Here is a 57,671-nt window from a genome sequence, read left to right as displayed (position 1 = left end):
CGAGAAAGAGGCCGTTCCGTTTCGCGTGAAAGTTTCAACATATGAAAAGAAAGATAGTTCAAAAAAGGTTGATATCGCTATTTTCTCAAGTGAACGCGATACATTTTTGGAACCGAACATTGTAAAAGGTGAGAAATTAGGTACAGCAAACAATGAAATGGTTGCTGATGAATCAATTAAAGAAAAAGGAATTGATATTGGGGATACAATTATTGATCCTGTTTCAAAGAAAGAATTTACAATCGTTGGATTTACGAAAGATCAAATGTTTAGCCATACACCAGTTGTATATGTAAATGAAGACATATGGGGTGCTATTTCACAACCAAATCAAAAAGATTATAGTGCAATTGCACTGAATACAGATAAAGAAATTAAAAATGCACATGTTATCGACAAAAAAGAAGTACTGCAAAGTATTCCAGGGTTTAAAGAAGAGCAAGGAACATTAACGATGATTATTGCGTTCTTACTTGTTATCGCTGCGCTATTAATCGGTGTATTCTTCTACGTCATTACGCTGCAAAAAACACAGCAATTAGGCGTATTAAAAGCGATTGGTACAAAGAACTCGTATTTAGCAAATAGCTTAGTCGTGCAGGCGTTATTCTTATCAGTCGTTGCGATGATAATTAGCATCGTTCTTGTACAAGGATTAGAACAAATTTTACCAACAGGTATGCCGTTCTTATTAACAACACCGATGATTGCACAATATGCAGCAATCTTTATCGTCATTAGTATTTTAGGAACACTTATTTCGTTATATCAAGTATTAAAAGTTGATGCACTAGAAGCAATTGGAGGCGGGATGTAATGACTTCATTATTGAAATTAGACAAAGTAAGTAAAGTGTACGGAGAAGGGAATACGGAAGTAACAGCCCTTCATCCGATATCGCTTGATGTAAAAGCTGGAGAATTTATCGGAATCGTCGGTCCTTCTGGATCAGGGAAAAGTACGTTATTATCAATCGCGGGTGCACTATTATCACCGTCAAAAGGGGATATTTACATTCGTGAGCAAAATATTACGAAGTTATCAGAAAAGGAAATGACAGACATTCGTTTGAAAAAAATCGGCTTCATTTTCCAGTTTGCAAATCTTGTTCCATATTTAAATGTGAAGGAACAGTTACTTTACATTGCTAAGCTGAAAAAAGAAAGTAAACAAGAATCCGAAAAGCGTGCAGATCATTTATTAGCGGCATTTGGATTAGGAGAAAGAAAGAATCATTATCCAAATCAACTATCTGGTGGGGAAAAACAAAGGGTAGCAATTGCTCGTGCGTTCATGAATAACCCAGATTTAATATTAGCGGATGAGCCAACGGCAAGCTTAGACTCAAAACGCGCACGTGAAGTTGTGGAAATGATGAAACGTGAAGTGAAGGAGAGCCAAAAAGCAGCAATTATGATTACACATGATGAAAGAATGCTTGATGTATGTGATCGTATATTGACGCTAAGAGATGGACAATTAATATAAAGAAAAAGGGCCAACCGTACATGCGGTTGGCCTTTGTATAATTATTTCTAATAAGTATAATGGCTTTATTTTGAGAATAACGTTTTAATTTTATTGCGCGCAATTAATAAAACGCCGCCTAATACAGATAACATACCTAAAGCCATATTATTTGATTGCTCACTACCAGCATTAGGAAGTTCTCTAGCATTATTGTTTGCATTTGTAGTACCAGTCTTTGTTTCTGTTTGTTTCGATTGAGATACTTCGTTGATCTTGTTATCTACATTTTGCTTAGTTGTGTGTAACTCAGCTAATTTGTCATCAATTTTTTTCTCAGTATGTTTAAAGTCGTTGATTTTAATATCTAAGTCTTGTTTTTTCTTTGATAAATCGTCTGAAACAGTTTGTTTCGATTGCTTAATCTCGTTAATTTTATTGATTAAATCTTGTCTAGCTTCTTGTAATGCGGCTAGTTTGTTTTTCACATCTTGTTTAGCTAGTTCTAAGTTAGCGGAAAGGCTATCTAAATTGCCTTTAATTTTCTTAAGTTCCTCTAACGTGTTACCAGTATTCGGTTTGTTTTCTTTTAGCTCAGCAAGTTTGTCCTCAGCCGTTTGTTTCGCTTTCTTTAACTCAGCTAACTTTTCATCGACTTGTTTTTTAACTTCCTTAAGTTCATTAACCTTTTGATCGATGTTCTCTTTATGCTGCTTAATTTCATTCACTTTTTCATCGACAGTTTGTTTATGTTCTTTAATCTCATTAACCTTATTATCGATATTTTGCTTATGTTCTTTCACTTCAGCAACTTTATCTTCTACTTGTTTTTTATGCTCTTTTATTTCAGCGATTTTATCTTCGGCGATTTGTTTGTCTTGCTGAAGTTTTGCATCGAACTCTTCTTTACGTTGCTTAAGTTCGTTAATTTTTTCATCGGCAACTTGTTTACGCTCGTGTAGTTCATTCACCTTCGTATCAACATTTTCCTTAACTTTGTTAAGTTCATTCAATGTTTGATCCGCGTTTTCTTTGTGTTGCTGCAATTTCGCATCTAACTCTTGTTTATGTTGTTTAATTTCAGCTAATCGATCTCCCGTACTTTGCTGAGGAGTAGCATCAGTTACTTCCGCATGAGCAGAGTTTGCACCAGCAATCATTGCTAAAGCTAGTGTAGACGCAGCGATTGTTTGTTTTGTTTTCATATTTTTGTACCTCTTTTCTTTCATATGCATGAACTGTTTTGTGTAAAATTGAGCATATATAAGTAGATTATTTTATTATTATATACCATGTGCGGCGCCCAAAGGAAGTATTTGCATAATAATCTATGATTATGTAATTTTAAAATTATCTTATTTTGGGGTAGGGGACAATACTTTAGCTAGATGAACAATTTCTTCTATGGTAGAGTTTACATCTTTGTTATTACGAATTACAAACAAATAATCAGCCTCGTTTTCTACAGGATCCACGACATCCTCGTGAAATGATTCAGCTTGTTGCCGATCGAGTACTTCTTTGAAACTAGAGTAGCTACCTTTAAAAATATTCGTACTTCGCGTGCTTCGAGCCACTCTTTCATAAAGTACATCATCTGGAATGTCAAAATGAACGAGTATGCGTACATATTCATTTGGCGGAAATAATTCATTTAGTAAATATAGTCGTCCGTTTTTACTGCGATTGGAATTACAAATAATAAGGTGTAAACTCGTATGTTCTTTCGCATAATCAACAATGAATTTTGAAAGGCCGTGCTTAAATGTATTAGCGCCTTCAGCTGGTTGTAATTTTTCATAATGCGCGTTAATAAATTCTGCTTGGTTATCTTGATCCATAACGAAAGAGTGAGGGAACTCTTTTTCTAATTCTCTTGCAAATGTAGTTTTTCCGCTGTGTGTTTTTCCTACTGTAATAATGACGAGTCGTTTCATATTGGCCTCCATGTGTATTGTTATAGTCTGGAATATTCTGTGTGAATCGACAATTTTCCTGCTAGAGAATATACAAAGTGTCGGAGTGATAGTAGGCTGGAAACTTGACAAAAAAACTTATTTATGCTATAATTTACCAATATAAAAATAAAGTGTATAATAGGGTTCTCCTGGCCAGGGGGAACCCTATTTTTGTTGTGAAAATGAAGGAGTGTATGCGCGTGAAAAAAGGTGAAGCAAGTGTAACGTCGTTAGTATCAGCTTTCGGAAGGGCATATCATAGTGAATTTGATAATCCGAAAATCTTTGATGATTATGTAGCTAAAGAGTTCATTTTTCAAAAAGAACGTAACGACATTGAAATGAACATGGTTCAAGGAATACATTTTTTCAATACAGACATTGCACAGCAGTTTCAAGATAATCCGAAAGAAATATTAAAATGGATTACACAAGTTCAATTATCACCAACACCTTTAGCGCGTGCGGCATATTGTGAAAGAGTATTACTACACGAGATTACGCTGGGAGCGAAACAATACGTGATACTCGGTGCGGGATTGGATACATTCAGTTTTAGACACCGAGAACTAGAAAATAAAATAGAAGTATTTGAAGTGGATCATCCTTCTACGCAGCAGTTTAAGAAGGAAAGAATAAAAGAAGCAGAACTTGAAGTTCCAAATAACCTTCATTTTGTTTCAATGGATTTTACGAAAGGATTTTCCTATGAACAGTTACAGAATGAAGGATTTGAAAATAAAAAGACTTTCTTTAGCCTATTAGGTGTTACGTATTATTTAACGAAAGAGGAACTTTCTAGTTTAATAGAATGTCTATTCGAGATGGTTCCAGAAGGGAGTTCTATCGTTTTTGATTATCCCGATGAAAACTTATTTACGGAAAAAGGGTTGTCTAACCGAGTTGAAAATATGGTGAAAATGGCTACAATAGGCGGAGAACCGATGAAATCATGTTTTTCTTATACCGAAATGGAAGCACTATTAGAGAAGGCGGGCTTACTCATTTATGAGCATTTATCACCAGAGGACATAAATACATTCTATTTTGAAGGAAGAAACGATTACTTAGAAGCTTTTGAGACGGTGCATTATGTGCATGCGGTAAAGAGGTAGAGGATTATTAGGCATGGAGAGGAATCTCTGTGTCTTTTTTATGGGAGAACAAGTGGGAAACATTAATAGGAAGGGAAATTCGATAATTTAAAGAATATGAAGTATGAATGTAACAAATTAAGTAGTGATGCTAAAGGAGAACAGAATGTACACAATTGGACAAGTTGCAAAATTTTTAGATGTATCTAGAGATACTTTGAAGTTTTATGAGGAAAAAGATTTGGTCAAGCCAAAGCAAAGTGTTGAGAATGGGTATAGGAAATATAATCATTTTGATATATATGATATAACAACGGTCAATTTCTATAGGGAAATGGATATCGAAATAAAAAAAATTCAGGAATTAAGAAAAAGTAAGAGCGTAGAGGGAATAAAAGCATTGTTAGAAGAGAAAGAAAAAGAAGTTTTAGAGGAGATAGAGTATAAAAAACTTCTTTTAAAAAAGCTTCAAATTGCAAAAGAAGATTGCGAAAAAATAAAGCAATTCTTAGGGAAATACGTAGTAAAAGAAATGAAGCCTTTAGAAGTAAATGGAGAAATAGAGCATTTTACTGCGTATGATAAATATGAATCTTTGAAAAAGAATACGGATCGTTTAAAAAAGGCAGTTACTTTAACATCTCTACGAAGAGTTATAAGTTTTAATGAAGAAGGTATTATAGAAGATAAATTTATAATTGTAAGAAAAGTAGAGGACTTTGACAAAGAATTAGAAGGGGAAATTCTATCACATCCAAAATGTATGTATACAGTTATTGAAGATGGAAGGTGGTCGACTGGTGGGAATAGTATTGATCATATCGTGGGATCCAGTTTAAGAAAAGCAGCAATAGAACAAGGGCATGAGCTTTTGGGGCTAGTGTATATAAACATATTACTTACCACGTATGAAGATGAACTTGAGCGTATATTTTTAGAAATTTATGCACCTGTAAAATAATGCAGACATGTATTGACCTGTGAGTAACCCCCAGGTTTAAGCTAGGAGTATCTGTAAATATAAATACTATTATATTTGCGAAATACATAGTTTGAAATGGGGATTGTGCATGAATAGAGAAAAGAAATTAAAAAAGCCAGTAGCTAGTTTTATTGTACTAACCAATATTATTTTTCTGCCACTTTTTTTACTTGTAGGAGCTACAAGTATGTTGGGGTTCCCTGTATGGGTTTTTGATGTAATGTTTTGTATATCGTCTTGGTCTTCAACTTTTGCTTTTGTAATGCTATTTAAAAAAATTTATCCGGGGCAGAGCGTTATACAATTTGTAAAAGATAAATTCAGGACTAAACTTAAATTATCTGTGATTCTTACTGCAAGTATGATTCAGGCTTTTATATTTTTATTGATTTTGTTTCTAATATCTAAAAATAGTAAAGTAGACTCTATTTTTACTGTATCTTCATGGGGAATACTAATCTATTTCTTTGTTAAAAATTTTCTTGCGGGGCCATTGGGAGAAGAACTAGGATGGAGAGGATTTGCACAAATTGAGCTTCAAAAGAAGTATTCACCATTAAAGGCTTCAATAATCATTGGATTTTGGTGGGGGATGTGGCATCTACCTATTTGGTTTACTACAGGATTTGTTGGCATGGACCTAATGAAATATATTCTATTTTTTATGATCTCTATCATATGTATAAAAATCGTCATGACTGCATTTTACAACTTGAATCAGAATTTAATTATTCCAATCATTATCCATCAATTCTTTAATTTTTTTATTGGTATTATAAACGGAAATTTAATAAATCTAATCATGTATAACGCGATATTTTATTTAGTGGTAGCAGTTGTAATGATTGTTATAAATCCAAAGAGAGTTTTGTATGGAGCGGAAAATATAAATAGTAGCAATCGAAAGTATTAAGTATATTGCTATTGGAAGGCGAGGAATTATGAAAATTATATAAGTATTTATAAAAGATTAGTCGTTGCTATAATCATTTTAATCCTTTCAATTGTTTTTCTATATTTCAACCCGCATAGCAGAAAAATGCCCGATAAGGAAGTATATATTACTGTATTTTTCATGCCCTTACTCCCTTCTTTTCTAGCAGTTATTAGGAGAAAAACTTTTATGATTTTTTACGGCATTTGGTTGTTACCAAGAACTTTTTATTTGAGTGTAGCTGCGATATCTACGTTATGGAATTTATATATTCTATCTTGAATGATTTATTTTACTAAGTTTTTGAAAGGGAAGGATGAGGAGTATAATGAAACAAGAATTATCTAAATTAGCAGATATACTAGTCAACCATTCTACGAAAGTACAGCCTGGTGACCAAGTGTTAATTCAAAGTGTTACGGAAATAGATCCTATAGTAGTTCGTGAAATTATAAAGTCAGTGGAAAAAGCAGGTGGATATGCACATGTATCAATGCGTGACGTTTCTGTTACGAGGCAATTGATTTTATCAGGATCTGAAGAACAATTTAAGTTATTAGCAGATTGGGAATGTTATCGACTAAGTAAAATGCAAGTGTATATTAATCTCCGTAGTCCCAGAAATGCATATGAATTAGCAGATGTACCAGCAGAAAAAATGAAGTTATATCAAAAGATATTCGGAAAAGCTCATAGTGAAGCGGTGTATAAAAAGAGATGGGTGACAACTCGCATTCCGAATGCGGCTTCTGCACAAGAAGCAAATATGAGCACGGAGGCTTATGAAAAATTCTATTATGATGTATGTACGCTAGATTACAACAATATGTCGAAAGCGATGGAGCCATTAAAAGAATTAATGGAAAAGACAAAACGAGTGAGGATAATTGGAGAAGGAACAGATTTGGAGTTTTCCATTGAAGGAATAGGCGTTTTAAAGGGGGATGGTACGGATAATATCCCGGATGGCGAAATATATACAGCACCTGTTAAAGATTCTGTAAATGGAGTAATAACATTTAACACAGCTTCCATTCAACAAGGTTATGCGTTTCAAAATATAAAGTTACATGTTAAACATGGGAAAATAATAGAGGCATATGCAAATGATACAGAGCGAATGAATCGCATTCTTGATACGGATGAGGGAGCAAGATATGTTGGAGAGTTCGCGTTAGCTTTTAACCCTTACATACTACATCCGATGAATAATACGTTATTTGATGAAAAAATATATGGTAGTTTTCATCTAGCGATTGGAGATTCGTTGCAAGGTGCAGATAATGGGAATACATCAGCGATACATTGGGATTTAGTAAACATTCAAAGGCCAGAGTACGGCGGTGGTGAAATTTGGTTTGATGATGTACTGATTAGAAAAGATGGGGGTTTTATTTTACCAGAGCTGTTAGGATTAAATGAAAAGAATTTAAAAAGGTAAAGTGCTTTTTGGAAGTTGTGTAAAGGAGATTAAAACCCTAGGACAGGGGCAATATAGGAGGAAGTTAAAATGGGAAAGAGTGAAATGTTTCAGGATTTTAACTTTAAATTAGTGATAATTGAAGCTTTATTAGATAAAGAGCCACTATTTCAAAAGGAATTGAAAGACTTAATAGATAAGTATACGAATAATTTCGAATGGTATGCAGGAGCTGGACCAATTGTTGAAATCAGAGATTTTTTAGAAGAGTTAACTTTGGAAATAAGTGATTTGGAAAAGATTGAATCCCTTTGCTTTGATGGCGGGAATGAAATTTATCATATTTTAAAGCCTGATTGGGACGGTGAAGACAGTTTATTTGATGTTATATCTGTTGAAGGATTTCAAAATCTAAAAAATTTAAAAACAGTGGAGTATATTTCAATGTGTTACCCGAAAGTATTAGAACCATTAAAACAAGCTGGAATAGAAATTGAGGATTAATGAAGAGAATTTAAAATGGTAAAGTACCTTATTGAAATTGTGTAAAGAAAATTAAAACACAACAGATTAAACGAAGTGATTTATCGTATAAATTTACATTCAGTTAATATTAGTAGGTTAATAGAAAAATTAGTGTTAATTGTTGAATGGGGCGTGTAAAAAAGACAAAATCTCTTAAAAAACACTTAAATTTTTACTCCATCTATCTTTACAATCCCTCTTTATAATGTGAATTGGACAAGCACCTAAGAGAAAGCAAAACATGTCAGTTTGTACATTCTATTATTAGGGGGAGAATTTGTATGAAAAAGACAGTTGCTTCGTTAGCAGTTATGGCGGCATTATTACCGACATTTTCAGCACATGCGGAAGGGAAAGAGCAAGTTCGAAAATCAGCTACAACTTTTAATGTTATTAGTGACATTCAAGGTGATTTAGGAGATTTTGATCACGTATTAAAAGATATGAATAAAGTAACGCCACTTTCTAGAGCGCTTATTATGAATGGGGATATAACGCCAACTGGACAACAGTCCCAATATGATGATGTGAAGCGTGTATTAAACAAAAATAAGCATCCCGAGAATGTATGGTCAACTGTTGGGAATCATGAGTTTTATGCTGGTAAATGGACAGCTGATGGGAAGTTATCTCAAAGTACATGGCCAAATGGTGTAACTGAGGAAACTTTATTTAACCGCTATCTGAAATTTAGCGGACAAGAAAAGGTATATCATAAAAAAGAATTAGACGGTTATCCGCTTCTATTTTTAGGAACGGAAAAATATATGAAATACCACGATTCAAAAATGTGGGATGAAGTATATATGAGTGATGAACAATTAGGTTGGTTAAAACAAAATTTAGAAGAGTACAGCCAAAAAGATAAAAACAAGCCGATTTTCATTTTTTCTCATCACGTTTTACCTGATACGGTGTCTGGATCAAGACAATCACCGTACTTACAAGATTATTTAAATGTCGATAAGTTGTATGATATATTAAAAGACTATCCACAAGTTGTTTTCTTTACGAGTCACACGCACTGGGATTTAAACTTACCGGACTGGGCTGGTAAAAAGAAAATTGCAGGCGGAGATAAAAAAGGATTTACTGTTGTAAATACGGGCGGGATTGAAACGGGCTGGATGTCGGCTGGACCAAATGGAGGAGAGAAGACTGCTCCTGATGGTTATTCATTTAAACAAGGGTTGCAAGTGAAAGCATATGGTAGCGATGTAATGGTGACAGCTTATGATTACAAACGTGATAAGGAAATAAAGAAATTATTAATTAGTGATTCGAAAATTGCACAAATGGCACCAAATGTAACGGCAGATGATAGTAAAAACATAATCGTCGGTGCAACAGAATACATGGAGTACTCTATAGAAGGAACGGACGAGTGGCATACTTATAATCCAGGAAACCCACCCAAATTTGACGGGGGCAAAATCGTATACGTACGCCATAAAGGCGAAATGAATTTAGAACCAGGATTAACACAGCTACTTCGTTTTTCGGCAAATAAGTGATTGGAGGGAGCCCGCATTTGAATGTGTGAGCTCTTTTTATTTTGTTGTTTTTTGTCGATAAGTCGATATATTTGAAAAATCGCTGATATAAATTAAGAATCGGTCGATATAATTTAAAAATCGCCGATATAAGTTAAGAATCGCTGATATAAATTTCATGTACCGTATTGAAGTTATAATTTCATTCACCAAAACCGAATTCCAACACATTTTTACCCCAGAAAGATGACTTCATCATTTTTACATGTAATAATAGTATCGTTACATACATTGTGAAAGAAGTACAAAGGAGCGTTATTCATGAATTTAGCTAAATTCCCGAGAAAAAAATATACAGAATCATATACACCAATTGAGAAATTAAACAATTTTTCTGAGGCACTTGGCGGGCCGACTATTTATTTTAAACGAGATGATTTACTTGGTTTAACAGCTGGTGGTAATAAGACGAGAAAGTTAGAGTTTTTAGTTGCGGATGCACAGGCGAAGGGTGCAGATACGTTAATTACAGCTGGTGGTATTCAGTCCAATCATTGCCGCCTAACACTGGCAGCTGCGGTGAAAGAGAAAATGAAATGTATTCTTGTATTAGAAGAAGGGCTTGAGCCAGAAGAGAAGCCAGACTTTAATGGAAACTATTTCTTATATCATTTACTAGGTGCTGAAAATGTCATTGTTGTACGAAACGGAGCAGATCTTATGGAAGAGATGCATAAGGTTGCGAAAGAAGTAAGTGAAAAAGGGAATACACCATATGTCATTCCAGTTGGTGGATCAAATCCTACTGGCGCAATGGGATACGTTGCTTGTGCGCAAGAAATTATGGCGCAATCATTCGAGCAAGGAATTGATTTCAGTTCAGTCATTTGCGTAAGCGGTAGCGGCGGCATGCACGCTGGGTTAATTACAGGTTTTGCTGGAACACAAAGTAACATCCCAGTAATCGGAATTAACGTAAGTAGAGGAAAAGCAGAGCAAGAAGAGAAAGTAGCAAAACTTGTAGATGAAACTTCAGCTCACGTTGGTATTCCAAACTTTATCCCGCGCGAAGCTGTTACATGCTTTGATGAATATGTAGGGCCAGGTTACGCGTTACCAACGCCAGAAATGGTGGAAGCAGTGCAGCTGTTAGCAAAAACTGAAGGTATTTTACTTGATCCAGTATACACAGGTAAAGCAGTAGCGGGATTAATCGACTTAATTAGAAAAGGTACATTTAATAAAGAGGACAACATTTTATTCGTACATTCAGGTGGTTCACCAGCTTTATATGCGAATACATCTTTATTCGCGTAAGTATGAAAAAGCATTGGGTATCCAATGCTTTTTGTTATATACTGGAATTATTAGGAGGCCAGAAGGGGGAGTATATGAGTTCAAACTTAAAATGGATGATATACACGATACTCGGTATTTTTATTTTATTAATTTTATTTGTAGCTTATGGAGTTTATTTATATTTCACTTAAGTGAAATGGTAACCGAACCAAAGGAAGAATAAAATAATTGCTGTATTAAATAGAGTAAAACATAACCCGATGATGGCTAAAATTTTTTTCTCAGCTCGGCTACAAAAAGAGATGACCGCTAATAGGATTGCTATAACAGCGGAAGCTAATATGAAGTAAGCGAAAGGCACAACATATTCTAATCCAACCCTGTCTAAAATAGGTGTGAAAAGAAAGAGATTAATAGTAACGAATATACTTACAATGAGAAACGTATAGCTTTTCCAAGTGTATGTTTTTAACTGCATGGATCATACTCCTTTCCTTATATTATTTATATTTTTAACCATAAATTAATTACCTTTATTTTACAATAATCTGGATTGTTATGAAATGAGGTAGATGAATATGAAGGATAGAAATGTGTCTTTAGTTTTTATTATTATCTGTATATTAATAGTAACTGGCTGTTCAAATATACTAGAAAATGAAGAGCAAAGAATTGAAGTGCAAAAAGATATTGGTGATAATGAATATGAAGATTTTAAGGTAGTGACAGATAATAATGAAGTGATGCAAGTAAAGAAAATATTAAAGGATACTATTTTTGAAAATAAAAAAGTGGAAATGTCTCGTCCAGCTGATTATCATTTTATTTTTCAATTTAAAAATCCGAAAATAGAGGCGAAAGCTGTGTTGTATCAAATTTGGATAAGCCCTAATAAGGATACAGTGGAAATCATCTCGGGTGGTAATCGGTACGCTCAATTAGAAGAAAAAAATGCAGCTATTTTGTTTCGGATTGTTACAGGGGAAAAGTTAGCTGAGTAAACTATATTGGATTATAGGGATTCAGTTCATATTTTTCATTTTGAGAGATAATTAGTTTTCAACAATAATAGCTATCTTTTTATGTTGGAATAAACATTGAGAATCGGATAAAATGGAAATTAGACATTGGATTCATGCTCCTTAAGGTGTGCTTTAATCTGCCAACGGATAATAAAACTAGGAAATATATTGTTTTTATAAAGATTCGATGTTATGTTTAGTTTTCTTAATATAATATTTCCCTTATATAGGAGTGGCTATTTGAAGAAATTAATAGTATTAGTTTTATTGGCTACATGCTGTCTCACTATTGCAGGATGTTCTAATAATAGGGTTACAACAAAGGATGAGTCTAAAAATTCAACACCTGTAAAGATTAAACGTATCAATAAAGCGTGGTATAAACATATATAATAGTTTTCAAGAAACTTGAAATTGTTGATGATAAAGATATCATAAGGTGAAATTAGTTAGGCAGATTAGAGGTTGTGAAACCTGGTGACAAGCAGGAAGCATGGTTCGCATTTAAATTAATAAAATATGCGGCATTAAAATATTCACAAAAAAGAGTCTACATGTAGGTCATTTTTTGTGGATATTTTTCATAAATAAGAGATATTCTATGCTGCCTGTCTCTAACTTGGACCTTCTAAAAATTACTTTACTAGGTTAAAATGTTTATAGAGTATCATCCTTCAAAATGCGATGGGTCCCATAATAACTCGATTGATGTGGTCCTTTTTCGCGTTATTTACTATCTTTATATATCTTTCTATTAAAAAATCTAACTTTAATAGATTAAATGAGATAAAACCTAGTTAAAAACAATGAAATTTCAGGAAAAATAAGGTACACTATTCAATGGTTTTGGTTTAAAATCAATTGACGTTAATGTATACGGGGGAAAGATTGATGAACAACAATACAGTAAATGAATCTGTTGAAGAAGTTGAGAAAAAACGGGTAAGATCCAAAAAACGTTTTACAAATTGGAAGCTTATCGCAGCAGGTGGCGGTGTACTTGCACTTCTCCTTGGGGGAATGAGTTATTATCAGGCAACTCACTTCAATTCAAATGTTACGATTAATGATACAAAAGTCGGTGGTATGAGCGCTGATGAGGCAATACAGAAATTAAAAACATCTGGACTAGCAAACAAAGTTTATATTGATCAACAACAAATTTTAAATGAAAAAGAGACAAAAACGGAACTGACGGAAAAAGATTTGCCGCAAGTTAAGAAACTATTAAAAAGCCAGTGGACATTTTTCCCTTCTTCAAAGGAAAAAGATTATTCATTGCTACCAAAAAAGGCAGAGCAGTATCGTAGTGAAACGATGAAAAAACTTGTAGAAGAAAAGCTCGTGTCTATGAATGAAAAATTAAAGGCACCTCAAGATGCTATGGCGAAGCTTGAACAAGGAAAAATTGTTATTTCGAAGAGCGTTGATGGAAAACAGTACGACGTTACGAGTTTACTAAAAGATTACGATAAGCAGAAGCATAAAAGCGAAATTCATTTAAAGTCTGCATACATACAGCCTATTAAAGAAAACGATCCGATTATTAAAAAAGAAGAGAAAGCATTACAGAATCTTCTTACGCAGTCTGTTGATTATAAAGTGCAAAATGAAGTGTATTCATTAAAAGCAAAAGATTTAATTCAAAATGCCACTATGTCAAAGGATATGAAAGTGACAATCGATGCGAGCGATATTAAGAATAAGGTTGCTGAAATTAATAAGGCTAAATCTACATTACATAAAGACTTCGCTTTTAAAACACATTCTGGTTCGGTTATATCAGTAAAAGGACAAGGATACGGCTGGGCACTAGATGTGGAAAAAGAGACAAAACAAGTTGGGCAAGCCTTTGAAAAAGGCGAAAAATCACTTTCTGCTTCTAACATTCACGGGAATGGTTGGGAGAAAGAAGGGATCGGTTATAAAACAACATCGAATAATGGTATCGGAGACACATATGCAGAAGTTTCAATTGCAGATCAACAAATTTGGATTTACAAAGATGGGAAATTAGTCCTCACAACAAATGTAGTAACGGGTAAACATAGCACAGGTGAAGATACATCACCAGGTGTGTGGTACGTTCTATACAAACGAACACCATATACGCTAAGAGGTAGCGCAGTAGGGAAAGCTGATTATGCAGTGAAAGTAGATTACTGGGTTCCATTCACAAATAGCGGTCAAGGATTCCACGATGCTGGCTGGCGAAAAGACTGGGGAAGTAATGCTTATTTAACAGGAGGATCAGGCGGTTGTGTAAACCTCCTTCCTAATGTTGCAAAAACTGTTTATGATAGTTTGAACACGTATGATCCAGTTATCGTGTACTAGAAAATAGGTACGTATTAAGAACTTAAACGAATAAATAAAGCACCTGATGGTACATGAAAAAACACCTCTTGCATTCGCATACAAAGTGTGCAAATGCAATGGAGGTGTTTTTGTTTGAATACAAGAGTTTATTGCTTATAAGAAGTAAAGTGGAGAGAGATTCAGATGAAGAAACAGGTTTTCAAATAGTCAATAAAATTGACACTGAATATCATTTTCATTTATGATGGAATCGTCGTATGTAATTGGACATGAATTTTATGAAAAAGTCTATTTCTTATATTCATATAATAGATTTCTATTAAGGTATCACATTCAAGAACTATTACTAAATCTTTTAAGAACTTAAACGTAGGAAAGGATAATATAAAATGAACTGGAAAAAAGGCGGATTATGGGTTATTATTTTTTTCGTTGTAAAAGGCACAATTTCTACACTTTTAATCGTTACAGGTGCTAAATATTTTGATTTGTCATTTATGCAACTTTTCGTACTAATATTGATCTTATTACTGATTTCTCTCATAAGTCGAAAATTACTGTATAGACATAAACAAAACAAAAAGCAAAAAGAGCTAAATATATAAGGAAGCCCCAGAGACCTTTGGATTTCTGGGGTTTTATTTATTCAATAGTGAGTTTTGGCTCCGTGATACGAATGGTACACCCCATCAGTTTTATCGGTTGTAAATCAAAAGAAAGATACATTTACAAGGACTCTTAACAAGTCTTACGAATCCAAAAGTCTCTTTATTCTTTATTGCGTTTCTGCCGCAGTTTATAGATACAAAGGCTTCAGATCCTATACCTTTTATCATTTTAGGAATTACTTTTACAGTAACTGGACTATTGTGGTGTTTATTTGTTGCTTATTTCTCTTCCTATGTCACCAAAAAATTAAGAGGAAATCAAAAGGTAGGAATGATTCTAAATAAAGTAACAGGACTGATTTTTATTGGGATGGGGTTAAAGTTGCTTCAAACAAAGGCTCCTCAATAAACATGAATAAAAAAAAATGCCCCCTTCAAGAGTTGTTATCTTTGCTTTAAGCTAATTTCTATATATTAAAAAACCTCTTCAAATTTTGAAGAGTTTTTTTGCATGTTATTTTGGTTTATCTAAAAATTTATTTTATAGTGAATGATCTATTTTAATCAATTGTCATGTGAATATGTCCTCCAATGACAAGGTTAAATCCATTCATTTCGTCATCGTAGCTTCGTTATCTTGCTATTACATTCCAAAATGCGTACAATAGCGTGCCTTCAAGGTTATACTGATGCTGGAGGTGATTCAAAGTGACATACGATTGGAAAATGAATTCGAAACAAACTAATTCACAATCAGATTCTTACAAGTGAATTCCATCAGTATACCATTTGGTTTATAAACGAATGTGGAAGTATCTTTCGGAAGATGAGCTTTTCATTAGCTAGAAGATTTTTAAACATCTAGTCATCATTTGAAACTAAAATCGTTTTTATATTAGGTTTCGAATTTTTATGTGGTACAGACATTAGTTGAAAGGTAGGTTTCGCCTGCTTTGACTTATATCGCAAACTTGATAATTTATAAAGCTGGATTTGACGGGGGGATATTATGAAAGGTAGCAATCATTTTAATTTTCACAAGCTTTGGTTAGGACAGTCTATAAGTTTATTAGGTACTCAGTTTACAATAGTAGCTTTGCCGCTTTTTGCATTAGAGGTGTTACAAACAAGTGAAGCAAATGCTGCTATACTTCGTGGGGTTATATTCGTCCCTTATCTAATTTTTGGGTTAGTAGCCGGTGCTTTAATAGACATTTTTCATAGGAAAAATATTTTGCTAATTTGTAGTATATGTCAAGGAGTATTGTTTTTATCAGTATTCATACTGACTGTAACAAATATTATAACATTCCCCTTATTGGTAGTTGTCATGTTTTTAAATGGAATATTCACCACATTTTACAACATCGCTATTCCTTCTTTCTTACCGGAAATAGTAACAGATAAAGACAACTTAAAAAAAGGAAATGCTCAACTAGCACTTTCAGAGTCTCTTTCTATAGTAATTGGTCCTATGCTAGCTGGAATCGTCATTACTCTAGTTGGATTAACAGGTTCATTCACTGTTGACGCAGTAACGTATTTTGTTTGTTTTATGTTTGTATTATTTATTTCAAAGTTTAAACCGCATACAGAGGGTTCTTTAAAAGACGTAAATATAAAATCCATATACCAAAACATATATGAAGGTCTGATATATTTCAAAAAACACCCTGTATTAGAGCCAATTGTGACATGTGGTGCTGTTTACGGTTTTTTTAAATACATACTAAATAGTATTTTAGTAATATTCCTTTATAAGGTAATGGGTCTATCTGAAATTGAAATAGGGTTTGTTGTAGGTTCAGCAGCGGTCGGATTTTTAATAGGTAATACGGTTCTCATGAAAAAAAGTCAACAAATTAATAATACAAAAATGCTTATTTATAGCGCTACTGTATCAGTTACCGGTTTGGCTTTTATACCGATAATGGGATATATGGGAACAATTTACGGTATAGTAGCCGCAAGTATTATACATGGTATGGGAGAAGGTGTATTTGGCCCTTACGCCGCAACTATACGACAACTTGCCTCACCAAATCACATGCTGGGCCGAGTAAATGCTGTACAGCGCACGCTTAATTGGGGAGCTTGGGCATTGGGAAGTTTTGCTAGTGCACTTTTAATTTCTATATTCGGGCTTCAAATTACATTATTTATAGGGGGATTTGGAACAACATTGTGTTTAGTGGCGTTGTTAAGACGAGGCATATTAAAAGGAACTGACATTGAATATACGAGTTCATTTTAGGGGAGCTGATATTGATGCATAAGGTATTAAAAGGAACTGACATAGAAAATAAACCACATATTTTATTTATAGGGGGATGGACAAAGCCTATACAAGATGCATTAGACAGTGGGTACACTGTTTCCTATATAGGATCTTACGCTAGACACATATATTTTGATGGATTTATCTTAGAAAAATGTTTCTATAAAAAAGAAATAGATACAACAAACATACCCTTATCTATATACTATGCTGAAGAATTATTTAAAGAGAAACCTTTTGATGTGGTTGTATCTTTCAACGAAACAGCATTAGATACGGCTTGTATAATTGCAAAGATTTTTAATGTTAAAGGACCTTCTTACAATGCTAATATGATAACTCGTAATAAAGACATGATGCGTGAAATTCTAGCAGGTAAAGACTTTTCGATAGATTCGACAGTTTGTAATAATACTGAAGACATTAATGAATTTTTGAATAAAAAAGATAGTGTTATAATAAAGCCGCCGATTGGGGCAGGGGGTAAAGGAGTATGTAAGCTAGACTCGGGAGATGACGTAGGGGTATTTATTGAAGAAAATGGTATTCAACTACCTGTTTTAGTGGAAGAGTATATTGCAGGTGATATAGTTTATACGGTTGAAACCGTTTCTTATAACAAAAAACATTCTATACTTGCTATCTCAGCTGAAGTATGTAAAGAAGATACATTTCTAATAAACTATACGATTATGCCGGCACCTATAGATGAATCTCAAAAACAATTAATTATGGAGAAAGTAATGATGTTTTTGAACGACATGCAAATGGAAAATGGCATTACTCATACAGAAATAAAGTTAGACAAACAAAATAAGCCAATAATTATAGAGTCTCAAGTTAGAATAGGTGGGGGCAACATCTGGAAGATGGTGGAACTAACAACTGGCATATCTCAATTTGGATACTATTATGATGCGCTAAATACTGAGACTATAGATGAATTTAGATGTGTACCTTCAAAATGTCATGCTATGTCTTTAAGCTTGATTCCAAAACCAGGTTGCTTAAAAGAAATCAAGTATAAAGGGCTAACTAACATATCCGAGGTCGTATTAATTGATCTAGTAGTAAAAGAGGGCGATACCATACCAACTATTATAGATAGCACGCAACGCAAAGGGGCTATATTATTTATGGCTAATGATATAAAACATATGTATGAAGTTGCAGAGGAAATATGTAACAACATAACGTTTGTTTATGAGGATTTCTCAGAATGGAAACCTTCTTTTAAAAAAATATATGTAAAAAGAAATGTGGCAAATGACTGGTCTATATAACAAAGGATAATTTAAATCACATGTCTCTATTAACCAAAAATCGAATAAAAATGTATTAGCTAGAGCCATATTTTTTGATGAAAATGACGAGTTTATATAACGAGTCCTTCAAGATCAATTACAATGAGCCGGTTTATCCTTAGTAGGACAAAAATTGGCTTTTTTGTATGAAAATGTGCTTAGTGTGGTTTTTGTTCGAAATACTGGAGAAATCCCATTGCTATCATGTAAAGAAATACATTCTTCCCTAAAATGAAATTTTAGTTTGATAGCGACGAGCTACTGATTGTGGAAAATCTCCAGGCTTCTATTAGCTGCTTAGTTGAAGAATTTGTTCCATAGCTCTTAAGGTATTGTAATATAAATAATAAAATTATCCTTCTGCCATTCATTTAAGTGGCTCAATCTCTACATCTTATGAATTCCCTGAAAGTACTAAAACTACGCAAAATAATTAACCATCCTATGCAATAAAGTTACTCCACTAAAGGGCCATATTGTGGTACTGTTAAGGAAAAGCGAGTAATTGCGTTGTACAAGGGGGTGTTGGGGTGAATGTAATTGCGTGGTTGATCGTTGCTTGTGAAATAGGGTTTTGGGTTGTTATAACTTTAGGTCTGCTCACACGATATATCCTTAAGAAAAATAAATTAGGATTGTTTTTCCTAGCTTTAACACCTGTTATTGATTTAATTTTATTAGTTGTTACGGGTGTGGACTTGTATCGTGGTGCGACTGCTACCCAAGTGCATGCAATAGCTGCTGTTTATATTGGAATCTCAATCGCATTCGGTAGGAGTATGATTGAGTGGGCTGATATACGCTTTCAATATTATGTGATGAAACAAGGAGCGAAACCAGTTAAAAGATTTGGCATGGATTATGCAAAACACTACTTTAAAAGCTGGGGACAACATGTGCTTGCTTTTCTAATAGGTGCCGGAATTTTATTTGTCTTAATCTATTTAATTAACGATTCTTCGCGAACAGAAGTGTTGGCTGGCTTTCTAAAAGTATGGACACTTGTGTTGGGTATCGATCTTTTGATTGCCATAAGCAATTTTATTTGGCCGAAAAGGAAAAAAGGGTAGCAATTTAATAATATCGCAATTGGGCGTGATTGTTGAGCAAACACAGGTAGAAAAATGATTAAACTTTTTTATGAAAAATGATTCACTAACAACAAAAAAACCAAGCATTTTGACCGAGTTTTTTTCGGAATATTTTGTTTTTACATCAAAAAATCAATTTTTGTAGCATGCTTTTGATCAAACTTTATTACAAACCAACAGCATTTATGGCAAGCTTATGGGTTAATAATTAATCCACGGCGAAGGTATGTTGATTTACGTTAATATTGAAGACGTTGATGATCCACTAAGCTTCGCAAGGAAAGTTAGAAGAGCGTTATGCAATTAACCTATTTATTAAGTTAGATGAGCAATAGGAAAGGATCTTTCGATGGAAAATCCTTTCCTATTATTCGTAAGTAATAGATTATGTTAATTAAAATATCTCGGATTATTAATGCTTTTTCAATGGTTTCACTAAATACTTGAGACAGCCTCTTTCCATTTTTTGCTTCAAGTTCTTTCATACATAAGATGAAGATTTTTATGAATTAGGTTTACTTGACTAGCAGACGAACGTATTTTTTGCAAGAATCGACATAATAATCTCCATTTTTATTGTAGTATCAGTGCTTAGTAGAAAATAAATATATACGACAAATTTTGACAAAGAAAGGATTGTATTTTTGTTATGCTATGAAAGTTATTGATTTGTAATGTGTATATAGGAGGATTTTTAAATGTCAAAGAAATTGTTATTATTTGCACTTATGAGTTTATGTGTAATTGCTTTAAGTGCTTGTAAAGGTAATGAAGAAAAGTTAAAGGGCGCGCCAAATGAGCAAAAAGTGGATGAAGACAAAAAAGTAGAAGAAGAAAAACGTAAACAAGAAGAGCAGCAAAGAGTAGAAGAAGAAAAACGTAAACAAGAAGAGCAACAAAAAGCAGAAGAAGAAAAACGTAAACAAGAAGAGCAGCAAAGAGTAGAAGAAGAAAAACGTAAGCAAGAAGAGCAACAAAGAGTCGCTGAAGAAAAACGCAAGCAAGAAGAGAAGAAGGCTCAGCAACAGCAATCTACACAACAGGAGAGAACACAAAAACAAGAAAAACCGACACAAGCAACAGGTGGGAAACCAACAAGATCACAAATTTCAGTTGGTTCACATGTAGTTATTCAATTGGATAATGACTATAGTAAAACTGTAAGTGGCGTTGTGAAAGATATTTTGACACATAGTGAAACACATACATACGGCATTAAAGTTCGATTACAAGATGGACAAATTGGCCGTGTTCAAAGTGTTAAATAATGAAAAAAAGATTTGACTACTTTTCAAATAAATTAAAATTAAAAAACCCGGTTCTTTCGTAAAGGAACCGGGTTTTGCATTTTGTTGGTGCTACTACACCTCTATTGATTTATCAGATACAAAATAGATGTTTTTATAATTTGAAAGACGAGGAAACGAACTTGGAGGGAGTATTAGAAGCATGTTTAAGAAGATGAAATCAATGGAGAAAAGGAACTGGTTTTTAAGTCTGGGCTATGGACCTATCCTCTCGTTCTAATCCACTAAAAAAAGAACTTCCCCATACCCATTAGACTACTAAGCATTCCAATTCCATTCATAGTGCCTTTTCCTACTGTAAGTAAGTTTCCAAGCATTCCTGGCTGACCGTAACCTCCGTTATTCCCCCATCCCATGGAACTTATCTGTCCGCCCCATCCTGGAGAGTTTCCGAAAATACCCCAGTTATTGTTACTGAATTTAAAAGCTTTAGCTGGCGGTGAGAGTAAGGCGGCAAGATGACCTTGTGCGAACATCCCTGTATGGTTGAATGGTTGAGCCCAGGGGATGGGAGGTTTTTGATAATTAAAACCTGCATGGCTTGGTAATGGGGTCCAATTAGCAGGATGTCCTTGTGGCATCATCCCTGCATAATGGATTGGCTGACCAAAAGAGAAGGGAGGAGGATCGGGAGTGAAAGTCATATAATTGGCTGGTGAATCCGAACCAATTGGATAGAAGCGACAACTCCAATCCTCACAAATCTTCAAACCACTCATTTCGTCAGCTTTATTTATTTGGGGCTGTGAATATAATGATGACATTGAATTTTGGTTATTATATTGTTCCTCGTTTTCCTTTGAATTCACATACCAATATTGGTGCATAAGCTTATTCCCCTTACTTTAAAAATGTAATGTTAGACTTAGCCTATGTAATATTTCTTTTTATGGATGGTTACATAACTAGATTTCCAAGCCTGTATTTAAAGGAATGGGTGTGTGGGCTGTCAGTAAAAAAACATGGATTAAAGTTTCGCTTTATTTTAGAAGGGTATTTTCATTAGCTCTTTTTGTTTATTTTAACCTAATGTAATTTCGGTTAACAAACGTGTTTACATATTCATTCAAAATTTTAAGCTGGGTAAGTAGAATTGCTAAAAAGAGAATATCCATTCGAAGAGTTTGGCAAAATACTGCAAGGGTAATAAATTCTCGTGCAAATATGCAAACGAGTTAAATTAATCAATGGAATTGATAATGAAGGGGCAAATCAATCTATGAGTGAAACGTTACATAAAAGAAAACCACCATATGTAATGCTTGTAATCCTTTTTATTGGGGCATTTGTTTCATTTCTAAATAACTCGCTTTTGAATGTGGCCTTGCCATCAATAATGAAGGATTTAGATATTAAAGATTATTCAACGATCCAGTGGCTTTCTACAGGGTATATGCTTGTAAGTGGTATATTAATTCCGGCATCAGCATTTTTAATAACACGCTTCTCCAATAGGAGCTTATTTATTACATCTATGTTGATTTTTACTCTTGGTACGGCTTTAGCGGCTGTAGCACCGAACTTCGGTTTATTACTTACTGGCCGGATGGTTCAAGCAGCAGGTTCTTCAGTCATGGGACCTTTGTTAATGAATATTATGCTAGTAAGCTTTCCAAGAGAAAAAAGAGGAACGGCAATGGGGATTTTTGGGTTAGTTATGATTACAGCTCCAGCAATTGGACCGACACTATCAGGTTATATTGTAGAGTATTATGACTGGCGTTTGCTTTTTGAAATGATTTTACCGCTAGCAATCATTAGCTTACTGTTAGGGATTTGGAAATCGGAAAATGTCATGAGACAAAACAAAAATGCAAAACTTGATTATCTCTCATTACTATTATCTTCTGTCGGTTTTGGCGGTTTGTTATATGGATTCAGTTCCGCAAGCTCCGATGGTTGGACAAATAAAGTTGTCGTAATAACCTTAATCATAGGCGCTATTGCCCTAATTGCATTCATTATTCGTCAATTAAAAATGAATGAACCGTTATTGGATTTACGTGTTTATAAGTACCCAATGTTTGCACTTGCGTCTGTAATTGCAATTGTTAATGCGGTAGCTATGTTTTCGGGGATGATTTTAACACCGGCTTATGTACAAAATGTCCGTGGTATTTCGCCGCTGAGCTCTGGGCTGATGATGCTTCCAGGTGCGGTGATAATGGGAGTTATGTCACCGATTACAGGTAAACTATTTGATAAGTATGGCCCTCGGCTTCTTGGTATAGTAGGACTTTCCATTACAGCTGTTTCAACTGATATGTTGGCAAATCTGCAAATCGATTCTAGTCACACACATATTATCCTTATTTACACATTGCGGATGTTTGGGATGGCGATGGTGATGATGCCACTTATGACAAATGGCCTTAATCAATTGCCAACTCGCTTAAATCCGCACGGTACAGCTGTTAATAATACAGCTCAACAAGTGTCCGGTTCGATTGGTACTGCTATTCTTGTTACGATTATGAATTCTGTAACAAAAACAAAAGCTGAAAGTTTAATGGCTCATGTAGATCCAACAACCTTCACAGAAGCTACGAAGGCAATGGTAACGCAGAAGGCTTTGTTATCCGGAATTCAGCATTCATTCTATGTAGCGCTTGGCATGAATGTTGTTGCACTACTATTAGTTTTTTTCGTTAAACGTGTAGATACAAGCGCGGAAGCTGTCGAGAGATTAAATCGGTAGAGTGAAATAAAACTCGAGATGATGATTTCTACTAAAAGGGGAAAAGAGATGAGAGAAAAAGTGAAATAATTACACAGAATGAAAAAGGATTTGATATGAATATCAAATCCTTTTTCATTAGCAACAGAGTATACTTGCTTATCGTATTTGTTTGAATTGACATGAGAAACTACTGGTTTTCCTAATACTACAACCTTTAGTTCTCAATTTCTAATAAACATTATAATAATACGCCTCATTGTAATATATTATTTTTTCTGCAAGGTATAAATCTAATGTCAATAGACGGTTTAGATTACCAACCTTATAAGTAATATCATAATCGTGAATAGTTAGGGAAAAGATAAAATAAGGTAATCAATTACATATCTTTTGTCCCATGCGATTCATTGCTATCTTCTTTTTATTGAATGGGATATTTTAGTATTTTTTGAAAGGGTGTTTGTAATGGATAAAAAAGTATCTGCCATTCCTCAGCCGAAAACATATGGACCGCTAGGGAATCTCCCATTAATCGATAAAGATAAACCGACTCTATCGTTTATTAAGCTGGCAGAAGAGTATGGTCCTATTTTTCAAATTCAAACTTTGAGTGATACCATCATTGTCGTTTCTGGACATGAACTGGTAGCGGAAGTTTGTGATGAAACAAGATTTGATAAAAGTATAGAGGGTGCTTTAGCAAAGGTTCGTGCCTTTGCTGGAGACGGATTATTTACAAGCGAGACTGACGAGCCTAACTGGAAAAAAGCTCATAATATTTTGATGCCTACATTCAGTCAACGGGCAATGAAAGATTATCATGCTATGATGGTCGATATTGCCGTGCAACTCGTTCAAAAATGGGCACGACTGAATCCGAATGAAAACGTAGATGTTCCAGGGGATATGACTCGCCTTACATTAGATACAATTGGTCTATGTGGTTTTAATTACCGATTCAATAGCTTTTATCGTGAGACCTCTCATCCTTTTATCACTAGCATGACCCGTGCTCTAGATGAGGCGATGCACCAATTGCAGCGGCTGGATATAGAAGATAAACTCATGTGGAGAACGAAACGTCAATTTCAGCATGATATTCAATCTATGTTTTCTTTAGTAGATAATATTATTGCTGAACGTAAAAGTAGTGGAAATCAGGAAGAAAATGATTTACTTTCCCGTATGTTACATGTGCAGGATCCGGAAACGGGTGAAAAATTAGATGATGAAAATATTCGTTTTCAAATTATCACTTTTTTAATAGCTGGGCATGAAACAACAAGTGGATTGTTATCTTTTGCAATCTATTTTTTATTAAAGAATCCGGATAAATTGAAAAAAGCCTATGAAGAAGTAGACCGTGTTTTGACAGATCCCACTCCAACATACCAACAAGTTATGAAGCTTAAGTATATACGGATGATTTTAAATGAATCACTACGTCTATGGCCGACTGCTCCAGCATTCAGTCTCTATGCAAAAGAAGATACAGTAATTGGTGGAAAATACCCAATTAAGAAAGGCGAAGATCGTATTTCTGTCCTTATTCCGCAGCTACATAGGGATAAAGATGCGTGGGGAGACAATGTGGAAGAATTCCAACCTGAACGATTTGAAGAGCTGGATAAGGTTCCTCATCATGCTTATAAACCATTTGGAAATGGTCAGCGAGCATGTATCGGTATGCAGTTTGCACTTCATGAGGCCACACTCGTAATGGGAATGCTTCTTCAACATTTTGAATTCATCGATTATGAAGACTATCAGCTGGACGTAAAACAAACATTAACGCTAAAGCCTGGTGATTTTAAAATTAGGATTGTACCTCGAAATGAAACTATTAGCCATAATACTGTTCTTGCGCCTACAGAGGAGAAACTGAAAAACGATGAAACCAAGCAGCAAGTTCAGAAAACTCCTTCTATTATTGGAGCCGATAATCTTTCGCTTCTTGTTCTGTATGGCTCGGATACAGGGGTAGCAGAGGGCATTGCAAGAGAACTAGCGGATACAGCTAGTTTAGAAGGTGTTCAAACGGAAGTGGCAGCTCTTAACGATCGAATTGGAAGTTTGCCGAAAGAAGGAGCGGTTCTTATTGTAACTTCTTCTTATAATGGAAAACCGCCAAGTAATGCAGGACAGTTTGTGCAATGGTTGGAGGAATTAAAACCAGATGAGCTAAAAGGTGTTCAATACGCAGTTTTTGGTTGTGGAGATCATAATTGGGCTAGTACTTATCAGCGAATTCCAAGATACATTGATGAGCAAATGGCTCAAAAAGGAGCAACAAGATTTTCTAAACGCGGAGAAGCAGATGCAAGTGGTGATTTCGAGGAACAGCTCGAGCAATGGAAACAAAGTATGTGGTCTGATGCGATGAAGGCATTTGGATTGGAACTTAACAAAAACATGGAGAAAGAACGCAGTACTTTGAGCCTACAATTTGTCAGCCGTCTTGGAGGATCTCCTCTTGCGCGAACATATGAAGCAGTTTATGCATCTATATTAGAAAATCGTGAACTTCAATCATCTAGCAGTGAAAGAAGCACGCGACATATTGAAATATCCTTGCCAGAAGGGGCTACATATAAAGAAGGAGACCACCTTGGGGTACTACCAATTAATAGTGAGAAAAATGTCAACCGAATTTTAAAACGCTTTGGATTAAACGGGAAGGATCAAGTCATATTAAGCGCAAGTGGGCGCAGTGTAAATCACATACCTTTAGACAGTCCTGTTCGTTTATTTGACCTTCTTAGTTATAGTGTCGAAGTGCAAGAAGCAGCCACTCGAGCACAAATACGAGAAATGGTGACATTCACAGTATGCCCTCCTCATAAAAAGGAATTGGAATCATTATTGGAAGAGGGAGTTTATCAAGAACAAATATTAAAGAAACGTATTTCAATGTTAGATCTTCTTGAAAAGTATGAGGCTTGTGAAATCCGATTTGAACGATTTTTAGAACTTCTTCCGGCGCTCAAACCGCGTTACTATTCTATCTCAAGTTCTCCACTCGTTGCCCAGGATCGTCTAAGCATTACGGTTGGTGTTGTAAATGCGCCTGCATGGAGCGGGGAAGGGACATATGAAGGAGTCGCTTCTAATTATTTAGCTCAGCGTCATAATAAAGATGAGATTATCTGTTTTATTCGAACGCCACAATCAAACTTTCAATTACCTGAAAATCCAGAAACACCAATTATCATGGTTGGACCAGGCACTGGAATTGCACCATTCCGTGGATTCTTACAAGCGCGTCGTGTTCAAAAGCAAAAAGGTATGAAGGTAGGAGAAGCACATCTATACTTTGGTTGTCGTCATCCTGAAAAGGATTATCTCTATCGTACAGAATTAGAAAATGATGAAAGAGAGGGATTAATCTCTTTACACACAGCTTTTTCTCGCTTAGAAGGACACCCTAAAACATATGTACAGCATGTAATAAAAGAAGATAGAATCCATTTAATTTCGTTATTAGATAATGGGGCCCATCTTTATATATGTGGTGATGGAAGTAAAATGGCTCCTGACGTAGAAGACACCCTTTGTCAAGCCTATCAAGAAATTCATGAAGTCAGTGAACAAGAAGCAAGGAATTGGTTGGATCGTTTGCAAGATGAAGGGCGATATGGAAAAGATGTTTGGGCTGGTATATGAATGTTTCTTAATTAAATAAGTAATATGTAACGAATGACCTTCTTTCGAATAAGTGAATAACTCATTTATAAAAATCCCGTATTTTCATTGAATGCGGGATTTTGTTTTTTTTAGTAAGTTGGACTGATACTGTAGAGAAATAGGTAATTCATTTGACAATTAAAATGACCTACTATAATATATATGCTATAGCATATAATTAATAAAATGAATACATTCACTGTGAATAATTGACTGGTATGCTATACTCTTTTATATATTAATTTATAGAGGTGATATATGAACTTACATGATTTAATAGGCTATCTTGTTCATCGTACTGATGTGAAAATGACGAATTATTTTACGAAGAAATTAAAGCCTTTTGGAGTTACGCCAGAGCAGTGGGGGATTATTAGTGTTCTTTGTAGCCAAAGGGCCACTACTCAAAAAGAGTTAGCAGAAGCAATTGATAAAGATCAAACTACTGTCGTAAGAATGATACAGTCAATGGAGAGAAAAGGGATTGTAAAGAAGGATTTGAATGAGCAAGATCGACGTTCACACAACCTGTTTTTAACTGAAAAAGGTGACGAGTTAAAGAAAACAATCTTGCCTGTAGTGACAGACGCTCACCATTTCGTTACGAGTAATTTGAGTGAGGAAGAAATTAAAGTATTACAATCATTATTAAACAAATTATATGATACACGCTATTAATACTTGTTCCTTATTGATGCTATGCTATTTATAAGGAACAAACTTTGTTTTATGTGTGCTATAACATGTAGTTTCGTTTAGAGGAATGGGAAGATAGCTTTATTTTGTATGATATCTGATTCAGGATCACTTTTTTACCTAGTACCAGTCAAATTTTTGTATTATATATGCTATAGCATGTAATTTTTATCCCTTTAAAATTGAAACAATTTCCCTATGGTCAATCTCAGGAAATAGGGTAAAGGTAGTGATTACTACCTGAACAATACCGAGTTTTCATCAAATAATAAGAAAGATGTGATTACTATTTTAATTTTCATCAATATTGTAAAAGTAGTGTTGTTTGTTTTCTTTTTAATGACAGGTACGAAAATTATATCTGGGAAAATGGCAGATGAGTTCAAGCGATTTGGTTTACCTTCGTTTTTTAATTTCTTAACCGGAGCTTTTGAGATTGTAGGAGCGATTGGAATGTTAATAGGAATTTGGATTCCAACAGTAGCTTTATTAGCAGGATTGTTGTTAGGCGGTACGATGCTTGCAGCTGCATTAACTCTTATTGTACTAGCGAGAGATCCCTTTAAGAAAGCAATACCTGCGCTTGTTTTGTTTGTTCTTAGTTTAGGGATAAGTTTGTATCATATTTTTTAAACATAACTTAAAACTGTTTGCGTTCAAATTGCTACCGTTTTGTGGGTATTTTATAAATAGTATGATTTTCAAATTAGTGGTGGAATAATAGCAATACGAATGTAAACAGTATCATCGTTAGAATCAAAAAAATTATAATTAGTAAAAGAAATGGGAAGAATTTTATATTAAAAATAGGAGTGAGTAAAGATGGCATATTTATTACAAGTTGATTTTCCGTTTGAAGGTCCTTTTGGTGAAGAAATGGAAAAAGGATTTTGGGATTTAGCAAACAGTATTAACGAAGAAGAAGGATTCCACTGGAAAATATGGACAGAGAATCAAGAAACAAAAGAAGCTGGAGGCATTTATGTATTTGAAGAAAAACAAGATGCTGAAAAATACGCTGAAATGCACAAGAACAGACTTGAAGCAGCTGGTGTTAAAGATATTAGAGTAAGAATTTTTAACATCAATGAAAAGTTAACGGAACTGAATCGTGGGTATACGAAATAATTTTGAAAGTCGGAGCAAGCGTAAAAGGAGGGGGATAATCCCCTTCCTTTTTTTATTTTTAAATTGATGGTGAGAGGACTTGCACAAAAAAATCCCTATATAAATAGGGATTCGTGTATCAGCATATAGTTCTTTGGAAAAGGATGTAACATATGAGAGTTCTTGAATTTGTGAAATTGATGTAAAAGTACTTTGAAAATTGTATTGAAATAATGATTTGTAAAAGGGTACGCCCCTTACTGGGAGGTAAGGGGCACAAGAAATGCAAATTTATTTTAATTTGCTAAAGTAATTGTAATGTATACTTGTTGCAAAATTATGAACAAAACTATTATTTAGTAACTAAGAATAATGTACCAATAAAGGTTAGTGCAGCAAAATAAATTGTGTTATGATGTGAGCAAGTATAAAGCTATGTAAAGGAGGGATTAACATGCCACATGTTGTGTTTCGTGGAATTACTACTGAACAATTAAAAAGCATAAGCAAGCCATTAGTAGAAGAGCTCGCACATATCTGTGAGTGTGGTACGGATAATTTTACCTTGGAACTACCAAGTTCTACGTTTGTATTCAATGGAGAAGAAATAGAAGCGTTTCCTCTTATAGAAGTGAAATGGTTTGAGCGTGGACAGGAAATTCGTGATCGATTTGCCAAGGCCATTACTACATATATAATGGATTTTGGACTTTCAGAAGTAGAGGTTGTATTTACGGTTTTCACAGAATCAGCGTATTATATTAACGGGAAGCATTGTGCAAGTTAGAACTATTTGAAAGATTTTTAAAACATTTATAAGAGGTATAATCACATTGCTATCAAGCTAAGTAAAGCAAATATCCAAAGACAAAAAATGAACTCAATTTTCATAGACAACTAACTTTGAAGAGATAAATTTTTAGTTTTTGGGGACATCAAAATAGTAGCTTGATGGGCATGTGGCGCTACCCATTAAAAAAGAAATAGGAGTGGATATCCTATTTCTTTTTATTAATATAATAAAATGTAACAACTAAATCCAAAGTAATGATAATAATTAGAAGTAACAAGTGCATAAGTGCATCAGTTTTTCCGTTTAGTAAAGAATTTACAAAGAAATCCCATTCTGTTTCATAGGGAGGTTCTACCCAATTTCGTTGCAGTCCTAACACCATTCCATTTATGAAATAGACAATGCTTAATAGAATCCTTCCAACAAATAAAGCAGCTACTTTTATATTCCACTTCTTTATCAGTATTATATAAAGAAGTGGAAATAGTATAAGTACCCAAAAAACGATAATAAAAACTGTATTCATCAGTTTCTACTCCTTATGTGGATCATAAAGTTATAATCCCGTTAATTGTGGGCTGACTAAAGCTTCGTTTTATCTCTCCGTCTCAAAAAACTCAATCCATTCCCCATCAGGACCCGCAAAGAATATGTAACGTGTTCCATCCGGTAATGTTTCGATTTCTTCTCCTAGTAAGAAGGTTACTGCATGTTTCTTTAGTCTTTCAATTTCATCCTCTAATGAATCCACTTTAAAGCAAATGTGATGTACTTTTCCTTCTGCCGGAAGGGAAGAGTTGTAGCCTTCAATTAATTCGAGTATCGTTTCTTTTGATTCTTCCACACCTAAAAAAGCGAGTTTTAAGTCTGGATTCGGGTGTCCCATTCTCTTAATGAGTTGTAAGCCAACTACTTCTTCATAAAATGCGATAGATGTTTCTAGGTTTGCAACCATAAGTCCAACGTGTTCGATTCTTCTAACTGGCATGTAGATTCCTTCTTTCTGAAAATTATATACAATATGTTATTGAAAATTGAGAAAATAAGCAAGATAAAAACCTTACAAATTTTAGCGTGTTATATGGTATAGTGAGAAAGTATGTTTGGGGAGAAGGAAGGAGATTATACGATGAATACACCTACTCAAACTCCTTCATTATCGGAAACGATGAAAGAGTGGCATTATGCATTAGCGTATGAAATTAAACATTGGAAAACGATAGGTGGTAGTAAAATTTCTATCATGAACGGTCGTTTTTTATATACAGATTATGAAAGCACAGTATACGTATTTCAGCTTATTTCGGAAGTAAGCTTGCCTGAAGGTTCACCGATTCGAATTGAGTTCGATGGTGAGGAAGCGACAGGGGAAGTATTATCTGTACATGGATTAGAAATAGAACTGAAATTAAATGATTATATACAAGGTGAAATACGAGAAGCTGTTTTATACAGTGAACCGTGGCAGCTTTTAGAGCAACTGCAAGAGAGGTTGAAGGAAGCGCGTAAAGATAAGCTGAAACGTAATCGTATAAAGCGTCTTGTTGATGGGACGAGTAGTCCGAAACATATGGAGAAGATGAAAAATCCGAAAAATGAATTGGCGTATCGCTCGTTTTATAATCCGACAACGTACGTATGGGGACCACCTGGAACAGGGAAGTCTTACAATTTATCACGTATTATTTCGGCTCATTATCAAAAAGGAAAGTCGGTACTTGTGTTAGCTCATAGTAATGCAGCAGTGGACGTATTAATGAGTGAAGTAACGAAACAAATTGAGAAGAAAAAGAAATGGACGCCTGGTGAAATTGTTCGTTACGGTTATAGTCAGCATGAACATATACGAAATCATGAAACGTTACTTGCGTCGAAGTTAGTTGAAACGACGAACGGATCTTGGGGAGAAGAAAGACTCTATTTAGAAGAGACACGACAAGAGCTTCGAGAAAAAATCTTATCGTATAAAGCAACATCTGCTGATAAGAAGCGTATACAAGAGATAGAAAGTGATCTTCGAAAGCAAAAAGCGAAAATTAAAGAAGTAGAAAAAGAATATATTGAAAATGCGAAAGTGATTGGTGCGACTTTATCGAAATGTGCTATTGATTCACTTATTTATGAGCGTACATTTGATTTAGTTGTCGTAGATGAAGTGAGTATGGCGTTTGTTCCGCAAATTGCATTAGCTGCTTCACTTGGAAAACGTATCGTCGTTTGTGGTGACTTTTTACAGTTACCTCCAATTGCGATGGCAAACCATGAACTCGTTCGCAAATGGCTTGGCGAAGATATGTTTTACCATGCCGGGATTGTGGAGTCTGTTAATAAATCAGAAGCACATCCGAACCTGTTTATGTTGCAGGAACAAAGACGTATGCATGCGGATATATCTAAGTTTACAAATTCATTTATTTATAAAAATAGAGTATACGACCATCCGTCTGTTTCAGAACGTAAAGAACTTGCGCAATTGCAGCCGTTCGCAAATGAAGCAAGTGTTTTATTTGATACGAGCCAAATGGGAGCTTTTTCGTTAAAAGATGCTGCTTCAGGATCTCGTTTTAACATTATGTCTGGTTTAGTAGCAATGCAAATGATGTTAATTGGACTGTTAGACGGTGTGCAATCCATTGGTGTTGTGACGCCTTACAGAGCACAGTCTCGCTTTTTATCGACGTGTATTAGAGAAATGTTACAGAGAACGAAATACCAAAACATACCTGTTTTAGCAGCGACAGTTCATAAGTTCCAAGGATCTGAAAGAGATATGATGATTTTTGATACAGTAGATAGTTATCCGCAAGAACGACCTGGCGTGTTATTCTTTGATCACAAAAACCATCGCCTCGTCAATGTAGCAGTGACAAGAGCGAGAGGAAAGTTCATTCAATTATCAGATTGCCACTATATGCGCAAAAATTTATCGAGAAAACAAGCGTTGTCACAATTAACAGCTCATATAGAACGTCACGGAGATGTGTATGATCGCACGACATCAAGACAATTGTGGGAACGAAAAATATCGAAACGATTACGCTGGTTTATGGAAATGAATCTTGAGGAAACGAAAGGGCTATTAAAAGATATTTTAGCAGCAAAACGAAAAATTATTATTTCGCTTCCAAGTACAAAACAAGTGGATAAGCGAGTATGGCAAGCGTTAATGCGTACAAATGCGCAAATAACGGTGTATAGTGATGGACCAGTTCCACTGAAAAATGTAAAGTTACAAAGACAAAATAAAGCTTTCCCGTTTATCGTAATTGATGATGAAATCTTCTGGGCAGGCGCACCGCTCACATCTCAAATGATATTTGAGGGGAGTACGGAATTTCCGTACGTATGTGCAAGACTGCAAGCACCTGAGACAATTGGTGTATTAAAAGGATTTTTAGATATTCGGTAAATTCGGATAGGAATTCCTTGACTTTTATTTGAAATGAACTTAGAATGAATGTAATTTAATATAATTTTATGAAAATTCTTATCACGAGAGGTGGAGGGACTGGCCCTATGATACCTCGGCAGCGGATTCGTTATGAATACTGTGCCAATTCCAGCAAGGTAACTTGAAAGATAAGAAAGAAGCTCATTTTGACTGTATATACAGAAGCCTCTTTCTATCTTTTAGAAAGAGGCTTTTTTACGTGAAAATAAAAGGAGGAAGAAAAATGGGAGCGACAGGAGTAGCGTCACAAAGAAAAACAATTGAAGAGAGTATCGAAAGAAATAAGGAAAAGTACATAGAAACAAGTCATGATATTCATGCGAATCCGGAGATCGGTAACCAAGAGTTTTATGCATCTAGAACGTTAAGTTTATTGCTAGGTAGTGCAGGATTTCAGTTACAGCACAATATAGCTGGACATGAAACGGGATTTATTGCGCGAAAAAGCTCTGGAAAACAAGGACCAGCAATCGCATTTTTAGCGGAGTACGACGCTTTACCAGGACTAGGTCATGCGTGTGGTCACAATTTAATTGGCACCATTAGCGTTGCAGCAGCAATTGCATTATCAGAAACGCTTGAAGAAATTGGCGGGGAAGTTGTCGTTTTCGGAACACCAGCTGAAGAAGGAGGACCGAACGGTAGCGCAAAATCGAGTTATGTAAAAGCGGGTTTATTTAAAAATATTGATGCGGCGCTTATGATTCATCCGAGCGGAAAAACAGCAACAACGAGTCCTTCACTAGCAGTCGATCCACTTGATTTTCATTTTTACGGAAAAACAGCTCATGCTGCAGCTTCACCTGAAGAAGGAATTAACGCATTAGATGCGGTGATTCAGCTGTACAACAGTATTAACGCACTTCGCCAACAACTTCCGTCAGACGTGAAAATTCATGGCGTTATTACAGAAGGCGGAAAAGCACCTAACATTATTCCTGACTACGCCGCAGCAAGATTCTTCATCCGTGCAGCAACGAGAAAAAGATGTGCGGAAGTAACAGAAAAAGTAAAAAATATCGCACAAGGGGCAGCACTAGCAACAGGCACAAAAGTAAAAATCCATCAATTCCAAAATGAAATCGATGAACTACTCGTAACAAAAACATATAACGACGTCGTAGCGGAAGAACTAGAATTGCTAGGGGAAGACGTAAATCGTAAAGAAAGATTTGGTATTGGTTCAACCGATGCAGGAAACGTTAGCCAAGTCGTACCGACAATCCACCCGTACATTAAAATTGGTCCGGATGATTTAATTGCACATACGAATGAATTTAGAGAAGCGGCACGTTCAGAATTAGGGGATAAAGCATTAATTACATCCGCAAAAGCATTAGCAAATACGGCGTATCGATTAATTACGGAAGAAGGGTTGTTAGAGAAGGTGAAGGAGGAGTTTAGAGAGGCGCAGAGAAATCAGGGATAGGTGATTGAAAGGAGTGGATGATCCACTCCTTTTTCTTTTTTGGAAAGCTGGTGCCTATCACTTTATTAGAACGACAATTTCTCCTCAAACTCACTCTTTAAAACAATTAAAGGAGACGATAAGCCGAATTGCATTAAAGAGTCTAAAAATGCAGCGAGAGAATCCATCGAATCGCTCATGACCTTCATCATATAATTAAATTCCCCGCTAATTCGATATAAATCAGTTACTTCAGGAGCGGCATTACAATATTGGATAAAATCAGAGCATTGGCTCGTTTTAAACATGATGAATGCTTGAATGTTTTTATTAATTTTAGAAGGCTCAAATTTCGTTCGGTAAGCCGCTATAACGCCTTGATCTTCAAGTTTATTCATACGCTCCTTTACAGCAGGTTGCGTCATGGATATAATTCGTCCTATTTCTGAAACAGAAATTCTTGCATTTTCATACAACAAGTTCATTATTTTATGGTCAATTTCATCTAGTTTTACTGCATTTTGCATTGTGTAGCCTCCTTATTTTATTTTTTAAAGTGAATCACAAACTATAACTATAATATCATAAGTGAACGAACTGAATTACCTATAAATCTATATTTAAAATAATTGGTTTTTACATAAAAATATAAGTATAGGTTTTTATCAAACGTAAATTTAGGAAGGATGGAAAAAATGAAGAATCTTGATGGGAAAGTAGCGTTAGTAACAGGGGCGAGTCGAGGAATTGGTCGCGCGATTGCGATGAGATTGGCAAACGACGGTGCATTAGTTGCGATTCACTACGGCCGAAATAAGTCAGCTGCAGATGAAACAATTTGTGAGATTGAATCTAATGGAGGAAAGGCGTTCTTAATTGAAGCAGATCTCAAATCAATTGATGGTGTCAAAAAGCTAGTAGAACAATTAAAGAATGAATTACAAATAAGAGTTGGTACATCAGAGGTTGATATTTTAGTAAACAATGCAGGGATAGGTACACAAGGGACGATTGAAAATACAACAGAAGAAGTTTTTGATGAAATTATGGCCGTAAATATGAAAGCACCATTCTTTTTAATTCAGCAAACATTACCGTTACTACGAGCAGAAGGGCGCATTATTAACATTTCATCAGCTGAAGTAAGACTTGGTTTTACAGGGTCCATTGCATACGGCTTAAGTAAAGGTGCATTAAATACGATGACACTGCCTCTAGCTAAACATCTTGGAGAAAGAGGGATAACTGTGAATACAATTATGCCTGGATATACGAAGACAGATATCAATGCGAAATTGCTAGATGATCCAGAAATACGAAATTTTGCTACGAATTCATCTGTGTTCGGTCGAATCGGGCAAGTTGAAGATATTGCAGATGCAGTAGCATTTCTTGCTTCTTCTGATAGCCGCTGGGTAACGGGGCAGATTATAGATGTTTCTGGTGGGTTTTGTTTGTAGGGGCACTACTCCATACCTATTAAGCTAATACTTTCATATCTCCTAAATTAAAATTTTCTTTCTCTACAGATAGTTATTCTGAGAAGTCGTTCATTTATTTGTTTTGGGGCAGTTCAACTTTATTCAAAATAAGATTTTTTTGCAGTAAAATCAATGGTAGTGGAACTTTTTTAATCAAAATTTTTTAAAAATTAACATAAATACTTGCAATATTTAAATTAGTACTATATAGTTCTAGTTATGACAAAGGTAAAATTAATGAATCAAAAACGTGTGATTGAAGTAGCTGCAACATTATTTTTAGAAAAAGGGTTTGCTTATACAAGTATGGATGAATTGGTACGTGTAAGCAAAGTTTCAAAGTCTAATGTGTATTATCACTTTTCTAATAAGGAAGTATTATTAGAAGCGGTCGTTGATTATTGGATTGAAATGTATCAATCTGCAATTGATGACGTAATTTCTCAGAACCAATTTTTAGTTGAAGATCGTATCCAACTGTTTTTAAAGCAATTATCACAAGGAGTTCAATCGAGAGAGTATAAGGGGAGCTGTCCATTTATTACTCTTTATATTCAAAGTCCTACACAGGCCACGCAAATAAAAGAAAAAATAGGTCTTTTTTTTACAGGATTACAAAAGAAAATGTCTCTATTACTTAAACAAGGGATAGAGAATGGAGAATTCAGAAATACGATTCATATTGATGAGGTTGCATCACTTTTTATTACAAATCTTGAAGGAGCGTTATTTATTTCAGAAACGTTGAAGGATGCAACTGTAATCACGAAAACAGCAGATCATTTTTTAAAATTGCTTCGATAAAAGAAGCATTTTTTTTACATCAGATTAGTACTAAGTAGTACTAAAAAGGAGATCTTATATGAGAACAGTATTTTTAACTGGTGGAACAGGCTTTATTGGAAAGCAATTAGTGAAAGAATTAGCCAAAGAGGATGTCAAAATTCTTCTTTTAGTAAGGTCGAAAAGTAAAGCAATACGCATTTTTCAAGAAAGAGACATCTTAAAAAAGGAAGTTATGCACTTTATTGAAGGTGATTTGACGAAAATAGATTTAGGTCTAAGTGCTGAAGATAAGGAGAAGGCATTGAAAACGGATGTGATTATTCACGCAGGAGGCCCCATGGATATTCAAGCGACAAGTAAAGAGGCAGCTTCCATATTTTTAAATGGCGCCAAACATATTAGTGAATTAGCTAAAAGTATTCATCAATTGAAGGGCTTGCAACAATTTATTCATGTTGTAGGTTATATGAGTCCCTTTGATGATAAAAATAGTAGGATTGCAATTGATGTGTTTCAAGAAGGAAACAATTATTTGAAAATAAAAAACCCATATGAGAGAACAAAATTTTTAGCAGATCTTTATATCCGTCAGCAGGCATCAGCAGTAGGTTATCCGCTTTCTGTAATTAATCCGCCAACTGTAGTCGGTAGTAGTAAAACAGGGAGTACAGAGCAGATAGCAGGATTAGGTTTGCTTGTGATGAGTATGCGAAGAGGGCTCATGCCAGTGATTCCTGGAGGTAAGGGATATAGGTTACCACTTATTTCAAACGATGAGCTTGCGAAGTTTATTGTGCAGGTTTTCAGATTGGAGCAACCGACTATTCAAACATATACACTTGTTGAAGACAAACAGCACGATCAAAACATTGCTGAATTATTAAGTATTATGTCGGAAAGTATGAATATGAGGGCACCAAAAATCTCTGTTCCAATGCCATTTATGAAAGCAATTATGAATAGTGGAGGAAGTAAAATAACAAAAATTCCTTCTGATGGACTGAATTTTATTACAAAACAAAAATTTTCAAATGTTTCAGCGAAAAAAATTATGGGAGGAGATTGGTTTAAGAAGACGAGTGTAATGAAATTTTTCCCTGCCGTAGTAGCTGATCTGGATTATCGAATGATGTATCAAAATGGCCGGCATAATCATTTATTTAAACGAACATTATGCGATAACACTACCCTTTACCAATTACAAGGAAAGGGTAAACCGTTTATTTTATTACATGGTTTATTGAGTGATGGAGAGGATTTATTTCCTTTAGCACAAGAGCTTCATGAAAAAACTGGTCAACCTGTATGGATTTTGGATCTTCCAGGTTTGGGACGTTCTCCTTTTAAACGAGAGAAAAATCTTCTAGATATCTATTTGAATGTAATGAAAAAGTTATTGGAGAAAGCTACGAATGGTGCACATCTAATTGGACATTCATTCGGTGCGTTTCTTCTTCTGGAAGCATTGGTACAAGAGTACATAGATAAGAAGTATGCAATCACTTTACTTCAGCCACCTGTTGCTAAAAAAAATGCTAAATCGCTAAATGTTCCTCAATTTATGAACAAATGGACATTAAAATTAGCAACTACTAATTTGATAGGGCGTTATTTATTAAGTAATGGTTTGTTTGAAAGTACGGAGAGCATCCCTGAACATTATATTGAAAAAATAAGTAAAAGTTTTACTTCTCCTAGAATTTTAAATACTACGGTTCAGCTTAACAGTTTACTACTGAAAAACGATCAAGGTGATTCCAATGAAGTAACAAAGTATAATCTTCACATTATTTGGGGGGATTATGACAGAGCCTATTCTGCTCCATCGCATCTTGGTAAGGTTGATTTTGTTCCATATGGCCATCATTTTCCTCTTAGCCATCCGAGTGAAACGGCAACATTAGTAATAAAAAATAGTAATACTAGTAGATGAGAGTGTGGGATAAATAAAAAGTGTGTAGTAAGATCGTTGTGTCTTTGAAATAAAATCGTACTGTTTTGGGGTCCTACCCCATCGCTATCAAGCTATGAAAAGCAAATATCCCAAAATGAAAAAAATGACCTGAATTCTTATGAGTAACAGTAGAGATATAAAATTTTTCATTAATTAAAAACCAAGGAAAACTCGACAAAATGATTGGATTTACCTTGGTTTTTTGTGAGTGACTCAAAAAAGAACGAATTCTTGTCTTGCCCTATCAAATTTGATATCATTTATGTAAAATAATGTGAAACATTAAAATGAAATATCGAAGTTTTTAAGATTTTTTGAGCCATGACATAATGTATGGTTCATATGAAGCCCAATCATGCATAGATATTTCCATTTTTAATCCTTCTTTCAATACTTCGTTATATCCATATACCCATTCTGATAAGCCTTCTTTCATATGATTTTCCACCATTTCCATAGTATTTTCAGATAAAAACATTTTTTGTATTAAGTGTGCAACTATGAAAAGGGGAAGGTTAAAGAATTTAGACGGAAATATTTTATTTGTGGGTACACCATAAGCTTTACATACATTGATTCCTTCTCTAAAAGCTAAAACCATTTTTTTTACGCTTTTATAATCGTTTGCAAATTTTAAATATGAACCGGCTTCAAGAACCGCTCCTGCTGTAATAGATTGTTGTAAATAATGAACTTTTAACCAATCAAATATGTTTTTATCAAACTTGGTTTTAATATTAACTCTTTTTAGCGATTCCTCCATATTATTTATACTTCCTTTAGTTGAACCACCTAATCTGGTTGCTTCATCAAAGATAATTATTTCTGTTTTATTAGATTTACGTCCTCCACCTATAGAAGATGGAAATGCTATAATATATTCTTCATCACTAAAGTAATCTTCCAAGTCTTCTTTTATATTCCAATTATTTTGCATGAAAGCAAAGTAATTAGTGTTTTCTTTTAAAGAATTAAGTTGTGGGAGTATGTTACGTAATTGATACCGATTAACAGCTACTAAAATACCATCATATTTATTAGTTATTTCTGTTATACAATTTACAGAAATATTTTTCTCGCTGTACGTTGTTTCTTTTACACGCAGATCTTTTACATACAGTTTCCTTTTTTGAAATTCCTTTTTTTTATCTTCGTTTCTCACATAAACGTCTACTTCATGCTGGTGTGATAACAACCAAGCATAGGCTGTACCTATTGTTCCTGCTCCATAAATCAAATATCTCATGTCTCAACACTCCTAAAAAAATAATCATATACAATATTTTACAATAATACGTATTACAATAATACATATTACGATAAAAAAGACCCTTTAAAACCCGATCTTATTATAGGAGTACAGCCATATCGCTCTTAAGCTAATAAAAAGAAATACTCTTAAAATGAATAAAAGACGTTATTCTTTCCTATAATTCTACAGAAAGGATAACGTCTTTTTTGTTTTATAGATAGTGCAAAATCTTAGTTCCTCTTATATAATCATTAAACTCGGAAGTCAATAGAGCTACTAGTTTAATTAGATTATATGTTCTTCCCATAAAAAATCTTTAAAATGGTTTTATAATCTGGAATTTGTAACTTTAAGTATTGATTTATAAAGTTTTCGTTATCATATGGTACTTTTTTCAATTCAACAGAGAATTGCCCAGCATCAAAATTAACAATACCGTGTTGAGCGAAATGGTTCATGGTTACATCCTAGTGAGCCATGATGTAAAAAAGTTTTGTCCATTGTTTGAAAAAACTCAACAGGATTTATTCTGATGAGTTTTTTTGTTTATATAATTTATCAATAATTATTCTTTTTTCTCCGGCTGATAGGAAAGAATAACGACACCTGAACTGGTCGTTCTTGTTTCTATAAGTTTTAATGCTTTTGTATTGCTCTGGTCTTTAAAGAGACGCTTTCCGCTTCCTACGATAACGGGATTGACTATAAAGTGATATTCATCAATGAGGTCATGTTGCATTAATGTTTGTGTAAGATCACCACTGCCATAGATTAAAAGGTTCTGACCGGGCTGTTCCTTCAGTTTCGATATTTCTTCTATAACATTATCCTTGATAAGATTTGCATTCCATTCGGTTTTTTCTAAAGTTGTTGAAGCAACAAATTTAGGAATGCTGTTCATCTTATCAGCAAAACCTTCTTCATCAGTCATAGAAGGCCAGGCAGCTGCAAAACCTTGATAGGTTACTCGCCCTAGTAGAAGAGCTTCACTTTCAAACAGTAAATTGGATTGAAACTTTGCTACTTCTTCATTGAAGTATGGAGCAGTCCAAGCTGGTTCCTCCATGACACCATCTAGTGAGAGGTACATCGATACAATTATTTTTCCCATTTTGTTCTCCTTTAGTTTTAAATTGAGATGTTTACATATTGGTAAAACAATTATTAATTCTCCAGCTAGAGAAAATTTACCTTTTTAATAGTTTCGACAAAATGTATTTATGTATGTTTTGGAATAAACTAATATATATTCATAACTTTGAAATATTGTATAACTTCTATTTTTTATGCATTATTGATTAGCATTGCTTATTGTGCTAACGAATCAGGATAGTGTGGCGACCGACTAAATAGTTGCTTATCCTCAATTATTAGAAGGGAAGTTTTATTATTTCGCGAATTGATTAGACATAGACGAGTGCTATAATTTTCTATATATACATAAAGAGGTGACTACGCATGAATCAAAGACCGTCAGAAGAAGAATACGCTGGGAGCTCCGGCGAATATATCCGTTTGGTGCCAGACGGTAACATCATCGACATTTTGCTTGCTCAGGAAAAGCAAATGACCGAACTCCTGGCATCGTTGACCGAAAGCCAGGCCGCATATCGGTATGCGGAAGGAAAATGGACACTGAAAGAAGTTGTGGGCCACATTACAGACGCGGAACGCGTCATGACCTACCGCCTGCTCCGGTTCGCAAGAGGGGACCAGACGCCTTTGACCGGTTTCGATCAGGAATTATTCATACCTCCTTTCGGAAGCTGGACAACCGCGCAATTGGCCGAAGACTACCGGGCCGTACGGCAATCAACGATTACATTACTGCGCGGGCTACCAGCGGAGGCGTGGATCCGCAAGGGCACAGCCAACAACCTAAGCATTACGGCGCGCGCCCTCGCGTACAGCATTGCAGGACACGAGCTTCATCACATGGGGGTTATCCGAAACCGGTACTTGAGTTAATCGTCGGCAGAGGCCTTTGGAATGGAACGAACACCACTCATACAACCTTAGATACCGTTCTTATTAGGGTCCCGCCCCACAACCATCAACTTAAGGATTTAGACTATTTTTGAAATAAAAAGCACGTTACTATTCTCCTATGTTAATGAGAAAGGGTAACGTGCTTTTTATGAATATGCACCAAAAACAAGAGTTATATCGATTTTTCTCATTTTGGGGTATTTGTTTTTCTTAGATTGAGGGTGACGGGGCACTACTCTATAATGATCAAATTAAAATTAAAAATAGTTATAGAGACTCCATTTCTCGGAAATGTTGTAACTATTAAGTTGTAAAAAGAACCATAGTTTTTCATTTTTGAAAAGGCTATGGTCTTTTTTAGTTGTAGCAAAGTGATGATGCGAGGAAGTTTTTTTGATAAATCAAAAAAACTTGATTAACAAGTTGCATATAGAACTCATCTACGTATATACTATAAACATCAAAAAAAATTGATGAAGGGAGAGTGAACTACAGTGGCGCAAAATTTCCAGCTCTATGAGAAAAAGTTTAAAGCATTAGCGGATCAGAAACGTCTAGAAATCATGTATGAGCTTTGTCAGAGAGGCCAAACGTGTGTATGTGATTTAACAGAGATTTTTGAAATGACACAATCTAAGTTGTCCTATCATTTAAAGATTTTATTAGACGCAGGTTTAATTGTAAAAGAAACAAAAGGTACGTGGAGTTATTATGATTTAAATGATGCGGAAGTGAATAATTTATTATCAGAAGAATTGTGCTGTATCTTTAGAAAAACAGGCAAAGGTAGCTGCTGTTAAAATTTTGAGTTATTAATCAAAAAAAATTGATTAATGATATGTAAAGAGGAGGAATAAGGTATGAGATATGTTCACGTCGGTATAAACGTTACGAATTTAGAGAAGTCTATTGAATTTTATGAAAAAGTATTTGGTGTATCACCAGTTAAAGTGAAAACGGATTATGCAAAATTTTTATTAGAGACGCCAGGACTTAATTTTACGCTGAACGTACGAGATGAAGTGAAGGGAAATCAGGTAAATCATTTCGGTTTCCAAGTGGATACAGCTGAAGAAATTACATTACATAAAGAAAGATTAGAAAAAGAAGGTTTCTTCGCGCGTGATGAGATGGATACGACTTGTTGCTATGCAGTACAAGATAAGTTTTGGGTAACAGATCCTGATGGGAATGAGTGGGAATTCTTTTATACGAAAGCACATAGTGATGTTCACAAAATTGAAGAGTCATCTTGTTGTACGACTTCTAATGAAGTAGCTAAAAATTCTTGTTGTTAATAGGAGATGGAAAATAAAATGAAACGCTTATCTTTTCTAGACCGCTATTTAACACTATGGATTTTTCTAGCGATGGCGGTTGGGATTGGTTTAGGGTTTGTGTTCCCTAGTGTAGTAGACGGACTGAATACATTACAAGTTGGCACGACGTCTATTCCGCTTGCTGTTGGTTTAATTGTAATGATGTATCCACCATTAGCGAAAGTTCGCTATGAGGAAATGGGACGAGTATTTAAAGATGTAAAAGTGTTAGTTTTATCATTAGTACAAAACTGGATTATTGGTCCGGTACTTATGTTTGTGTTAGCAATTATTTTTCTTCCTGATAAACCAGAATACATGGTTGGTCTCATTATGATTGGGTTAGCACGTTGCATTGCAATGGTCATTGTTTGGAATGATCTAGCTGATGGTGATAAAGAATATGCGGCAGGTTTAGTTGCTTTTAATTCGGTATTCCAAATGTTATTCTTCTCGGTTTATGCATACGTGTTTGTAACCGTAATTCCAGAATGGTTAGGAATTGAAGGTGCTATTGTCGATATTACAATGATAGAAGTAGCAAAATCAGTGTTTATCTATTTGGGAATTCCTTTTATAGCAGGTATGTTGACGCGCTTTGTACTCGTGAAGTTAAAAGGAAGACAGTGGTATGAAAAGGTGTTTATACCTAAGATTAGTCCACTTTCATTGATTGCATTGCTATTTACGATCATTATTATGTTTTCTTTAAAAGGAGAGATGATTGTTAGCGTACCACTAGATGTAGTAAGAATAGCAATTCCATTACTCATTTATTTTATTGTAATGTTTTTTGTTTCTTTCTTTATGGGAAGAAAGATTGGTGCAAACTATCCGGTGACTACAACATTAGCATTTACAGCAGGTAGCAATAATTTCGAGTTAGCGATTGCTGTAGCAGTTGGTGTGTTTGGTATTCATTCAGGCGCAGCATTTGCAGCTGTTATCGGTCCTTTAGTTGAAGTACCTGTCATGATTGCACTTGTAAACGTTGCTTTTTGGTTTAAACGTAAATATTTTAATGATCAATCAGTCTAAATTTAAAAATAAAGGTGGAAAACAACATGGAGAACAAAAAGACAATCTACTTTTTATGTACAGGAAATTCATGCCGAAGCCAAATGGCAGAAGCATGGGGCAAACAATATTTAGGAGATAAGTGGAATGTATATTCTGCAGGAATCGAAGCACATGGAGTAAATCCAAATGCTATTAAAGCAATGAACGAAGTAAATATCGACATAACAAATCAAACATCAGATATAATTGATGCAAACATTTTAAATCGTGCTGATTTAGTCGTTACGCTTTGTAGCCATGCAGATTCTGTTTGTCCATCTACTCCGCCGGATGTGCATCGTGTTTATTGGGGATTTGATGATCCAGCAGGAAAAGAGTGGTCCGAATTTCAACGTGTTCGTGATGAAATTGGTGAACGTATAAAGCGATTTTCTGAAACAGGGGAGTAAAGGAAAGAGTCAATCTTCTAGTGTGAACACGTCCCTGTCAAGTAGACAAGGGGAATAATAAAAACACCCTAAGCGGCTTTAGTTCTATCTTCCATGGGGCTGAGGTCGTTTCATTATTTTTTGAATCGGTCATTAAAAGGAGTGGGTTTAGCCACTCCTTTTTTATGAGTTTTTTAGGAAAGAACATACTAATTAATTTAGGCGTTTCAAAATAAAAAAGTATCTTTTTTCTATTCAATGTATAATGAAAATATGGGATATTTTGTGATTTTAAAACATATGAAAATGATAGATATATTTTAAAGTTACTTGTTTGAAAGATTCGGAAAATTATGTTGGTAGGTGAAGTAATGATAGAAGATATTCAATTGAAGTCCATCAATGAGTTAGTTGAAGATAAACAGTATTTTATTCCTTCGTATCAAAGAGGTTATCGCTGGGGGAAGAATCAAGTTCAAAATTTATTAAATGATTTAGAAGAGTTTATGAAGGAGTTTAATCAAAAAGAAGATATGTTTTATTGTTTACAGCCATTAGTAATCCGAAAATATGAAGATGGTTATGAAGTAATAGACGGTCAACAACGTTTAACAACAATTGCATTAATTCATGCATATTTAGAGGAAGAATCTTTTTCAATTACTTATGCAACAAGACCAGATAGTGCGGAGTTTATTCAAAATATAGCTAAAAATTATAATGAAGACACTTCTATTAAAAATATTGACTATCACTTTTTTAAAGAGGCTTATACAGTTATAAAAGAATGGTTTGAACAAAAGCGCCAAAATGGGCGTACTTTTAAAAGTAAATTTTCTATTATGCTAGGCGAACAAGTGAAAGTAATTTGGTATGAAGTGGGAGAGGATGTTGAAGTACGTGAGGTGTTTAGTCGATTAAATAGTGGAAAGATTGAATTAACGAATTCTGAGTTATTAAAAGCTGCTTTAATTTTGAAAACGTCTTTTTATGAAAGACCAATGATTTCAACACAATGGGATGAAATCGAGCATCGATTACAAAATGAGCGTTTTTGGAGATTTTTAGGCAAGAAGAAAAATTACATAAATCGAATCGAATTTTTATTTGATATTGCGGCGAATCATGCAAGTTCACATAGTCCAGATCCGTATTATACATTTTATAAATTACAAGAAAAGGATATTCAAGCAGTGTGGCGCCAAATTATTGCGGATTTTGCTTTACTTGAAGAATGGTATGAAGATAGGGAATGTTATCATTTGTTAGGTTATCTCACTCAATATAAAAATATCACTGAATATATTAATTTATATAGAAGTAGTAGTATTGATGATAAACAACATTTTAAACTCGTACTAAAACAAAGGATTTCAAAAGAAATTGAATCTATTCATTTAAGGGAACTTGATTATTATCACGATAAAGCAGAAATCCGAAAAGTGTTATTACTGTTTAACATTTTAACTGTTTTAAAGCAAAAGAATGTCGATACGTATTTTCCTTTTGAATATTACTTGGAAAGTAAATGGAGTTTAGAACATATTCATGCTCAAAGTACAGAAGGATTAAATACGAAAGAACAGTGGAGCGTTTGGATAGAAGGAACTATTAACTTGTTAGAAGGATTAGATCGTTATAAAACACTCGTAGAGTATTTAAGAACAGTCTCATTAGAAGAGTTGACGGAAGAGAAATTTAATGGAATTTCTCAAAGGGTAATGGAAGAAACAAAAGGTGAATTTTTAAGTGAAAGCAATGGCTTAGACAATTTAGTATTACTAGATCAAGGAACAAATAGTAGTCTGAGCAATCACTTCTATCCAGTAAAATATAAACGGTTAATAGATTATGATAAATCAGGAGCTTATATTCCTTTAGCGACTCGTAATACATTTATGAAGTATTATAGCGATAAAGTAACGCAATATGAGTTATGGTCGTTTGAAGATGGTGAAGCTTATGTAAGAGCAATTGAATCTGAATTCAGTGATTTGATATTGCAAGCTAAAGGAGTGGTTCAGCTTTGATAATGACATTTGCCCAATTAATTGAAAAATATGGAATAGTAATTCCGATGATACAGAGAGATTATGCGCAAGGACGAACGGATGCTAAAGCCACTTTAGTACGTGAAAATTTAATAGAAAATATGAAAGGAGCTTTACTAGAAGGGAGACCTTTAGATTTTGATTTTATATATGGAACAATTGAAAGAAATAGGGGTTTACTGCCGCTAGATGGTCAACAACGATTAACCACATTATTTTTGCTACATTGGTATTTGAATATGAAAGAAAGTGGTGATATGCAGTCTATATTAGAAAAATTTAGTTATGAAACGAGGGTAACAGCTAAAGATTTTGTATATTATTTAGTTCGCAATTCAATTGAATATGATGATAAACCTTTATCAAAAGTGATTGAATCTCAAAAATGGTATCAATATAAATGGAAGTTTGACCCTACAGTAGAAGGTATGCTTCGAATGCTAGATAAAATTCATGAAGAGTTTTATAAAGTAGAGGATGGGTTATTAGAAGTATTATGTGGAAAAGAATGTCCAATTTTCTTCACATTTAAAGATTTAAATAATATTGGATCAGGTGAAGAATTATATATTAAAATGAATGCCCGCGGCCGAGCTTTAAGCGATTTTGAAAATTTTAGAGCGCAATTTGAACAACTATTAGAAGTACTAGGTTATAACGATAAGGCAAAAGAATTTTCTTTTACATTAGATAAAGAATGGACAGATTTCTTATGGCCTTATTTAGATGATTCGAAAACATTAGATAAACCATTTTTGAGATTATTTAATTTTATTTCTTCAAGCAAAATCTCAAGGATAGGTACAGTTGCGCCTAATACGTTTAGTAAAGATTATACTAATTTTAAAGAATTGAAAACCATTTATAAAGAGGAAGAAAGTGTTACGTTTCTCTTTGACATCTTTACGATATGGAAAGATGCAGAACAGATTGAAAGCGAGTTTTCTTCTATACACGAACAAATTCATTTATTTACAAATGAAAGAAATTACTTTAAAGCTTTGGTGGAAGAGGATAACCTTACATGGCCAGAACGAATTTATTTATATGCGATCATCCAATCGAAAGTTTATAAGAGGGATGATGCAATTGAATTACTAAGAATTGTTCGGAATATAGTCAATCGAATTAGACAAGCAAAAGATGGAAAGTTCACGTCAAACATGCGCTATGATACAATTCCTACTATATTTGATTTCATTGATTATTTAGTGGAATCGGAAAAACCAGTGTATGAAGCAATTTTAGATATTTCGCCAAAAATGTTCTCAAAAATTAGTGATGCTAGTTTAAGACATGAACAAGAAAAAGTTCAATTGATCCTTGAAAGACCAGATTTGAAAGAGTGGTTATATAAGCTAGAGGATAATATATACTTCAAAGGTGCATTAATGGTTGTACTACCAATCTTTAAAAAATATCCTGAAAAATTGTATGATGTGATGCAAGAGTTATTAAGTACAAACCAATCTTTAGTTTCAAGAGCTTTTTTAGCAATTGGAGACTATGCGCATAAAATTGGTTATACAAATCTAGGACCTCGGTATATATTTGGGGGAGATACAGTAAAAGAATATATATGGACGACTTACGATCCAAATTTACAAGTGCATTATGAAAATTTTCTAGAGAAATTAATAACAATTGAAGACGATAGTGTTGAGAACAAATTGAGAAATTTAATTCAAGAACAAAAATGGAATCCAACAAACTGGAAATATTATTTTGTTAAATACCCAACTATATTAACAGGGAAGAGAATGATATTTTCCTATGAGGATGAGGATCAACTGTTAATAGAAAAGTTAAGTGGTGTGAGTTTGCGAGCAGAACATATTAACCCGATATATAAAGTCGTTATAGAGAGTATTCCAGCACTATGTGATTCGCAAAGTAGCAATGTTCGCTTATCGGAAAGGAGTAAACTAGTTACAAAGGATGGATTAGTTTTACAAATTTCTAATGGTAAGTGGCAAACTGATGATGTTGAATTAAACGATAAACTAAACGAAATTCAGCATACGGAAAAGGATTTAGTACAACAAATGGTAAAAGTGATTCATTACTAATCAGGGAGATCAATGATTTTCATTGTTAAATAGAGTACAAGGGAATGGGGAGAGCCAACTCATATGAGTTGGCTCTTTTTTTATGTACTATGAAACTTCAAAATAGAACGGTATGACGGCATTAGAATGTGTAATAAACGTGGATTTAATCACGAAAAAAAACGACTCCATTCACGTTTTTCAGGTTATCTGATGAATAGGTGTATTTTTGTGAAAAAAATGTTTATAAAAAGCCTTGAAATATTCTGAAAATTAAATTATTATTATCCATGTAAACTACTAAGTAATCGTTTACATGGATGAAATAAGGGTTTAAACAAAACTGAAGTAAACGATTTCTTGAAAATTTAGAAAGAGTGATGAAATGGCTAAGTCTACAATTAAAGATGTTGCATTGGAAGCGAATGTGTCTACAGCTACAGTATCTCGTGTGTTAAACGAAAGTGGATTTGTAAGTGACGACATTAAAGATCGTGTTCATTTAGCTGTGAAAAAATTGAATTATCAACCAAATGCGATTGCTAGAAGTTTAAAGCAAGATAAAACATACACGATTGGTGTTGTGATTCCGGATATTACAAACCATTATTACATGACAATTTCAAAGGCGATTGAAGATATTGTACAGCAAAAGGGCTATAACCTTATTTTCTGTAGCAGTCATGAAAATCCTAAAAAAGAGGATAAATTGTTGCAACTATTAGTGGAACAGCGGGTGGATGCGATTGTATTGGCTACTGCTGGAGGGTGTGAAGAAAGAGTAAGAAGTATTCATCAGGCTGGTGTACCAATTGTTTTAGTTGATCGGACTGTTGAGATTGGAGATTCAAAATTAGATTCAGTTGTAGAAAGTAATTTTGAAAGTGCTTATACATTAACGAGCTATCTTTTAAAACAAGGGCATCGATCGATTGGTCTTGTAAATGGATTGTTAAACGTTAGTACAGGTAAAGAGCGCTATGAAGGATTTCAAAAAGCTTTAGAAGAGTTTGGGATTCAAGAAGATGAAAACTATACGTTTAATAGCACTTTCACAAGAGAAGGTGGTATGAAAGCAGTTGATTATTTTCTTAATTTCACTGAGAAACCGTCAGCTATTCTATCTTTGAACAATGAAATGGCATTTGGTGTTCTTCTTGAATTAACGAGGAGAGGCTACTCTGTACCAGAGGACATCGTGATCGCTTCTTTTGGTGATGTGGAAGCCGCACAATTATTACAAGCGCCTGGGATTATATCAGTCGCTCACAAACCATATGAAATGGGAGAAAGGGTAGGCGATATATTACTGAAACGCTTAAATAATGAAGAAGGTCCCTTTCATGAAATATTTACACCAAAGTTATTAATAGATGCACAAAGTGTAAGTAGTTGAAATGTATTTTCGTTAAGATAAAAATCGGAAGGGAGATAGAAATGCTAAAAGGAATACCGAAAATAATTAGTCCAGATTTAATGAAAGTTCTTTTAGAAATGGGGCATGGGGATGAGATTGTTTTAGCGGATGGCAATTTCCCCGCTGCCTCTTGCGGGACGAAGCTCATTCGATGTGAAGGTCATGGGGTTCTTGAAGTATTACAGGCAATTTTGCAATTCTTTCCACTCGATACGTATAGTAATCATTCTGTTTCGTTAATGAAGGTTGTAAAGGGGGATCATGTATCTCCCTCCATTTGGGAAACGTATGATGCGACAATTAAAAAATATGATACTCATTTTGATGGGTTTGAGATGATTGACCGCTTTGCGTTTTATGAGAGGGCAAAGAAGGCGTATGCGATTGTTGCAACGAGTGAAAGTGCTCTCTATGCCAATATGATTTTAAAAAAGGGCGTGGTTACGGATTAACGCATGATGAAACTAATATAGTATTTGAATAAAAAATTGATAGGGTAGTAGGTGATAGGATGAGTGAATTGCTACTGAAAATGGATGGAATTAGTAAAGCGTTCCCTGGAGTGCAAGCGCTTTCTAATGTGCGGTTTGAATTGAAAAAAGGCGAAGTTCACGCACTTTTGGGAGAGAATGGAGCCGGAAAATCTACATTAATGAAAATTTTAACAGGGATTTATCAAAGGGATACTGGAACGATTGCATACGAAGGAAGAGAAATCGAGGTTCCCGATACAAAAGCAGCACAAAGACTTGGAATCAGTATAATCCATCAGGAACTTAATTTAGCTCCGCATTTAACAGTTGCCCAAAATATTTTTATTGGAAGAGAACCTAAAGGGCTATTTAATCTTTTTTTGGATGAAAAAGAACTAAATAACAGAGCAAAAAAACTATTTGAAAGGTTAAACATTCATCTAGACCCAAGAGAATTGGTAGGCAATTTAACAGTTGCGAAACAACAAATGGTAGAAATCTCTAAGGCTCTATCCTTTGATTCAAAAGTATTGATTATGGATGAGCCAACAGCAGCTTTAACGGATACTGAAATCGATGCATTATTTGTGATGATTCGGAAATTACGGGAGGACGGTGTAGGAATTGTTTATATTTCTCACCGTATGGAAGAGCTAAAGAAAATTACGGACCGTGTATCGATTATGCGAGACGGTACATATATAGGAACGATGCATACAAAGGATGCAACGATTGAACAAATTATCTCGATGATGGTTGGAAGGAAAATTGATAACAATCAAAAACCAGAAATGAAAGAGAGATCGAGAGAAAAGGTGTTTGAAGTAAAAAATTTAAAGAGAGGGAACACGATAAAAGATGTAAGTTTTGAACTGTATAAAGGGGAAATCGTTGGCTTTGCTGGATTGATGGGTGCTGGAAGAACAGAAGTAGCCCGTGCCATATTTGGGGCAGACCCACTAGATTCAGGGGAGATTTTTATTAAAGGAAAAAGACAGAATATTAAAAATCCTTCCGATGCAGTGCAACATGGGATTGGATATTTATCTGAGGATCGAAAACAGTTTGGACTTCTAGTTGGGATGGATGTCAAAACAAATATTGCAATGGCATCGATGAAAGATTATGTGAAACCTTTCGGCTGGATGCATGTATCGAAAGTGGATCAACAATCTGAGGAATTAATTAAGAGGTTAAAAATAAAAACACCATCAGGTAATCAATTAGTGAAAAATCTTTCGGGAGGGAATCAGCAAAAAGTTGTTATAGGCAAGTGGTTGACTAGAGATTCAGATATCTTAATCTTTGATGAGCCTACTCGCGGGATTGATATTGGGGCAAAAGACGAAATTTATAAGTTACTACATGATTTAGCACAGCAAGGAAAATCTATTATTCTGATTTCTTCGGAACTTCCTGAAATTTTAAGAATCAGTCACCGTGTCATTGTCATGTGTGAAGGAAAAATAACAGGAGAATTGAAAAATGATGAAAAAGCATCGCAAGAAGCGATTATGACTCTTGCAACAAAACGTATTATGTAATGGATACTAACGGATGATAAAGGAGTGAACAAGAATGGAAATACAAAAGGTAGTCGAACTTCCAGTTGAAGGGAAGATGAGGAAAGGGATGAATACAAATGCTCTTCAGCAGCTTCTAGCATTTGCAAGTTTAATTGTACTTGTTGTCATTTTTTCAATTGCTTCAGCTAATTTTCTGCAATTTGATAATATTATAGGCATCTTTTTATCAACAGCTGTTACAGGCATCCTTGCTTTAGGGGCAACGATGATTATCGTTACAAGTGGAATTGATTTATCCTGTGGAACCGTACTAACCTTGTCTTCGGTTATGACAGGTGTGTTTGCTGTCAACTTAGGTTTACCAGTTTGGGTAGCTGTACTCGGAGGTATTTTAATAGGTGCCGTAGTAGGTTTAATTTCTGGAGCTGCAATTGCAAAATTGAAGATTCCGCCATTTATTGCAACGTTAGCGATGATGATGATCGCGAAAGGATTGGCACTTGTTATTTCGAAAGCCACTCCAATTTATTTCACTTCTATACCAAGCTTTAACAAAATTGCGATGGGTTCTATTATCCCTGGCTTTGCTATTCCGAATGCTGTTTTCATCTTTTTTGGAATGGCTATTTTCGCAAGTTTAATTTTAAATAAAACGATTATCGGAAGGTATACATTTGCACTAGGAAGCAATGAAGAAGCAACTAGGCTTTCAGGAGTGAATGTTGATAAGTGGAAAATCATTATCTACATGCTTGCAGGTGTTTTTACTGGTGTTGCAGGGATCATAATGGCATCTCGTCTAAATTCTGCCCAGCCAGCTTTAGGAGCGGGATATGAATTGGAAGCAATCGCAGCAGTCGTTATCGGAGGAACTTCTTTAAGTGGTGGTAAAGGAACAATTCTTGGTACGGTTATCGGTGCATTGATTATGAGTGTGTTAACAAATGGTCTTCAAATCCTTTCCGTACCGCAAGAGTGGCAAACAGTAGTTGTTGGAGCGGTTATCTTATTGGCAGTTTACGCAGATGTGTTACGAAACAAAAAAGCAAAGAATTAACTGCGATACTGTTTTTAAATAAAACAATATATAGGGGGAGTTTTGGATGAAAAAAGCAAAAAAGGGCATCGTTTTATCATCAATTCTCGCAATCTCAATGTTTATGGGAGCGTGTTCTTCAAATAATGCAAGCACGGGAAGTAAGGATAGTGATGCTCCTGCAAAAGATGATGGCAAGCGCTATGTTGCGATTATTTCAAAAGGTTTCCAGCATCAGTTTTGGCAGGCAGTTAAAAAAGGGGCTGAGCAAGCAGCAGATGAGTATAAGGTGAATATTACATTTGTAGGTCCTGAAACGGAAGCGCAGGTGGATAAACAAGTTGAAATGCTCCGTAGCACACTTGATAAAAAACCAGATGCGATTGGGTTTGCGGCATTAGACTCTAAGGCAGCCCTTCCTTTATTAGAACAAGCAAAAAACAAAAAAATCCCTGTTGTCGCATTTGACTCAGGTGTTGAGGGAGATATACCTGTTGCAACAGCAGCAACAGATAATAAGGCAGCGGCAGCTCTTGCAGCTGAGAAAATGGCTGGATTAATTGGTGAAAAAGGAGAAGTAGCAGTAGTTGCTCACGACCAGACAAGTAAAACAGGTGTTGAACGCCGAGATGGCTTTGTAAATACAATCAAATCAAAGTATCCGAACATCAAACTTGTCGATATTCAATATGGTAGCGGCGATCAATTAAAATCGACTGACGCTGCTAAGGCAATTATGCAAGCGCACCCAAATGTAAAAGGTATTTTCGGAACAAATGAAGGTTCTGCGATAGGGGTAGTAAATGCTGTTAAAGAATTGAACAAAAAGAGTGTAGTAGTAGTTGGCTTTGACTCTGGAAAACTACAAATTGATGCGATTAAGGGCGGAGTAATGGCAGGTGCGATTACGCAAAATCCAATTGGAATTGGTTACGAAACTGTTAAAGCAGCTGTTGAGAACCTAGATGGGAAACAAGTATCCAAAACAATTGACACTGGTTTCTATTGGTACGATAAAAAGAACATTGATGATCCAAAAATTAAGGAAGTTCTATATCAATAAAATCTAAATCGAAACTAGCGGTGCAAATAAGAGAGAAACTGAGGTGCATACTATTGTCGAGTGTAATAAATGATTTGAAATTATATGCAAATAAGATTGTCCAAACGGGTCTTGTAGTAGGAGCAGGTGGAAATTTAAGTATGAGAGACGGAAATATGATGTATATCTCTCCTAGCGGTTTTGATTTGCAAGAGATAGAAGACCACGAGTGGGTACGTGTCAATATTGAAACTGGTGAGATATTGGATGATTTAAAACCATCTTCTGAAATATTAATGCATCTGGAATGTTTTCGTAAACGTCCTGATATAACAGCTGTTTTACATGCTCATCCAAGTTATTCGGTAGGTGTATCATGTACTGGTCATACCATTCCGAGTCTATTCCCAGATTTTCCAGCAATGATCAAAAGCGTATCTTATCTTGAATATATGATTCCGACTACAGAAGTATTGGCTAACGCTGTATCAAATGTGATTGAAGAAAATGATGTAGTCGTAATGAGGAATCATGGCGTACTTACGGTTGGTAAAACAATGAAAGAAGCATATTTTCTCATGCAAATTCTAGAAGAAGCGGCCAAAGTATATACGATTGCATCGACGGTGGGCGTGCCAAGAATTTTGACAGAGGAAGAATGTCACGAATTAAGAAATCTATCTTCTGAGAAATATAGATTACAACTATTAAAAGATGCGGAGTAATTGAAGTGTTTCCGAGGGGTGTGAAGGAATGGAAAAAGTTTGGGCTTTTGATTTAGGTGCATCTAATGGGCGTTTAATGGTAAGTGGATTTGATGGGAAACGCCTTTATCTTGAAGAAGTTCACCGGTTCTCCAATCGCCCTATTTACGCAACTGGTCATTACTATTGGGATATTTTAAGGATCTTCCAAGAAATGAAGAATGGAATAGGGAAAAGTATTCAAAACGGTCATAAGTCGATCGAAAGTTTATCTATCGATACGTGGGGCGTTGATTTCGGACTTCTTTCTGCAACAGGAGAATTGCTTAGCAATCCTTATTCTTATAGAGATCCGCATACAAATGATAGTTTAAAAGAAATTACGGAAGTCATTCCGAGGGATGTTTTGTTCTCTCGAACAGGAGTCACGCCAGCAGCAATTAATACGATTTGCCAGCTTTATACGATAAAAAAGAATAACCCAGATTTGATAGAAAAGGCAAAAACTCTATTATTAACACCAAACTTATTGAGTTATTTATTTTCCGGCGAAAAGGCGAATGAATATACGATTAGTACAACGACATCATTATTTCACATTCATGAGCATAATTGGGATACCGCCCTTATGACTAAGTTAAAGCTACCTAAAGAAATCATGGGAAATATTGTGATGCCAGGAACAACTCTCGGTCCGACACTTTCTTCCATTCATAACGAATTTGGCATGAAGCCTGTTAAAGTTATTGCTGGTGCAGGACATGATACAGCCTGTGCTCTTGCCGCATTGCCTATAAAGTCAGAATATTCTGCTTTTATGAGTTGTGGTACATGGATCTTAATGGGAGTTCAAGTGAAGGATCCGGTCATTAATGAACAGGCTTTGGAATGGGGCTTTACAAATGAAGGAACGGCAGATGGCGAGTTTCGACTACTTAAAAATATTATGGGGTTATGGCTCATGCAAGAATGTAGGGGGACTTGGGCAAAAGAAGGCAAGCTTTTTACTTACGAAGAAGAAGAAACGTTGATTCGAAATACAAAGCCATTTGCACATTTCATAGACCCAGATGATCCTTCTTTCTTCAATCCGGAAAATATGCTAAAACAAATCCGAGATTTCTGTATAAAGAGTGGTCAACAGCCGCCTGAAATGGAAGGGAGTTTCCTCCGCTGTATTTTGGAGAGTCTTTCATTCAAGTACAGATGGGTGTTAGAGAAGCTAGAAGTGTTAACTGGTAAGTCAATAGAAGTCATCCACATGGGCGGCGGTGGTATTCAGAATGATCTTTTTTGTCAATTTACCGCAAATGCGACTAACCGCCCTGTTGTAGCGGGTCCAGTTGAAGCGAGTGCGATTGGAAATTCATTATCGCAATGGATCGCGCTAGGAAAAATAAAGGATTTAAAGGAAGGTAGAGACATTGTTGAAAACTCGTTTCCTGTTAAACATTATCAACCTCAAAATCAATTAGAATGGCAGGAAGCATACGGCCGTTTTCTTGAAATAATCGATAACAATGTAGTAAGAAGGGAGCTTTAAAATGAAAACAGTTCATAATAGATTTTACAATAAATTACCAAAAATCGGAATTAGACCAACAATTGATGGCAGAAGAAATGGTGTACGTGAATCTCTTGAAGATATGACGATGAATCTTGCAAAATCGGTAGCAAATCTACTAACCGAAAACTTGCGCCATTATAATGGCGAGGCAGTAGAATGTGTCATCGCTGATACATGTATTGGCGGTGTGGCGGAAGCGGCCAAAGCGGCTGAAAAATTTGCGATAGAGGGAGTTGGTGTTTCTATTACTGTTACACCATGCTGGTGCTATGGTTCTGAAACGATGGATATGAATCCAGACATTCCAAAAGCAGTATGGGGATTTAATGGAACAGAACGTCCAGGGGCAGTGTATCTTGCAGCTGTCTTAGCTGCCCACAATCAAAAGGGTATTCCGGCTTTCGGCATATACGGGAAAGATGTGCAAGATTTAAGTGATACATCTATTCCTGAAGATGTGCAGGGAAAATTACTTCAATTTGCAAAGTCTGGTCTTGTCGTTGCTACTTTAAAAGGAAAATCGTATCTTTCGATGGGATCTGTATCTATGGGGATTGCCGGTAGTACCGTTAACCCCGAGTTTTTCCAAGATTATTTAGGAATGAGAAATGAATATATTGATATGACCGAATTTGTCAGAAGGATAGATGAAGAGATT

The 57,671-nt window shown here is 35.0% G+C and carries 52 protein-coding genes, 2 pseudogenes and 1 riboswitch (2 of these 55 running past the window's edge); of the genes and pseudogenes, 44 read left to right on the top strand and 10 right to left on the bottom strand.

From position 1 onward, the window contains the following. Together ACTFR9_RS08300 and ACTFR9_RS08295 are read left to right on the top strand one after the other, a co-directional pair. Nucleotides 1-817 carry the 3' portion of an ABC transporter permease gene (locus tag ACTFR9_RS08300; RefSeq protein WP_229136740.1) on the top strand. 248 nt of this gene lie to the left of the window's left edge, so 817 of the gene's 1,065 nt are visible here — the last part of the coding sequence; its start codon lies off the left edge, out of view; its stop codon occupies nt 815-817. Continuing rightward, nucleotides 817-1,488, top strand: coding sequence for an ABC transporter ATP-binding protein (locus tag ACTFR9_RS08295; protein WP_000202587.1), 672 nt, complete (start codon nt 817-819; stop codon nt 1,486-1,488). The genes ACTFR9_RS08300 and ACTFR9_RS08295 overlap by 1 nt, the downstream gene beginning before the upstream one ends. A 65-nt stretch (nt 1,489-1,553) precedes the next feature. Here ACTFR9_RS08295 and ACTFR9_RS08290 read toward each other — a convergent pair whose 3' ends face one another. Continuing rightward, the gene (locus ACTFR9_RS08290) at nt 1,554-2,672 is read right to left on the bottom strand and encodes an LPXTG cell wall anchor domain-containing protein (protein ID WP_229136739.1); all 1,119 of its coding nucleotides are present in this window, start codon (nt 2,670-2,672) and stop codon (nt 1,554-1,556) included. Nucleotides 2,673-2,822: 150 nt separating this feature from the next. Then, a complete protein-coding gene (locus ACTFR9_RS08285; protein ID WP_229136738.1) occupies nt 2,823-3,404 on the bottom strand; it encodes an AAA family ATPase in 582 nt (193 codons plus the stop codon). A 221-nt stretch (nt 3,405-3,625) separates the two neighbouring features. Between ACTFR9_RS08285 and ACTFR9_RS08280 the strand changes: the two genes are divergently transcribed. From ACTFR9_RS08280 to ACTFR9_RS08250, 7 genes are all read left to right on the top strand, one after another. Further along, a complete protein-coding gene (locus ACTFR9_RS08280) occupies nt 3,626-4,540 on the top strand; it encodes a class I SAM-dependent methyltransferase (RefSeq protein WP_229136737.1) in 915 nt (304 codons plus the stop codon). Nucleotides 4,541-4,685: 145 nt separating this feature from the next. Further along, nucleotides 4,686-5,480 (top strand): MerR family transcriptional regulator, encoded by a 795-nt coding sequence (locus ACTFR9_RS08275; protein ID WP_000288010.1) that lies wholly within the window; start codon nt 4,686-4,688, stop codon nt 5,478-5,480. 109 nt (nt 5,481-5,589) lie between these two features. Next, nucleotides 5,590-6,414 (top strand): CPBP family intramembrane glutamic endopeptidase, encoded by an 825-nt coding sequence (locus tag ACTFR9_RS08270; RefSeq protein WP_001078414.1) that lies wholly within the window; start codon nt 5,590-5,592, stop codon nt 6,412-6,414. A 349-nt stretch (nt 6,415-6,763) separates the two neighbouring features. Further along, on the top strand, nt 6,764-7,876 hold the full coding sequence (locus tag ACTFR9_RS08265) for an aminopeptidase (protein ID WP_000807031.1): 1,113 nt from the start codon (nt 6,764-6,766) through the stop codon (nt 7,874-7,876). A gap of 69 nt (nt 7,877-7,945) precedes the next feature. Beyond that, on the top strand, nt 7,946-8,359 hold the full coding sequence (locus tag ACTFR9_RS08260) for a DUF6892 domain-containing protein (RefSeq protein WP_103141435.1): 414 nt from the start codon (nt 7,946-7,948) through the stop codon (nt 8,357-8,359). Nucleotides 8,360-8,661: 302 nt separating this feature from the next. After that, nucleotides 8,662-9,894 (top strand): DUF4073 domain-containing protein, encoded by a 1,233-nt coding sequence (locus ACTFR9_RS08255; RefSeq protein ID WP_103141436.1) that lies wholly within the window; start codon nt 8,662-8,664, stop codon nt 9,892-9,894. Nucleotides 9,895-10,194: 300 nt separating this feature from the next. After that, nucleotides 10,195-11,190: a D-cysteine desulfhydrase gene (locus tag ACTFR9_RS08250; protein ID WP_229136736.1), complete on the top strand. Its 996-nt coding sequence runs from the start codon at nt 10,195-10,197 to the stop codon at nt 11,188-11,190. Nucleotides 11,191-11,359: 169 nt separating this feature from the next. On the opposite strand, the gene ACTFR9_RS08245 is transcribed toward ACTFR9_RS08250, so the two are convergent. After that, a complete protein-coding gene (locus ACTFR9_RS08245) occupies nt 11,360-11,650 on the bottom strand; it encodes a hypothetical protein (protein ID WP_229136735.1) in 291 nt (96 codons plus the stop codon). 100 nt (nt 11,651-11,750) lie between these two features. Here ACTFR9_RS08245 and ACTFR9_RS08240 point away from each other — a divergent pair, with 100 nt between their 5' ends. The 9 genes and pseudogenes from ACTFR9_RS08240 (at nt 11,751) to ACTFR9_RS08200 (ending at nt 21,062) form a co-directional block, all read left to right on the top strand. Beyond that, on the top strand, nt 11,751-12,173 hold the full coding sequence (locus tag ACTFR9_RS08240; protein WP_000654991.1) for a hypothetical protein: 423 nt from the start codon (nt 11,751-11,753) through the stop codon (nt 12,171-12,173). A 912-nt stretch (nt 12,174-13,085) separates the two neighbouring features. Continuing rightward, nucleotides 13,086-14,531 (top strand): L,D-transpeptidase family protein, encoded by a 1,446-nt coding sequence (locus ACTFR9_RS08235; RefSeq protein ID WP_001064109.1) that lies wholly within the window; start codon nt 13,086-13,088, stop codon nt 14,529-14,531. A 371-nt stretch (nt 14,532-14,902) separates the two neighbouring features. Next, entirely contained in the window at nt 14,903-15,118 is a 216-nt protein-coding gene (locus ACTFR9_RS08230) for a hypothetical protein (RefSeq protein WP_001104100.1), read from the top strand. A gap of 109 nt (nt 15,119-15,227) precedes the next feature. Further along, a pseudogene (locus ACTFR9_RS08225) lies at nt 15,228-15,530 on the top strand (LysE family translocator); the annotation flags it as partial. A 600-nt stretch (nt 15,531-16,130) separates the two neighbouring features. Beyond that, a complete protein-coding gene (locus ACTFR9_RS08220; protein WP_000678801.1) occupies nt 16,131-17,375 on the top strand; it encodes an MFS transporter in 1,245 nt (414 codons plus the stop codon). A 14-nt stretch (nt 17,376-17,389) separates the two neighbouring features. After that, nucleotides 17,390-18,682 carry an ATP-grasp domain-containing protein gene (locus ACTFR9_RS08215; protein WP_000549726.1) on the top strand — a complete coding sequence of 431 codons (1,293 nt, stop codon included), beginning with the start codon at nt 17,390-17,392 and terminating at the stop codon, nt 18,680-18,682. A 551-nt stretch (nt 18,683-19,233) separates the two neighbouring features. Continuing rightward, on the top strand, nt 19,234-19,773 hold the full coding sequence (locus ACTFR9_RS08210) for a hypothetical protein (RefSeq protein WP_001100682.1): 540 nt from the start codon (nt 19,234-19,236) through the stop codon (nt 19,771-19,773). Nucleotides 19,774-20,023: 250 nt separating this feature from the next. Then, nucleotides 20,024-20,101, top strand: a pseudogene (locus ACTFR9_RS08205) (DUF1259 domain-containing protein); the annotation flags it as partial. Nucleotides 20,102-20,492: 391 nt separating this feature from the next. Beyond that, nucleotides 20,493-21,062 carry a YwbE family protein gene (locus ACTFR9_RS08200; protein ID WP_229136734.1) on the top strand — a complete coding sequence of 190 codons (570 nt, stop codon included), beginning with the start codon at nt 20,493-20,495 and terminating at the stop codon, nt 21,060-21,062. A 263-nt stretch (nt 21,063-21,325) separates the two neighbouring features. Here ACTFR9_RS08200 and ACTFR9_RS08195 read toward each other — a convergent pair whose 3' ends face one another. Continuing rightward, entirely contained in the window at nt 21,326-21,928 is a 603-nt protein-coding gene (locus tag ACTFR9_RS08195) for a hypothetical protein (protein WP_229136733.1), read from the bottom strand. 392 nt (nt 21,929-22,320) lie between these two features. On the opposite strand from ACTFR9_RS08195, the gene ACTFR9_RS08190 reads away from it, so the two are divergent. From ACTFR9_RS08190 to ACTFR9_RS08165, 6 genes are all read left to right on the top strand, one after another. Then, entirely contained in the window at nt 22,321-23,799 is a 1,479-nt protein-coding gene (locus tag ACTFR9_RS08190) for a DHA2 family efflux MFS transporter permease subunit (RefSeq protein WP_229136732.1), read from the top strand. Between the two features lie 447 nt (nt 23,800-24,246). Beyond that, entirely contained in the window at nt 24,247-27,444 is a 3,198-nt protein-coding gene (cypD, locus tag ACTFR9_RS08185) for a bifunctional P-450/NADPH--P450 reductase (protein WP_229136731.1), read from the top strand. A 279-nt stretch (nt 27,445-27,723) separates the two neighbouring features. Further along, nucleotides 27,724-28,143, top strand: coding sequence for a MarR family winged helix-turn-helix transcriptional regulator (locus ACTFR9_RS08180; protein ID WP_001048555.1), 420 nt, complete (start codon nt 27,724-27,726; stop codon nt 28,141-28,143). A gap of 300 nt (nt 28,144-28,443) precedes the next feature. Continuing rightward, nucleotides 28,444-28,794, top strand: a complete 351-nt coding sequence (locus ACTFR9_RS08175; RefSeq protein ID WP_033674172.1) for a DoxX family protein — start codon at nt 28,444-28,446, stop codon at nt 28,792-28,794. A 189-nt stretch (nt 28,795-28,983) separates the two neighbouring features. Continuing rightward, a complete protein-coding gene (locus ACTFR9_RS08170; protein WP_000323772.1) occupies nt 28,984-29,289 on the top strand; it encodes a monooxygenase in 306 nt (101 codons plus the stop codon). 433 nt (nt 29,290-29,722) lie between these two features. Next, nucleotides 29,723-30,055, top strand: a complete 333-nt coding sequence (locus tag ACTFR9_RS08165) for a DUF1904 family protein (RefSeq protein ID WP_001120977.1) — start codon at nt 29,723-29,725, stop codon at nt 30,053-30,055. 211 nt (nt 30,056-30,266) lie between these two features. On the opposite strand, the gene ACTFR9_RS08160 is transcribed toward ACTFR9_RS08165, so the two are convergent. Together ACTFR9_RS08160 and ACTFR9_RS08155 are read right to left on the bottom strand one after the other, a co-directional pair. Further along, on the bottom strand, nt 30,267-30,587 hold the full coding sequence (locus ACTFR9_RS08160; RefSeq protein WP_001098763.1) for a hypothetical protein: 321 nt from the start codon (nt 30,585-30,587) through the stop codon (nt 30,267-30,269). 69 nt (nt 30,588-30,656) lie between these two features. Beyond that, entirely contained in the window at nt 30,657-31,049 is a 393-nt protein-coding gene (locus ACTFR9_RS08155; protein ID WP_001145273.1) for a VOC family protein, read from the bottom strand. A 111-nt stretch (nt 31,050-31,160) separates the two neighbouring features. Between ACTFR9_RS08155 and ACTFR9_RS08150 the strand changes: the two genes are divergently transcribed. Both ACTFR9_RS08150 and ACTFR9_RS08145 read left to right on the top strand, forming a co-directional pair. Continuing rightward, on the top strand, nt 31,161-33,470 hold the full coding sequence (locus tag ACTFR9_RS08150) for an AAA domain-containing protein (RefSeq protein ID WP_140385381.1): 2,310 nt from the start codon (nt 31,161-31,163) through the stop codon (nt 33,468-33,470). 75 nt (nt 33,471-33,545) lie between these two features. Continuing rightward, nucleotides 33,546-33,647: riboswitch (SAM riboswitch) on the top strand. An 88-nt stretch (nt 33,648-33,735) separates the two neighbouring features. After that, nucleotides 33,736-34,941, top strand: a complete 1,206-nt coding sequence (locus ACTFR9_RS08145; protein ID WP_000501354.1) for a M20 family metallopeptidase — start codon at nt 33,736-33,738, stop codon at nt 34,939-34,941. 65 nt (nt 34,942-35,006) lie between these two features. On the opposite strand, the gene ACTFR9_RS08140 is transcribed toward ACTFR9_RS08145, so the two are convergent. Next, entirely contained in the window at nt 35,007-35,447 is a 441-nt protein-coding gene (locus ACTFR9_RS08140; RefSeq protein ID WP_001178573.1) for an Lrp/AsnC family transcriptional regulator, read from the bottom strand. A gap of 168 nt (nt 35,448-35,615) precedes the next feature. Here ACTFR9_RS08140 and ACTFR9_RS08135 point away from each other — a divergent pair, with 168 nt between their 5' ends. The 3 genes from ACTFR9_RS08135 to ACTFR9_RS08125 all read left to right on the top strand — a co-directional run bounded on the left by ACTFR9_RS08135 (nt 35,616) and on the right by ACTFR9_RS08125 (nt 39,120). Further along, a complete protein-coding gene (locus tag ACTFR9_RS08135; protein WP_229136730.1) occupies nt 35,616-36,380 on the top strand; it encodes an SDR family oxidoreductase in 765 nt (254 codons plus the stop codon). Nucleotides 36,381-36,638: 258 nt separating this feature from the next. Beyond that, nucleotides 36,639-37,205: a TetR/AcrR family transcriptional regulator gene (locus tag ACTFR9_RS08130; protein WP_229136729.1), complete on the top strand. Its 567-nt coding sequence runs from the start codon at nt 36,639-36,641 to the stop codon at nt 37,203-37,205. 58 nt (nt 37,206-37,263) lie between these two features. Continuing rightward, nucleotides 37,264-39,120, top strand: a complete 1,857-nt coding sequence (locus ACTFR9_RS08125) for an alpha/beta fold hydrolase (RefSeq protein ID WP_229136728.1) — start codon at nt 37,264-37,266, stop codon at nt 39,118-39,120. Between the two features lie 325 nt (nt 39,121-39,445). On the opposite strand, the gene ACTFR9_RS08120 is transcribed toward ACTFR9_RS08125, so the two are convergent. From ACTFR9_RS08120 to ACTFR9_RS08110, 3 genes are all read right to left on the bottom strand, one after another. Then, nucleotides 39,446-40,387, bottom strand: a complete 942-nt coding sequence (locus tag ACTFR9_RS08120) for a ketopantoate reductase family protein (RefSeq protein WP_229136727.1) — start codon at nt 40,385-40,387, stop codon at nt 39,446-39,448. Nucleotides 40,388-40,683: 296 nt separating this feature from the next. Next, nucleotides 40,684-40,851, bottom strand: coding sequence for a hypothetical protein (locus ACTFR9_RS08115; RefSeq protein WP_001015238.1), 168 nt, complete (start codon nt 40,849-40,851; stop codon nt 40,684-40,686). A 107-nt stretch (nt 40,852-40,958) separates the two neighbouring features. Beyond that, the gene (locus ACTFR9_RS08110) at nt 40,959-41,504 is read right to left on the bottom strand and encodes a dihydrofolate reductase family protein (RefSeq protein ID WP_046199563.1); all 546 of its coding nucleotides are present in this window, start codon (nt 41,502-41,504) and stop codon (nt 40,959-40,961) included. Between the two features lie 347 nt (nt 41,505-41,851). Between ACTFR9_RS08110 and ACTFR9_RS08105 the strand changes: the two genes are divergently transcribed. From ACTFR9_RS08105 to ACTFR9_RS08035, 15 genes are all read left to right on the top strand, one after another. Further along, complete coding sequence (locus ACTFR9_RS08105; protein WP_001076313.1) at nt 41,852-42,361, top strand: DinB family protein; 510 nt, start codon at nt 41,852-41,854, stop codon at nt 42,359-42,361. Nucleotides 42,362-42,876: 515 nt separating this feature from the next. Next, entirely contained in the window at nt 42,877-43,182 is a 306-nt protein-coding gene (gene arsR, locus ACTFR9_RS08100; protein ID WP_000068188.1) for an arsenical resistance operon transcriptional regulator ArsR, read from the top strand. Between the two features lie 60 nt (nt 43,183-43,242). Then, complete coding sequence (locus ACTFR9_RS08095; RefSeq protein ID WP_001271015.1) at nt 43,243-43,680, top strand: ArsI/CadI family heavy metal resistance metalloenzyme; 438 nt, start codon at nt 43,243-43,245, stop codon at nt 43,678-43,680. 18 nt (nt 43,681-43,698) lie between these two features. Next, nucleotides 43,699-44,739, top strand: a complete 1,041-nt coding sequence (gene arsB, locus ACTFR9_RS08090) for an ACR3 family arsenite efflux transporter (protein WP_229136726.1) — start codon at nt 43,699-43,701, stop codon at nt 44,737-44,739. Nucleotides 44,740-44,765: 26 nt separating this feature from the next. Continuing rightward, nucleotides 44,766-45,170: an arsenate reductase (thioredoxin) gene (arsC, locus tag ACTFR9_RS08085; protein ID WP_163257972.1), complete on the top strand. Its 405-nt coding sequence runs from the start codon at nt 44,766-44,768 to the stop codon at nt 45,168-45,170. Nucleotides 45,171-45,520: 350 nt separating this feature from the next. Further along, a complete protein-coding gene (locus tag ACTFR9_RS08080) occupies nt 45,521-47,179 on the top strand; it encodes a DUF262 domain-containing protein (protein ID WP_000568710.1) in 1,659 nt (552 codons plus the stop codon). Between the two features lie 2 nt (nt 47,180-47,181). Continuing rightward, nucleotides 47,182-49,269, top strand: a complete 2,088-nt coding sequence (locus ACTFR9_RS08075) for a DUF262 domain-containing protein (protein WP_001997769.1) — start codon at nt 47,182-47,184, stop codon at nt 49,267-49,269. A 364-nt stretch (nt 49,270-49,633) separates the two neighbouring features. After that, the gene (locus ACTFR9_RS08070; protein WP_001140122.1) at nt 49,634-50,644 is read left to right on the top strand and encodes a LacI family DNA-binding transcriptional regulator; all 1,011 of its coding nucleotides are present in this window, start codon (nt 49,634-49,636) and stop codon (nt 50,642-50,644) included. A gap of 41 nt (nt 50,645-50,685) precedes the next feature. Beyond that, complete coding sequence (gene fucU, locus ACTFR9_RS08065) at nt 50,686-51,117, top strand: L-fucose mutarotase (protein ID WP_000911706.1); 432 nt, start codon at nt 50,686-50,688, stop codon at nt 51,115-51,117. A 59-nt stretch (nt 51,118-51,176) separates the two neighbouring features. Continuing rightward, nucleotides 51,177-52,682: a sugar ABC transporter ATP-binding protein gene (locus tag ACTFR9_RS08060; protein WP_001292575.1), complete on the top strand. Its 1,506-nt coding sequence runs from the start codon at nt 51,177-51,179 to the stop codon at nt 52,680-52,682. A gap of 34 nt (nt 52,683-52,716) precedes the next feature. After that, entirely contained in the window at nt 52,717-53,721 is a 1,005-nt protein-coding gene (locus ACTFR9_RS08055) for an ABC transporter permease (protein WP_000405464.1), read from the top strand. A gap of 46 nt (nt 53,722-53,767) precedes the next feature. Beyond that, nucleotides 53,768-54,763 carry an ABC transporter substrate-binding protein gene (locus tag ACTFR9_RS08050; protein ID WP_000709392.1) on the top strand — a complete coding sequence of 332 codons (996 nt, stop codon included), beginning with the start codon at nt 53,768-53,770 and terminating at the stop codon, nt 54,761-54,763. A 53-nt stretch (nt 54,764-54,816) separates the two neighbouring features. Beyond that, nucleotides 54,817-55,467 (top strand): class II aldolase/adducin family protein, encoded by a 651-nt coding sequence (locus tag ACTFR9_RS08045; protein ID WP_000099999.1) that lies wholly within the window; start codon nt 54,817-54,819, stop codon nt 55,465-55,467. Nucleotides 55,468-55,495: 28 nt separating this feature from the next. Continuing rightward, nucleotides 55,496-56,989 (top strand): rhamnulokinase, encoded by a 1,494-nt coding sequence (locus ACTFR9_RS08040; RefSeq protein ID WP_000416983.1) that lies wholly within the window; start codon nt 55,496-55,498, stop codon nt 56,987-56,989. A gap of 1 nt (nt 56,990) precedes the next feature. Beyond that, nucleotides 56,991-57,671, top strand: partial view of an L-fucose isomerase gene (locus tag ACTFR9_RS08035; RefSeq protein WP_000859469.1) — the beginning only. It continues 1,110 nt past the right edge of the window; 681 of the gene's 1,791 nt are visible here — the first part of the coding sequence; its start codon is at nt 56,991-56,993; its stop codon lies beyond the right edge, outside the window.

Origin of the sequence: Bacillus cereus group sp. MYBK222-1 (assembly GCF_051916425.1) — a bacterium.
In the GTDB taxonomy this organism is placed as follows: Bacteria; Bacillota; Bacilli; order Bacillales; family Bacillaceae_G; genus Bacillus_A; species Bacillus_A paranthracis.
This window is presented reverse-complemented; position numbering and strand designations above follow the sequence as displayed.

Excerpts from the sequence above, each read along its gene's own strand:
- ACTFR9_RS08055 (WP_000405464.1), top strand. The coding sequence starts at position 52,717 with ATGGAAATACAAAAGGTAGTCGAACTTCCAGTTGAAGGGAAGATGAGG.
- ACTFR9_RS08110 (WP_046199563.1), bottom strand. The coding sequence starts at position 41,504 with ATGGGAAAAATAATTGTATCGATGTACCTCTCACTAGATGGTGTCATG.
- ACTFR9_RS08275 (WP_000288010.1), top strand. The coding sequence starts at position 4,686 with ATGTACACAATTGGACAAGTTGCAAAATTTTTAGATGTATCTAGAGAT.
- ACTFR9_RS08235 (WP_001064109.1), top strand. The coding sequence starts at position 13,086 with ATGAACAACAATACAGTAAATGAATCTGTTGAAGAAGTTGAGAAAAAA.
- ACTFR9_RS08220 (WP_000678801.1), top strand. The coding sequence starts at position 16,131 with ATGAAAGGTAGCAATCATTTTAATTTTCACAAGCTTTGGTTAGGACAG.
- ACTFR9_RS08215 (WP_000549726.1), top strand. The coding sequence starts at position 17,390 with ATGCATAAGGTATTAAAAGGAACTGACATAGAAAATAAACCACATATT.
- ACTFR9_RS08230 (WP_001104100.1), top strand. The coding sequence starts at position 14,903 with ATGAACTGGAAAAAAGGCGGATTATGGGTTATTATTTTTTTCGTTGTA.
- ACTFR9_RS08040 (WP_000416983.1), top strand. The coding sequence starts at position 55,496 with ATGGAAAAAGTTTGGGCTTTTGATTTAGGTGCATCTAATGGGCGTTTA.
- ACTFR9_RS08270 (WP_001078414.1), top strand. The coding sequence starts at position 5,590 with ATGAATAGAGAAAAGAAATTAAAAAAGCCAGTAGCTAGTTTTATTGTA.
- ACTFR9_RS08130 (WP_229136729.1), top strand. The coding sequence starts at position 36,639 with ATGAATCAAAAACGTGTGATTGAAGTAGCTGCAACATTATTTTTAGAA.
- ACTFR9_RS08295 (WP_000202587.1), top strand. The coding sequence starts at position 817 with ATGACTTCATTATTGAAATTAGACAAAGTAAGTAAAGTGTACGGAGAA.
- ACTFR9_RS08145 (WP_000501354.1), top strand. The coding sequence starts at position 33,736 with ATGGGAGCGACAGGAGTAGCGTCACAAAGAAAAACAATTGAAGAGAGT.
- ACTFR9_RS08190 (WP_229136732.1), top strand. The coding sequence starts at position 22,321 with ATGAGTGAAACGTTACATAAAAGAAAACCACCATATGTAATGCTTGTA.
- ACTFR9_RS08070 (WP_001140122.1), top strand. The coding sequence starts at position 49,634 with ATGGCTAAGTCTACAATTAAAGATGTTGCATTGGAAGCGAATGTGTCT.
- ACTFR9_RS08240 (WP_000654991.1), top strand. The coding sequence starts at position 11,751 with ATGAAGGATAGAAATGTGTCTTTAGTTTTTATTATTATCTGTATATTA.
- ACTFR9_RS08050 (WP_000709392.1), top strand. The coding sequence starts at position 53,768 with ATGAAAAAAGCAAAAAAGGGCATCGTTTTATCATCAATTCTCGCAATC.
- ACTFR9_RS08135 (WP_229136730.1), top strand. The coding sequence starts at position 35,616 with ATGAAGAATCTTGATGGGAAAGTAGCGTTAGTAACAGGGGCGAGTCGA.
- ACTFR9_RS08245 (WP_229136735.1), bottom strand. The coding sequence starts at position 11,650 with ATGCAGTTAAAAACATACACTTGGAAAAGCTATACGTTTCTCATTGTA.
- arsC (WP_163257972.1), top strand. The coding sequence starts at position 44,766 with ATGGAGAACAAAAAGACAATCTACTTTTTATGTACAGGAAATTCATGC.
- ACTFR9_RS08285 (WP_229136738.1), bottom strand. The coding sequence starts at position 3,404 with ATGAAACGACTCGTCATTATTACAGTAGGAAAAACACACAGCGGAAAA.
- ACTFR9_RS08165 (WP_001120977.1), top strand. The coding sequence starts at position 29,723 with ATGCCACATGTTGTGTTTCGTGGAATTACTACTGAACAATTAAAAAGC.
- ACTFR9_RS08155 (WP_001145273.1), bottom strand. The coding sequence starts at position 31,049 with ATGCCAGTTAGAAGAATCGAACACGTTGGACTTATGGTTGCAAACCTA.
- arsB (WP_229136726.1), top strand. The coding sequence starts at position 43,699 with ATGAAACGCTTATCTTTTCTAGACCGCTATTTAACACTATGGATTTTT.
- ACTFR9_RS08095 (WP_001271015.1), top strand. The coding sequence starts at position 43,243 with ATGAGATATGTTCACGTCGGTATAAACGTTACGAATTTAGAGAAGTCT.
- ACTFR9_RS08060 (WP_001292575.1), top strand. The coding sequence starts at position 51,177 with ATGAGTGAATTGCTACTGAAAATGGATGGAATTAGTAAAGCGTTCCCT.
- ACTFR9_RS08195 (WP_229136733.1), bottom strand. The coding sequence starts at position 21,928 with ATGCACCAATATTGGTATGTGAATTCAAAGGAAAACGAGGAACAATAT.
- ACTFR9_RS08255 (WP_103141436.1), top strand. The coding sequence starts at position 8,662 with ATGAAAAAGACAGTTGCTTCGTTAGCAGTTATGGCGGCATTATTACCG.
- fucU (WP_000911706.1), top strand. The coding sequence starts at position 50,686 with ATGCTAAAAGGAATACCGAAAATAATTAGTCCAGATTTAATGAAAGTT.
- ACTFR9_RS08265 (WP_000807031.1), top strand. The coding sequence starts at position 6,764 with ATGAAACAAGAATTATCTAAATTAGCAGATATACTAGTCAACCATTCT.
- ACTFR9_RS08115 (WP_001015238.1), bottom strand. The coding sequence starts at position 40,851 with ATGAACCATTTCGCTCAACACGGTATTGTTAATTTTGATGCTGGGCAA.
- ACTFR9_RS08140 (WP_001178573.1), bottom strand. The coding sequence starts at position 35,447 with ATGCAAAATGCAGTAAAACTAGATGAAATTGACCATAAAATAATGAAC.
- ACTFR9_RS08290 (WP_229136739.1), bottom strand. The coding sequence starts at position 2,672 with ATGAAAACAAAACAAACAATCGCTGCGTCTACACTAGCTTTAGCAATG.
- ACTFR9_RS08125 (WP_229136728.1), top strand. The coding sequence starts at position 37,264 with ATGAGAACAGTATTTTTAACTGGTGGAACAGGCTTTATTGGAAAGCAA.
- ACTFR9_RS08150 (WP_140385381.1), top strand. The coding sequence starts at position 31,161 with ATGTTTGGGGAGAAGGAAGGAGATTATACGATGAATACACCTACTCAA.
- ACTFR9_RS08120 (WP_229136727.1), bottom strand. The coding sequence starts at position 40,387 with ATGAGATATTTGATTTATGGAGCAGGAACAATAGGTACAGCCTATGCT.
- ACTFR9_RS08160 (WP_001098763.1), bottom strand. The coding sequence starts at position 30,587 with ATGAATACAGTTTTTATTATCGTTTTTTGGGTACTTATACTATTTCCA.
- ACTFR9_RS08170 (WP_000323772.1), top strand. The coding sequence starts at position 28,984 with ATGGCATATTTATTACAAGTTGATTTTCCGTTTGAAGGTCCTTTTGGT.
- cypD (WP_229136731.1), top strand. The coding sequence starts at position 24,247 with ATGGATAAAAAAGTATCTGCCATTCCTCAGCCGAAAACATATGGACCG.
- ACTFR9_RS08260 (WP_103141435.1), top strand. The coding sequence starts at position 7,946 with ATGGGAAAGAGTGAAATGTTTCAGGATTTTAACTTTAAATTAGTGATA.
- ACTFR9_RS08180 (WP_001048555.1), top strand. The coding sequence starts at position 27,724 with ATGAACTTACATGATTTAATAGGCTATCTTGTTCATCGTACTGATGTG.
- ACTFR9_RS08075 (WP_001997769.1), top strand. The coding sequence starts at position 47,182 with ATGACATTTGCCCAATTAATTGAAAAATATGGAATAGTAATTCCGATG.
- ACTFR9_RS08080 (WP_000568710.1), top strand. The coding sequence starts at position 45,521 with ATGATAGAAGATATTCAATTGAAGTCCATCAATGAGTTAGTTGAAGAT.
- ACTFR9_RS08200 (WP_229136734.1), top strand. The coding sequence starts at position 20,493 with ATGTCAAAGAAATTGTTATTATTTGCACTTATGAGTTTATGTGTAATT.
- ACTFR9_RS08250 (WP_229136736.1), top strand. The coding sequence starts at position 10,195 with ATGAATTTAGCTAAATTCCCGAGAAAAAAATATACAGAATCATATACA.
- ACTFR9_RS08105 (WP_001076313.1), top strand. The coding sequence starts at position 41,852 with ATGAATCAAAGACCGTCAGAAGAAGAATACGCTGGGAGCTCCGGCGAA.